The organism is Nitrospirillum viridazoti CBAmc, assembly GCF_000730165.1.
GTDB classification, from domain to species: Bacteria; Pseudomonadota; Alphaproteobacteria; order Azospirillales; family Azospirillaceae; genus Nitrospirillum; species Nitrospirillum viridazoti.
This window is the reverse complement of sequence record NZ_CP022110.1, coordinates 2,851,683-2,907,424: the sequence shown is the minus strand read 5'-3', so window position 1 is coordinate 2,907,424 and position 55,742 is coordinate 2,851,683. Positions and strand designations below refer to the sequence as shown.

Annotated in this window: 54 protein-coding genes (1 of these 54 only partly in view); 28 read left to right on the top strand and 26 right to left on the bottom strand. The window is 68.2% G+C overall.

The window, feature by feature from the left end; translation table 11 throughout:
- From trpA to Y958_RS32935, 4 genes are all read left to right on the top strand, one after another.
- Positions 1-237, top strand: partial view of a tryptophan synthase subunit alpha gene (gene trpA / locus Y958_RS13425; RefSeq protein WP_088872365.1) — the final stretch only. Its footprint begins 600 nt before the window's first position; the window shows 237 of its 837 coding nt (coding positions 601-837); the start codon falls outside the window, past its left edge; its stop codon occupies positions 235-237.
- Between the two features lie 108 nt (positions 238-345).
- Positions 346-1,263: an acetyl-CoA carboxylase, carboxyltransferase subunit beta gene (accD, locus tag Y958_RS13420; RefSeq protein WP_088872364.1), complete on the top strand. Its 918-nt coding sequence runs from the start codon at positions 346-348 to the stop codon at positions 1,261-1,263.
- Between the two features lie 30 nt (positions 1,264-1,293).
- The gene (locus tag Y958_RS13415) at positions 1,294-2,460 is read left to right on the top strand and encodes a bifunctional folylpolyglutamate synthase/dihydrofolate synthase (RefSeq protein ID WP_338039050.1); all 1,167 of its coding nucleotides are present in this window, start codon (positions 1,294-1,296) and stop codon (positions 2,458-2,460) included.
- The gene (locus Y958_RS32935; protein ID WP_338039049.1) at positions 2,457-2,579 is read left to right on the top strand and encodes a hypothetical protein; all 123 of its coding nucleotides are present in this window, start codon (positions 2,457-2,459) and stop codon (positions 2,577-2,579) included. Before Y958_RS13415 ends, Y958_RS32935 begins: the two co-directional genes overlap by 4 nt.
- A gap of 10 nt (positions 2,580-2,589) precedes the next feature.
- Here the strand turns inward: Y958_RS32935 and Y958_RS13410 are convergent, their stop codons facing one another.
- Positions 2,590-4,935, bottom strand: coding sequence for a TonB-dependent receptor (locus tag Y958_RS13410; protein ID WP_244909301.1), 2,346 nt, complete (start codon positions 4,933-4,935; stop codon positions 2,590-2,592).
- A gap of 221 nt (positions 4,936-5,156) precedes the next feature.
- Positions 5,157-5,483 carry a thioredoxin TrxA gene (gene trxA / locus Y958_RS13405; protein WP_088872363.1) on the bottom strand — a complete coding sequence of 109 codons (327 nt, stop codon included), beginning with the start codon at positions 5,481-5,483 and terminating at the stop codon, positions 5,157-5,159.
- Between the two features lie 753 nt (positions 5,484-6,236).
- On the opposite strand from trxA, the gene Y958_RS13400 reads away from it, so the two are divergent.
- Together Y958_RS13400 and Y958_RS13395 are read left to right on the top strand one after the other, a co-directional pair.
- On the top strand, positions 6,237-7,253 hold the full coding sequence (locus tag Y958_RS13400; RefSeq protein WP_145727595.1) for a hypothetical protein: 1,017 nt from the start codon (positions 6,237-6,239) through the stop codon (positions 7,251-7,253).
- Positions 7,250-8,656, top strand: coding sequence for a hypothetical protein (locus Y958_RS13395; protein WP_088872361.1), 1,407 nt, complete (start codon positions 7,250-7,252; stop codon positions 8,654-8,656). The genes Y958_RS13400 and Y958_RS13395 overlap by 4 nt, the downstream gene beginning before the upstream one ends.
- Positions 8,657-8,662: 6 nt before the next feature.
- On the opposite strand, the gene Y958_RS13390 is transcribed toward Y958_RS13395, so the two are convergent.
- The 6 genes from Y958_RS13390 to tsaE form a co-directional block, all read right to left on the bottom strand.
- Complete coding sequence (locus Y958_RS13390) at positions 8,663-9,364, bottom strand: glutathione S-transferase (RefSeq protein WP_088872360.1); 702 nt, start codon at positions 9,362-9,364, stop codon at positions 8,663-8,665.
- Positions 9,365-9,458: 94 nt separating this feature from the next.
- On the bottom strand, positions 9,459-12,986 hold the full coding sequence (addA, locus tag Y958_RS13385) for a double-strand break repair helicase AddA (RefSeq protein ID WP_088872359.1): 3,528 nt from the start codon (positions 12,984-12,986) through the stop codon (positions 9,459-9,461).
- On the bottom strand, positions 12,983-16,015 hold the full coding sequence (gene addB / locus Y958_RS13380) for a double-strand break repair protein AddB (protein ID WP_088872358.1): 3,033 nt from the start codon (positions 16,013-16,015) through the stop codon (positions 12,983-12,985). Before addB ends, addA begins: the two co-directional genes overlap by 4 nt.
- 4 nt (positions 16,016-16,019) lie before the next feature.
- Entirely contained in the window at positions 16,020-16,817 is a 798-nt protein-coding gene (locus tag Y958_RS13375; protein ID WP_088872357.1) for a nucleotidyltransferase family protein, read from the bottom strand.
- Positions 16,818-16,821: 4 nt separating this feature from the next.
- A complete protein-coding gene (locus Y958_RS13370) occupies positions 16,822-17,850 on the bottom strand; it encodes an aminoglycoside phosphotransferase family protein (protein ID WP_088872356.1) in 1,029 nt (342 codons plus the stop codon).
- Positions 17,847-18,356: a tRNA (adenosine(37)-N6)-threonylcarbamoyltransferase complex ATPase subunit type 1 TsaE gene (gene tsaE, locus Y958_RS13365; protein ID WP_088872355.1), complete on the bottom strand. Its 510-nt coding sequence runs from the start codon at positions 18,354-18,356 to the stop codon at positions 17,847-17,849. The genes Y958_RS13370 and tsaE overlap by 4 nt, the downstream gene beginning before the upstream one ends.
- A gap of 254 nt (positions 18,357-18,610) precedes the next feature.
- On the opposite strand from tsaE, the gene Y958_RS13360 reads away from it, so the two are divergent.
- On the top strand, positions 18,611-19,654 hold the full coding sequence (locus Y958_RS13360) for an NAD(P)/FAD-dependent oxidoreductase (RefSeq protein ID WP_088872354.1): 1,044 nt from the start codon (positions 18,611-18,613) through the stop codon (positions 19,652-19,654).
- A 141-nt stretch (positions 19,655-19,795) separates the two neighbouring features.
- Here the strand turns inward: Y958_RS13360 and Y958_RS13355 are convergent, their stop codons facing one another.
- The 6 genes from Y958_RS13355 to Y958_RS13330 are packed head-to-tail and all read right to left on the bottom strand — an operon-like array spanning position 19,796 to position 24,365.
- The gene (locus tag Y958_RS13355; RefSeq protein ID WP_050898739.1) at positions 19,796-20,146 is read right to left on the bottom strand and encodes a HepT-like ribonuclease domain-containing protein; all 351 of its coding nucleotides are present in this window, start codon (positions 20,144-20,146) and stop codon (positions 19,796-19,798) included.
- The gene (locus Y958_RS13350) at positions 20,146-20,433 is read right to left on the bottom strand and encodes a nucleotidyltransferase family protein (RefSeq protein ID WP_040850312.1); all 288 of its coding nucleotides are present in this window, start codon (positions 20,431-20,433) and stop codon (positions 20,146-20,148) included. Before Y958_RS13350 ends, Y958_RS13355 begins: the two co-directional genes overlap by 1 nt.
- Positions 20,434-20,443: 10 nt before the next feature.
- Positions 20,444-20,758 (bottom strand): BrnA antitoxin family protein, encoded by a 315-nt coding sequence (locus Y958_RS13345; protein ID WP_088872353.1) that lies wholly within the window; start codon positions 20,756-20,758, stop codon positions 20,444-20,446.
- Positions 20,739-21,044, bottom strand: coding sequence for a BrnT family toxin (locus Y958_RS13340; protein ID WP_088872352.1), 306 nt, complete (start codon positions 21,042-21,044; stop codon positions 20,739-20,741). Before Y958_RS13340 ends, Y958_RS13345 begins: the two co-directional genes overlap by 20 nt.
- Positions 21,045-21,085: 41 nt before the next feature.
- On the bottom strand, positions 21,086-23,647 hold the full coding sequence (locus Y958_RS13335; RefSeq protein WP_088872351.1) for an ABC transporter permease: 2,562 nt from the start codon (positions 23,645-23,647) through the stop codon (positions 21,086-21,088).
- A 7-nt stretch (positions 23,648-23,654) separates the two neighbouring features.
- On the bottom strand, positions 23,655-24,365 hold the full coding sequence (locus Y958_RS13330) for an ABC transporter ATP-binding protein (protein ID WP_088872350.1): 711 nt from the start codon (positions 24,363-24,365) through the stop codon (positions 23,655-23,657).
- Between the two features lie 76 nt (positions 24,366-24,441).
- Between Y958_RS13330 and Y958_RS13325 the strand changes: the two genes are divergently transcribed.
- The 6 genes from Y958_RS13325 to Y958_RS13300 all read left to right on the top strand — a co-directional run bounded on the left by Y958_RS13325 (position 24,442) and on the right by Y958_RS13300 (position 29,690).
- Positions 24,442-25,086: an arylesterase gene (locus Y958_RS13325; RefSeq protein WP_186291193.1), complete on the top strand. Its 645-nt coding sequence runs from the start codon at positions 24,442-24,444 to the stop codon at positions 25,084-25,086.
- 90 nt (positions 25,087-25,176) lie between these two features.
- The gene (locus Y958_RS13320) at positions 25,177-26,214 is read left to right on the top strand and encodes an aldo/keto reductase (RefSeq protein WP_088872348.1); all 1,038 of its coding nucleotides are present in this window, start codon (positions 25,177-25,179) and stop codon (positions 26,212-26,214) included.
- Between the two features lie 37 nt (positions 26,215-26,251).
- Positions 26,252-26,818 carry an RNA 2',3'-cyclic phosphodiesterase gene (thpR, locus tag Y958_RS13315; RefSeq protein ID WP_088872347.1) on the top strand — a complete coding sequence of 189 codons (567 nt, stop codon included), beginning with the start codon at positions 26,252-26,254 and terminating at the stop codon, positions 26,816-26,818.
- 96 nt (positions 26,819-26,914) lie between these two features.
- The gene (pyrF, locus tag Y958_RS13310; protein ID WP_088872346.1) at positions 26,915-27,634 is read left to right on the top strand and encodes an orotidine-5'-phosphate decarboxylase; all 720 of its coding nucleotides are present in this window, start codon (positions 26,915-26,917) and stop codon (positions 27,632-27,634) included.
- A gap of 127 nt (positions 27,635-27,761) precedes the next feature.
- On the top strand, positions 27,762-28,403 hold the full coding sequence (locus tag Y958_RS13305) for a phosphoribosylanthranilate isomerase (RefSeq protein ID WP_088872345.1): 642 nt from the start codon (positions 27,762-27,764) through the stop codon (positions 28,401-28,403).
- Positions 28,404-28,778: 375 nt separating this feature from the next.
- Positions 28,779-29,690 (top strand): SDH family Clp fold serine proteinase, encoded by a 912-nt coding sequence (locus Y958_RS13300; RefSeq protein WP_088872344.1) that lies wholly within the window; start codon positions 28,779-28,781, stop codon positions 29,688-29,690.
- Between the two features lie 109 nt (positions 29,691-29,799).
- Here Y958_RS13300 and katG read toward each other — a convergent pair whose 3' ends face one another.
- The 4 genes from katG to Y958_RS13280 all read right to left on the bottom strand — a co-directional run bounded on the left by katG (position 29,800) and on the right by Y958_RS13280 (position 34,759).
- A complete protein-coding gene (katG, locus tag Y958_RS13295) occupies positions 29,800-32,043 on the bottom strand; it encodes a catalase/peroxidase HPI (RefSeq protein WP_088872343.1) in 2,244 nt (747 codons plus the stop codon).
- A 229-nt stretch (positions 32,044-32,272) separates the two neighbouring features.
- Positions 32,273-33,160: a hydrogen peroxide-inducible genes activator gene (locus Y958_RS13290; RefSeq protein WP_088872342.1), complete on the bottom strand. Its 888-nt coding sequence runs from the start codon at positions 33,158-33,160 to the stop codon at positions 32,273-32,275.
- A 216-nt stretch (positions 33,161-33,376) separates the two neighbouring features.
- Positions 33,377-33,604, bottom strand: a complete 228-nt coding sequence (locus Y958_RS13285; RefSeq protein WP_088872341.1) for a hypothetical protein — start codon at positions 33,602-33,604, stop codon at positions 33,377-33,379.
- Between the two features lie 63 nt (positions 33,605-33,667).
- A complete protein-coding gene (locus Y958_RS13280; RefSeq protein ID WP_088872340.1) occupies positions 33,668-34,759 on the bottom strand; it encodes a patatin-like phospholipase family protein in 1,092 nt (363 codons plus the stop codon).
- 490 nt (positions 34,760-35,249) lie between these two features.
- Here Y958_RS13280 and Y958_RS13275 point away from each other — a divergent pair, with 490 nt between their 5' ends.
- From Y958_RS13275 to Y958_RS13235, 9 genes are all read left to right on the top strand, one after another.
- On the top strand, positions 35,250-35,714 hold the full coding sequence (locus tag Y958_RS13275) for an HPr kinase/phosphorylase (protein WP_088872339.1): 465 nt from the start codon (positions 35,250-35,252) through the stop codon (positions 35,712-35,714).
- Positions 35,711-36,625, top strand: coding sequence for an RNase adapter RapZ (gene rapZ, locus Y958_RS13270; protein ID WP_088872338.1), 915 nt, complete (start codon positions 35,711-35,713; stop codon positions 36,623-36,625). Before Y958_RS13275 ends, rapZ begins: the two co-directional genes overlap by 4 nt.
- Positions 36,622-37,023: a PTS sugar transporter subunit IIA gene (locus Y958_RS13265; RefSeq protein ID WP_088872337.1), complete on the top strand. Its 402-nt coding sequence runs from the start codon at positions 36,622-36,624 to the stop codon at positions 37,021-37,023. Before rapZ ends, Y958_RS13265 begins: the two co-directional genes overlap by 4 nt.
- A 3-nt stretch (positions 37,024-37,026) precedes the next feature.
- Positions 37,027-37,329 carry an HPr family phosphocarrier protein gene (locus tag Y958_RS13260; protein ID WP_050897987.1) on the top strand — a complete coding sequence of 101 codons (303 nt, stop codon included), beginning with the start codon at positions 37,027-37,029 and terminating at the stop codon, positions 37,327-37,329.
- A gap of 7 nt (positions 37,330-37,336) precedes the next feature.
- Positions 37,337-39,130: a phosphoenolpyruvate--protein phosphotransferase gene (gene ptsP / locus Y958_RS13255; RefSeq protein WP_244410759.1), complete on the top strand. Its 1,794-nt coding sequence runs from the start codon at positions 37,337-37,339 to the stop codon at positions 39,128-39,130.
- Positions 39,131-39,473: 343 nt separating this feature from the next.
- A complete protein-coding gene (locus Y958_RS31410) occupies positions 39,474-39,767 on the top strand; it encodes a FitA-like ribbon-helix-helix domain-containing protein (protein WP_145727596.1) in 294 nt (97 codons plus the stop codon).
- Positions 39,764-40,204: a type II toxin-antitoxin system VapC family toxin gene (locus Y958_RS13245; protein ID WP_088872336.1), complete on the top strand. Its 441-nt coding sequence runs from the start codon at positions 39,764-39,766 to the stop codon at positions 40,202-40,204. Before Y958_RS31410 ends, Y958_RS13245 begins: the two co-directional genes overlap by 4 nt.
- Before the next feature lie 187 nt (positions 40,205-40,391).
- Positions 40,392-41,687 (top strand): adenosylhomocysteinase, encoded by a 1,296-nt coding sequence (ahcY, locus tag Y958_RS13240; RefSeq protein WP_004272644.1) that lies wholly within the window; start codon positions 40,392-40,394, stop codon positions 41,685-41,687.
- A 205-nt stretch (positions 41,688-41,892) separates the two neighbouring features.
- On the top strand, positions 41,893-44,364 hold the full coding sequence (locus tag Y958_RS13235) for a sensor histidine kinase (protein WP_145727597.1): 2,472 nt from the start codon (positions 41,893-41,895) through the stop codon (positions 44,362-44,364).
- A gap of 162 nt (positions 44,365-44,526) precedes the next feature.
- Here Y958_RS13235 and grpE read toward each other — a convergent pair whose 3' ends face one another.
- Together grpE and hrcA are read right to left on the bottom strand one after the other, a co-directional pair.
- A complete protein-coding gene (gene grpE / locus Y958_RS13230) occupies positions 44,527-45,099 on the bottom strand; it encodes a nucleotide exchange factor GrpE (RefSeq protein ID WP_088872335.1) in 573 nt (190 codons plus the stop codon).
- A 162-nt stretch (positions 45,100-45,261) separates the two neighbouring features.
- Positions 45,262-46,296, bottom strand: coding sequence for a heat-inducible transcriptional repressor HrcA (hrcA, locus tag Y958_RS13225; protein WP_004272342.1), 1,035 nt, complete (start codon positions 46,294-46,296; stop codon positions 45,262-45,264).
- 174 nt (positions 46,297-46,470) lie between these two features.
- Between hrcA and rph the strand changes: the two genes are divergently transcribed.
- The 6 genes from rph (at position 46,471) to Y958_RS31985 (ending at position 50,738) form a co-directional block, all read left to right on the top strand.
- On the top strand, positions 46,471-47,190 hold the full coding sequence (gene rph, locus Y958_RS13220) for a ribonuclease PH (protein WP_088872334.1): 720 nt from the start codon (positions 46,471-46,473) through the stop codon (positions 47,188-47,190).
- Positions 47,191-47,346: 156 nt separating this feature from the next.
- Positions 47,347-47,946 carry an RdgB/HAM1 family non-canonical purine NTP pyrophosphatase gene (gene rdgB / locus Y958_RS13215; protein WP_088872333.1) on the top strand — a complete coding sequence of 200 codons (600 nt, stop codon included), beginning with the start codon at positions 47,347-47,349 and terminating at the stop codon, positions 47,944-47,946.
- Complete coding sequence (gene hemW / locus Y958_RS13210) at positions 47,934-49,103, top strand: radical SAM family heme chaperone HemW (RefSeq protein ID WP_088872332.1); 1,170 nt, start codon at positions 47,934-47,936, stop codon at positions 49,101-49,103. The genes rdgB and hemW overlap by 13 nt, the downstream gene beginning before the upstream one ends.
- 64 nt (positions 49,104-49,167) lie before the next feature.
- A complete protein-coding gene (locus tag Y958_RS13205; protein ID WP_088872331.1) occupies positions 49,168-49,470 on the top strand; it encodes a hypothetical protein in 303 nt (100 codons plus the stop codon).
- A 187-nt stretch (positions 49,471-49,657) separates the two neighbouring features.
- The gene (locus Y958_RS13200) at positions 49,658-50,425 is read left to right on the top strand and encodes a hypothetical protein (protein WP_088872330.1); all 768 of its coding nucleotides are present in this window, start codon (positions 49,658-49,660) and stop codon (positions 50,423-50,425) included.
- A gap of 145 nt (positions 50,426-50,570) precedes the next feature.
- Positions 50,571-50,738 (top strand): hypothetical protein, encoded by a 168-nt coding sequence (locus Y958_RS31985; RefSeq protein WP_186291192.1) that lies wholly within the window; start codon positions 50,571-50,573, stop codon positions 50,736-50,738.
- A 16-nt stretch (positions 50,739-50,754) separates the two neighbouring features.
- Here the strand turns inward: Y958_RS31985 and Y958_RS13195 are convergent, their stop codons facing one another.
- The 6 genes from Y958_RS13195 to Y958_RS13170 all read right to left on the bottom strand — a co-directional run bounded on the left by Y958_RS13195 (position 50,755) and on the right by Y958_RS13170 (position 55,402).
- Positions 50,755-51,306, bottom strand: a complete 552-nt coding sequence (locus Y958_RS13195) for a cysteine hydrolase family protein (RefSeq protein ID WP_244909300.1) — start codon at positions 51,304-51,306, stop codon at positions 50,755-50,757.
- 16 nt (positions 51,307-51,322) lie between these two features.
- On the bottom strand, positions 51,323-51,577 hold the full coding sequence (locus tag Y958_RS13190; RefSeq protein WP_088872328.1) for a DUF2442 domain-containing protein: 255 nt from the start codon (positions 51,575-51,577) through the stop codon (positions 51,323-51,325).
- On the bottom strand, positions 51,561-51,785 hold the full coding sequence (locus tag Y958_RS13185) for a DUF4160 domain-containing protein (protein WP_211098500.1): 225 nt from the start codon (positions 51,783-51,785) through the stop codon (positions 51,561-51,563). The genes Y958_RS13190 and Y958_RS13185 overlap by 17 nt, the downstream gene beginning before the upstream one ends.
- A gap of 83 nt (positions 51,786-51,868) precedes the next feature.
- Positions 51,869-53,395 carry a YifB family Mg chelatase-like AAA ATPase gene (locus Y958_RS13180; RefSeq protein ID WP_088872657.1) on the bottom strand — a complete coding sequence of 509 codons (1,527 nt, stop codon included), beginning with the start codon at positions 53,393-53,395 and terminating at the stop codon, positions 51,869-51,871.
- 80 nt (positions 53,396-53,475) lie between these two features.
- The gene (locus tag Y958_RS13175; protein WP_088872327.1) at positions 53,476-54,297 is read right to left on the bottom strand and encodes a hypothetical protein; all 822 of its coding nucleotides are present in this window, start codon (positions 54,295-54,297) and stop codon (positions 53,476-53,478) included.
- Positions 54,298-54,469: 172 nt separating this feature from the next.
- Positions 54,470-55,402, bottom strand: a complete 933-nt coding sequence (locus Y958_RS13170; RefSeq protein WP_088872326.1) for a replication protein RepA — start codon at positions 55,400-55,402, stop codon at positions 54,470-54,472.
- Positions 55,403-55,742: the final 340 nt, after the last annotated feature.

Here is a 55,742-nt window from a genome sequence, read left to right as displayed (position 1 = left end):
GTGGCCCATCTGCGCAGCGGTACCGATCTGCCGGTGGCGGTGGGTTTCGGCATCACCACGCCTCAGGGTGCGGCCGACGTCGCCCGGGTGGCGGACGCCGCCGTGGTGGGCAGCGCCATCGTCCGCCGGCTGGAGGCCAATCTGGACGCCGACGGCAAGGCCAAGCCCGGCCTGGTGCCCGACGTGCTGGGTTTCGTGGGGCAGTTGGCGGCCGGGGTGCGCGGCGCGCGGAAATAGGCTACAAGATCGGCTTTCGCCTGTCCGGGGGCGCGCCATCAGGCGCCGCCCCCGCTGGTGTTTGTCAGCGCCGGCCCCGGCCAGGCGAATGTCTTTAAGGTTAAGCACATGAACTGGCTCACTAATTTCGTCCGCCCCAAGCTTCAGGCCCTGGTGTCCAAGAAAGAGGTGCCGGACAACCTCTGGCACAAGTGCCCGTCCTGTGGCGCGATGATCTTCCACCGCGACCTGGAAGAGAACCTGCACGTCTGCCAGCACTGCGGTTTCCACATGCGCCTGGACCCCATGCAGCGCCTGAAGATGACGCTGGACGCCGGCTTCCAGACCATCGAGCTGCCCAAGCCGGTGGTGGACCCGCTGAAGTTCCGTGACCAGAAGCGCTACACCGACCGCCTGAAGGACGCGCAGTCCAAGACCGGCCGCCCCGACGCCATCGTCGTGGCCCACGGCCGCATCGACGGCCGTCCGGCGGTGGTCGCCGCCTTCGACTTCACCTTCATGGGCGGCTCCATGGGCATGGCGGTGGGCGAGGGCCTGCTGGCCGCGGCCAAGCTGGCCGTGCTGCAGCAGGCGCCGCTGATCGTGGTCCCGGCTTCCGGCGGCGCCCGCATGCAGGAAGGTATCCTGTCGCTGATGCAGATGCCGCGCACCATCATTGCCGCCGAGATGGTGAAGGAGGCGGGGCTGCCCTACCTCGTTATCTTGACCGACCCGACCACCGGCGGCGTCACGGCCAGCTTCGCCATGCTGGGCGACATCCACATCGCCGAGCCCGGCGCGCAGATCGGCTTCGCCGGTGCCCGCGTCATCGAAAGCACCATCCGCGAAACCCTGCCGGAAGGCTTCCAGCGGTCGGAATACCTGCTGGAGCACGGCATGGTGGACATGGTCGTGCATCGGCGCGAGATGAAGGGCATGCTGTCCCGCCTGATCGACCTGCTGCGCAGCCCCGGCCCCGGCGCCGACGTGGTGCGCATCCCCACCGAGCCGTCGCGCCCGCGCCCGGTGCCTGTGACCAGCCGCTAAGGCTGGAGTTTGAACGGAGGGGGGACGGTCGTGTCGGATCTGGACCAGGTGCTGGCCCGGCTGGGCCAGCTGCATCCCAAGGTCATCGACCTGTCGCTGGATCGCGTGAAGCGCCTGCTGGCCCGGCTGGGCCGGCCGCAGGATCATTTGCCCCCCGTCGTCCACGTCGCCGGCACCAACGGCAAGGGCAGCACCATCGCTTTCCTGCGCGCCATGCTGGAGGCGGCGGGCTACCGGGTGCATGTCTACACCAGCCCCCATCTGGTCCGCTTCAACGAGCGGGTGCGGCTGGCCGGCCGCCTGGTGGATGACGCCGCCCTGGTCACCCTGCTGGAACGGTGCAAGGCCGCCAACCAGGGCGACCCGATCACCATCTTCGAGATCATCACCTGCGCCGCCTTTCTGGCCTATTCCGAGGTGCCGGCCGACGTGCTGCTGCTGGAGACGGGGCTGGGCGGGCGGCTGGACGCCACCAACGTGGTGGACCGGCCGGCGGCCGCCGTCGTCACCCGCATCTCCTTCGACCACACCCAGTTCCTGGGTGACACGCTGGCGGCCATCGCGGGCGAAAAGGCCGGCATCTTCAAGCCCGGCTGTCCCGCCGTGGTGGGCCCCCAGGCATCGGACGTGCCCCTGTCCGTCTTCCGTGACCGTGCCGCCGCGTTGGACGCGCCGCTGGCCATTGCCGGGGCGGACTGGTCGGCGCTACCCACCGCCGTCGGCTTCCGCTTCGAAGGCTTTGGCCGCACGCTGGACCTGCCCATGCCCGGTTTGCTGGGCGCGCACCAGATCGGCAACGCCGGCACCGCCATCGCCGCCTTGCTGCACCTGCCCCTGACGGTTCAGGACGCCGACATCGTCACGGGCCTGGCCGCGGTGGAATGGCCCGGCCGCCTGCAGCGCCTGACGCGCGGCCCCCTGGTCCAGCTGATGCCCGGCACGGAGCTGTGGCTGGACGGCGGCCACAACGACTCGGCGGGCGAGGTGCTGGGTGTGCAGGCTGAGCGCTGGACCGGCACCGGTGAGGTGCTGGACTTGGTAGTGGGTATGATCACCAGCAAGGTGCCGGCGGACTTCCTGCGGCCCATCGCCCCCTATGTTCGCCGCCTGGTGGCGATATCCATTCCGGGCGAGGAGGCGACCCGCCCCCCGCCGACATCGCCGCCGCCGCCCGCGCGGTCGGCATCACCGACGTGACCGAGGCCGGCAGCGCCGCCGAGGCCGTCGCCGGGCTGGCGGCCCGGGGGGCGGCCCCGCGCACCCTGATCTGCGGGTCGCTCTACCTCGCGGGTTCCGTCCTGGCGGACAACGGCTGACGCCCCGCCGTCACCAATGCACCTCCAGCGTGCCGCCGATGGTGCGCGGCGCGCCCAGGATGGCGCGGTTCTGGGACGTCAGGACGTACTGGGCATAATGCTCGTCCGTGAGGTTGTTCACGAACAGGTAGGCCCCCCACAGTCCCGCATCGTAGCCCACGCGGGTGTTGGCGATGGCGCGGGCGCCCACGCGGTACTGGCCCTGCGTCGCGCCCACGGCGGTGAAGACGGCATCGCGCCAGTTGGCGTTGAGGTTGGCGACGAAGCCGCCGCCGAAATGCAGGTTCACGCCGCCCGCCAGCGTCCAATGCGGGGCATAGGGGAACTCAGACCCCGTCAGGTCCACGGTGGCGCTGCTGCCGTTGGGCAGGTGCAGTTCATCGAACTTGGTGCGCAGATAGCCGACGGAGGCGTACCAGTCCACCACCGGGCTGATCTTGTGCGTGGTTTCCAGCTCAACGCCGTAGAGGTGGGATTTGCCGGCGTTGACGGTGTTGTAGTCGTAGACGTTGTCGCTGAAGCGGGCGGTGACCTGCTGGTCGCTCCAGTCCGTGTAGAAGGCGTTGGCGTTCACGGCCAGCGACCCGTCCAGCCAGGTGGAGCGGACGGAGCCCTCATAGTTCCAGCTGTATTCCGGATCATAGGGCACCAAAGCCGCGTGGGCGGCGTTCTGGCTGGATCCGCCGGAGCGATAGCCGCGCTGCACCGTGAAGGCCGTCACCAGGTCCGGCGTCCAATCCATGGAAACGCCCGCCTTGGGCAGGAAGGCGTCGAAGGTGCGCTGGTTGGACGCGGTGGCCGAGGCCGCCTGGGCGACAATGCCGGCCACCCCCCGGTTGATGGCCTGCACGGCCAGGTTCAACGGCGTGCCCGCGGCGCCGAAGGCGGCGGGGTCGGGATAGGTGCCGGTGAACTGCGTGGCGGTGCCGGCGCCATACCGGTTCTGCTCATGGTCGTAACGGAAGCCGGCCAGCAGCGACAGCCGGTCGGTCAGGCGATAGCGCCCGTCGCCGAACAGGGCCGCCGTCTCCACCTGTTGCGGCTGGTGGGCCTGATAGGACACCGGGATCACGGGCAGGACCTTGCCATAGGCGGCGCTGATGGCGCTGGCGGTGGCGGCGGGGAAGCCGGCGCCCCGCAGCAGGTTGGTGATGGTCGTCAGCGGCGTGGTGACGGTGACGTGGCTGTCGGCGTCGACGGCCAGGTCGCGGTTGTAATACCAGCCGCCCAGTAGGCCGCTGAACCGGTCGCCCGCATAGTTCAGGCGCAGTTCCTCGGTGTAGGTGGTGGCCTTGGTCTTGTTGTCGACCACCTCGATGTCCGCCGGCGTGCCGTCGCTGTCCTGGCTGGCGTCCTGGCGCAGCCGGTTCCAGGAGGCGACGTTGGTGATGGTCAGCGTGTCGCTCAGCTTATAGGACAGGTTCAGGGTGGCGATGTCGGTATCCACCTTGCCGATGTTGGGCCGGTTGGAGAATGAGGTGCGGTGGTCGTAATAGTCCGGCACGTCGGTGCGGACATACTGGTAGAGATAGCCGCCATCGCGCCGCGTGCGGTCATAGCTCAGCACCGCCGTCAGGTCGGGCAGGGCCTTGGGCGTCCATTTCAGCTTGCCGCGCAGGTTCAGGGACCGTAGCGCGTCCTCGCGGTCGCCCAGCACCTTGTTCTCAATGATGCCGTCGTTGACGCGGCGCTCCGCCGCCACCCGCAGGCCCAGTTCATCCGCCACCAACGGTCCGCCGGCGGCGGCGGAGAAGGTGCGCTCCTGCTGGTCGGTCCATTGCACGCGGGCGTCGCCGGCCCAATGGTCGGCGGCAGGGTCGCGGGTGGTGATGACCACGGCGCCGGCCATGGCGTTCAGCCCCTGGATGGTGGATTGGGGCCCGCGCAGGATTTCGACCTGTGCCACGTCCCACATGTCCGTCGGCCCGCCGAACAGGGCTGCGCCGGGAATGGGCGCCCCGTCGACGTAGACAGTGGCGGCGTCGGCGTTGCCGGCGTTGGATACGCCGGTGTTGCCGATGCCGCGGATGGTGAAGCCGGCGGCGCCGTAGGTCTGCGCGACGTTGGCCGTGCGGTCGTAGATGTCCTGAATGGTCTGGATGTTTTCCTGGGCGATGCGCGCTGGCGTGGTGACGGCCACGCTGGTCGTCGTTTCCTTCAGCGTGCGGTTGGCCTTTTCACCCGTAATGATGATGTCGTCCAGCGCCTCGCCCTCCGCGGGAGCATCCCCAGCGGTGTCCCCGGTGTTGGCCAGCGGCGCAGGCGTGGCCTCAGCGGCCAGCGCGGTCCCTGAAGGTGGCCAGGACAACGCGGTCATGGCCAGCAGCAGGAAGGAATAGTTTGTTTTCGCACACATTTTCGTCCCCGTCTTTTGTCGGGACCGTAAATGCTATGAAACTAAGAATCAATATCATTATTAACAAGATTTTTAGGCGAGGCGCTGATGCGGTTCCCGGGAAGGCGGCCCCAGGATGCGGGGCCCGCACAAAGAAGCCCGTGCAAAGAAGAAGGCGGACGCCTCGGGGACGCCCGCCTCTCTCTACCCGGCACGTTCCGGCCCCGGCGGGCCGGTTCAGATCACAGGTTGGACTTGACCCAGTCGGTCAGGGCCTGCTTGGGCAGGGCGCCGACCTTGGTGGCGACCACTTCGCCGTCCTTGAACAGCATCAGGGTCGGCACGCCGCGCACGCCGTACTTGCCCGGGACGTTGGGGTTGTCGTCGATGTCCAGCTTGGCCACTGTCAGCTGGCCGTTCAGTTCTTCGGCGATGGATTCCAGGGACGGGGCGATCATCTTGCAGGGGCCGCACCAGGTGGCCCAGAAGTCGACCAGCACCGGGCCGCCGGCCTTCAGCACGTCGGTCTCGAAGCTGCTGTCCGTCACCTTCACCGTATTCTCGCTCATAACGCTATCCTTGGCTGCTAGGGCCCCAGGGCTTGGGGGTTCCTATGGTGGCCCTACCTAGTGCGGGTAGGTGCGCGGGGATTCCGCGCCCAGTTTCACCGATAAATGTAGGTGCCCTGGGCGGGTATGGTCAAGGCGGGCCCGGACGGGGGGCAGGGCGGAGGCGGGGGCCCCTTGAAAAGCGGCAAAACCTTCCCCTTCAGGCCCCGAAACGCAGGAAATGCCCAGTCGACGACGATGCGGGCTCATGGTCATGGTGTCGGGGCCGCTGACGCCTGGGCGCCGATGGTGACGGACCCTCCTTGAAGACAGGGGCGTTTGGCCATGGCCCGGTTCGACACATCACCCTTGTCCGCTCTCTTTTCCGAGTCGGTTGAAATATTTTAACGCGATATCAGTAAGCTTCTTTCCTTGGCGGCATCCGGTAAAATTCCGAATGCCGTCGGTTTATGGGTGCCTAACAGTGGCCCGGGATTTGCTTACAGAATTGTCCAAGGTCGGTCCGTGACCAGGCTGAGTGGAATTGGGTTCCATAACGTCCCGTCACAATTAATCATTTGTCTGGCATATTTCCTTTGGATAGGAGAGGCTGGGCTCGCCTCCCCAAAATGGGGGCGGGCGGGGCCCGGGGGACAGCGGGGGGCGGCGGTTTCTGGGATGAGCCAAGCGAAAAGTCTGGATATTTCGCCGGGTACGTTTGGTGAGCGGGGAATTTCAATTCCCTTCACCACCCCGATGCTGAGTCAGGCCCGCATGCGGCCCACCCGCCAGGGCGAACCGGAATTCCTGCTGCCCAGCTTCAACGGCGGCAAGGGCATGTACATCATGCCCTGGCGCTCCCTGCCCGCGGTCATGACCGTCACCCTGCATGACAGGCTGCTGTACGACGCCCTGCTGGAATTGAAGCAGTATTCGCCCGACACCGTGCGCCAGGCGGTATTGGCCGTGCAGGCGACGGGCGTGGCCGGCGGCGACGCCTCGCTGGCGGCGGAAAAGACCCTGGCGCTGGATGCGGGCTATCAGGCGCTGACCCAATTCACCCTGGTCATCGAGTTGCTGAAGCTGGCGCGCATGGACCCGGCCGAGCTGCTGGCCACCGGCATGACCGGCTCCGAAAGCCGGCGCCTGATGCGCGCCGCCCTGGGGCAGCTGGGCCAGCGGGCCAGCCTGCCCGTGGAGGAGATGGTGTCGCGGGTGGAGACCCTGGCCACGCTGATCGCCCCCGTGGGCCTGCCGCAGTGCCAGCAGCTGGGCCGCCTGCGCATGGCGGTGGGCGAGCTGGAGCGCACCCGCGCCAGCCTGCAGCGCTGGGGCGCCACTGACTTCTCCGAGGTGTCGCAGCTGGCCGATTTCGTGGCCGAGACGGCCAAGGCGGCGCTGGACATGTCGCGTGACCGGCTGGCGCGGCTGGACAACCGCTGTCGCGACCTGGGCGCCATCGCCGGTGATTTCCGCACCCTGCGCACCGCAGTGGCGGAGGATGTGACGCGGCTTGGCTGGCTCATGGACGGCTGGCCCTTCCTCATCCGCCTGTGGGACAGCGTGTCCGACAGCCCGCTGGAGACACAGCAATCCACCATGGGTGAGTTGTTCCGCCTGGCCCCCCTGATCCCGGTGGGCGAGGGCGGCAAGGAACCCTCGGCCTACGACCTTGAGGTGCTGGGGAAGATACAGACGCGCTGGCTGCGCATGGGGGAGGACTGGCGCACCGGCGCCCTCGACATGGCGGCGGTGATGCGGATCGAAGCCTTGAAGGCGACGCTGTCATGACCGATCCGGCCTTCACCGATTCCATTGGTGCCCAGTGGCAGACCCTGGCGCGTGACGCCACCCGGCTCAGCGACGCCAAGTTCCTGCAAATCTACGCCTTGTTGGAACAGTTGGGGGAAAAGCCCGGCATCGCCGGGGCGTTCGACGCGATGCGCCCGCGCCTGACCCAATTGCGACCGCCCCGCCGGCCCACCGTCTCGCGCCTGTTCTTCCGCCCGGCGGAGGATCTGTTCGACGATCCCGGCGTCTATACCCGCCGGCTGCAACGGGTGTCGCGCGGCACCTTGCCCACCGCGTGGAAGCTGGTGCGGGCGCGGCTGGACGGCGGCATGGTGGATGGCGTCGCCCAGGGCATCCTGAAGGCCGACCCGCGCGATCCGCGTGTGATGGCCCGCGTGGCGGCGCCCCTCTGGGAAGCGGGCGCCCAGGCGCTGGCGGCCATCGCCGACGAGGCGGAAAACAATCTGCGCTTCATGGTCGACAATTTCGGCCGTGACGACGACGTGCTGCGGCAGATCCAGACGCTGCGCGACGTGCTGCTGCTGGGCGGCATCATCGAGGATTTGAAGCAGCGCCTGCCGGAACGCCCCATCGGCGACCTGGCGGAAAGCCATGTCGAGGCCATCAAGAGCGTCATGGCCCAACTGGGCGGGGCGGAAAGCCCGCAGGCCGCAGCGCCCGTGCTGCTGGTGCTGACCGCCCGCATGCTGCGCCCCGGCGTGATCTTGAAGATGCTGACCGACATGCGCGTGACCGGCAACAGCCAGGCGCAGCGTGACGCCCTGACGCGCGACCTCTCGGGCGTGGTGGTGGGCAACCTGCTGCGCCAGACCGGCACCATGGCGAAGCCGCCGGAGCCGGCGCCCGGCGCCACACCAGGCGCGGCCCCGCTTCCCAAGGATCCGGTGCAGCAATTGGGTTCCCTGGCTGCGGTGGCGGAGCGGCTGACCGATGGCCTCACCTCGGTCAACGACAGTGTCGCCATCCTGCGCGATAAGAAGATCGTCGATCGCGTGGCCGCCGCCCGTAGTGAGATCGGCGAATTCGTGCTGACCACCGTGCTGGGCGACGTGGAGAAGACCCTGGCCGGCCTGATGTATTCCGCCGGCGGCGTCTCCACCCCGCCTGACGAGATGAAAAAGGCGGAGGCCACGGTTCTGGCCCTCAAGCGCTCCGCCAAGCTGGCGGGGCACCTGGGCATCCAGCGCGAGGTCACCGCCAAGATCACGGAAATCCGGCGGGAGATCGACCGCCAGACCGAGCGCATGATGGCGGCCCCCGGCGCCCGGGGTGATCCCGAGGTCCGCCGCCAGATGTTCAACAACCTGCGCCTGGTGGAAATCCTGGCCGGCTCGGACGAGGCGGAGCGGATGTACCGCGACTGGAACCGCCGGTTGAGTTGAGGGCGCTCAGCCGTTCACCGACTTCTTCAGCGACTTCTCGATCTGGCCGCCGCAATAGCTGTCGCCATAGCGCCGGACGGACTCCTTGTCCCAGGCGGCCAGGGCCGGCGTCTGCCAGACCCGGCGGCTCAGGGCCGCGATCCCCGGGGCCGTCTCATCCAGGATCGTGCCAATGCCGGGGAAGACACGGCGCAGGGTGGACCACAGGGTGGCGGTGACGATGTCGGCCACGCCGATGGTGCCGCCGCCCAGCATCAGGCCATGGTCGCGTTGCAGGCCGTGGCGCTGGCCGGTCGCCTCGAAAATGGACATCCAGCGCCGCAGCCGGGGGACGAAGTCCATCCACGTTGCGGGTGTCCACATTTCCCGCCCGCCGTTCAGGGTGATCTCGTCGATCACGTCGTTGGCGTCGGCCACGATCTTCAGGGTCATGGCCCGGTCCTGCGGCGAAGACGGCAACAGGCCCAGGATGTCGCCCAGGTATAGGGCGACGGCCGGCATCTGCGACACGGTGAAATCGGCCGCGCGGTCCACCAGCACGGGCGGACCCATGAAGGGCACCGGCTGGTCGCCCGGGGCTTCCTCCATCACCTCCACCAGGGTGCTTACCTCGGGTTCGTCCCAGGCCTTGCCGGCATGGGCCAGGATGGTGCGGATGAACTCCCCCCGAAAGGGGACAGGCCAGTAGTACAAGGTATAGTCGGACATCGTCTGGGGTCCTCCGGTAGGCTGGTGGGCCCATCACCCAATTATCCCCCTCTTGTATCCCCCCTCTTGGGTAACTCCTGGCGCGCGATAAGGTTCAGCCTAAAATGACGGCGTCCATGCGGGCGGGATCGACCTCGGTGATGAAGGGGCCGTCGGTCCACAGCAGCAGGCAGCGGATGGCCAGATCCGGATAGATGCGCCTCAGGGCGTCCCGGTAGGCCGCCATCTGCGAGACGTACAGGCCGGGAATCTCCTCCGCTGTGCGGGGCGGCGGGCGGTTGGTCTTGAAATCGACGATCTTGACCTCGGTCGCCGTCACCACCAGCCGGTCGATCTGCGCCGCCAGGGGGCGCGTGCCCACCGTGCCCACCAGGGGCACTTCCGACCGGCTGTCGGGACCGAACAGGTCGGCAAACTGATCGTGATTCAGCACGCGCAGGGTTTCCGACCAGATTTCCTCTCGTGCGGCTTCGTCCAGGCCATGGGCCGGGCGGTCCAGCCAGCGGCGGGCGGCCCCGGCCCGGGCCGCCACCGGCATTTCCGGCAACAGCTGCAGCAGCTTGTGGATCAAGGTGCCGCGCTTGAAGCGGCGGGCTTCTTTCGCCTCGCCGTCGCCCAGGGGCGACCGCACCGCCGGTTCCTCCCCATCCGGGCGGGAGGGGGCCAGCGGGCGCGACGGGGCGGGCTCGGCCGCCGGTGGGGCCAGCAGCCAGGCGGGGGCGGGGGGGACCGCCTCGGCACCGTCGCGCCCCGCGCGTTGGGTGGGCGGGGGCCGGGTCTGCGGCTCCGACAGCACCCGGCCGTCGCCCACCCATCCCTGGCGCGACACGGCGGTCAGGTCGAAGGCCCGGCTGGGCGCCACGGCGGCCAGCGCCCGTTCCGTCAGGCGGAACCAGGTGTCGTCGCTGGTGGCCGTCTTGCCCTCATAGCCGCAGACATGCAGTCGGTCCTCCGCCCGGGTCAGGGCCACGTACAGCAGGCGGCGGTATTCCTGGTCGCGCCGGCGGTCGGCGGCGGCGCGGGCGGCCCGGGCCTTCACGTCCTCCTGCTCCCGCCGGGGGGCATATAGGGGGACGCCGGGGGCGGAGCCGCCATCGTCATCGCCGCCCTCTTCGTCTCCGTGGGGCCACAGGATGCGGGGGCTGGTCACCGGCTTGCGCGTCGTATCGGGCAGGATGACCACCGGCGCCTGCAGGCCTTTGGAACCGTGGACGGTCATGATGCGCACCTGCCCGCCCTCCGGCCCGCGATCCTTGGCGCCCGTGTCCAGCTCGCGCTTCACTTCCGTCTTTCCGGCGGCCAGCCAGTGCAGGAAGGTTTGCAGGGACGGCGGATGGGCGCGGTCGAAACCCAGGCACAGGCTCAGGAACTCATCCACCGGGTCGATGGCCTCCGCCCCCAGGCGGCCCAGCAGGGCCCGCCGGCCGCTGACCGGGTCGGCCGGGCAGGGCCGGGTCAGCAGGCCCGCGAACAGCTCATAGGGGGCGGTGTAGTCGACCTCGCCCAGCAGGCGGCGCAGCCAGGCGTAGGCGGGCTGGAAGCGCATGTCCGTTTCCGCCCGCTTCACCAGGGCCGGCCACAGGCGGCCGCCGCGCCCGTGCGCCAGGGTGAACAGCGCTTCCTCATCCAGGCCGATGAAGGGGCTTTTCAGCACGGTGGCCAGGGTCAGGTCGTCTTCCGGCATCAGCAGGAACTGGCCCACCGCCATCAGGTCCATGACGGCCAGCTGCTCGGTCAGCACCATGCGGTCCACGCCCGCCACCGGCACGCGCCGTTCCTTCAGCGCGCGCACCAGCTGCTGGACGAAGGCGTTGCGGCGGCGGACCAGCACCAGGATGTCGCCGGCGGTCAGGGGGCGGCCGCGCGCCTCCAGCACCTCCCCCCTGGCGATCCAATGGGCGATCTGGTCGGCGATGACGGTGGCCAGGCGGGCCTGGGGCCTGTCTTCCGGCTCATGGTGCAGGGGCGGGGACCAGGCCGGCGTGTCCGCCCCATCGCCGGGCCGCACCAGGGGCCACAGCTCCACCGTGCCCGCCATGCCCTGGCGGAAGGGGCGGTGGCGGATGGCCTGCGCCGACACGCCGTCCCGGGCCTCCTGCTGCGCGAACACCGTATCCACCGCCTGCAGCACGGCGCCGACGGACCGGAAGCTGGTTTCCAGGTCGACGATGGCCCAGGGACGTTCCGCCTGCTGCACCCGCGCCTGGAAGGTGCGGCGCATGCGGGCGAACTCCGCCGGGTCGGCACCCTGGAAGCTGAAGATGGACTGCTTCTCGTCACCCACTACGAACAGGGTGCGCCGGGCCTGCGACTGGCCTTCGCCGGCGAAGAACTCCTCCGCCAGGGCGCTCACCACCCGCCATTGCTCCGGGTTGGTGTCCTGCGCCTCGTCGATCAGGATGTGATCCAGGCCGCCGTCCAGCTTGTACAGCACCCAGGCGCAGGCCTGGGCGTCGCCGGTCAACAGGGCGCTGGCCGCCAGGATCAAGTCATCGAAGTCCAGTTGCGCCCGGCTGTCCTTCCAGCGCTGATAGCCTTCCAGCATGCTGCCGGCCAGGGTCAGCAGGCTGGCGGTGGAATGGGCGACCGTCACGGCGCGCAGGCGCTCCTGCAATGCCACCAGGCGCTGGCCTTCCTGGGCCAGAATGTCGGCGGTGCGCGGATTGGCGGCCAAGGCGCCCTTGGTGGCCAGGCGGGAGCGTACCGTACCGTCCGCCGTCAGGAACAGCTGGCGATAGGCCGCGATATCGGTCAGGCGGCGGTCGATCTGGTCCAGCCACCGCTGGATGCCCAGGCCGCGTTCCACATCCGTGGCCGTGCCCTCGGCCAAGGCGGCGCAGGCCCCCCGCAGGCCAGTGACGTCCAGCACCTCGTCCCGGCAGCCGGCCGCCAGCACGCCGGCCTCCGTCTCCTCCGGCCCCACGCCCAGGTGGCGGAACAGGGCGGCGACGGTGCCGTCCAGGCCGCCGTGCGCATCCAGGATGCGGCGGATGCGGCCCCTTTGGGCCACCAGGTCGGCCAGCAGCTCGGCGAAACTTTCCTCGTTCAGGGCGCCGGCCAGGCGCTTCAGGGCCCGGCCCAGGGGGGTGTCCGGTCGGTCCTGGGCGGACGCCAGCATGTGGGCCTGTGCCTCGGCCAGCGCTTCCGCCGCCGTGCGGTCGTCCATCACCTGGAAATTGGGTGGCAGCCGCGCCTCCAGCGGGAAACGGCGCAGCAGGGACTGGCAGAAGGCATGGATGGTCTGGATCTTCATGCCACCGGCCGTGTCCAGCACGCGGGCGAACAGGCGGCGGGCGGTCAGTACCTCATCCCGCGTGGGCGGGCGGCCGTTCAGGTCGGCCAGGGCCTGCGTCAGGTCGCCGTCCGCCATGACCACCCAACTTGCAAGGCGTTCTGCAATGCGGTTGGCCATTTCCGCCGCGGCCGCCTTGGTAAAGGTCAGGCACAGGATGCGGCCGGGCTCGGTGCCGGCCAGCATCAACCGCACCACCCGGTCGGTCAGCACCTTGGTCTTGCCGGTACCCGCCGACGCCCCCACCCAGACCGAGGTTTCGGGGTCCGAGGCCTGGCGCTGCTTGACCGTGGGGTCGATCGGGCGATCCTGGGGGCGCGCCTCGCTCATGCTTCCCCCCCGTCGCCCACCGACCACTCGGCCACGCGCGCCAGGTGCAGATAGTCGGAATAGCGCGGCGCCATGCCGGGCCGGGGCTGGGAGCGGTAGGGGGTGGATTCCTGGTCGAACAGGTCGATCAGCTGGCGCAAGCCCTCCACCGCCTCCGCCGCCAGGCGGGCGGGGTCCAGTTTCAGGGCCACCACTTGGCCGGCGGGCTCACCCCCCGTCAGGCGCCAGAAGGCCAGCTGCTCCACCACCGGTGCCCGCAGGCCGAAACCGCCGGACAGGGCGATGGCGGCCTCCAGCGGCAGCTGCGGGGCGAAGCCCAGCTCCACGTCCTTGGCCCGGGGCGGGGTGCCGGTCTTGTAGTCGATGATGGCGACGGACCCGTCGGGGTGGCGGTCGATGCGGTCGGCCTTGGCGATGATCTCGAACGGCTTGTACGCCGTCTCCAGGGTCAGGGTGCCCTTGGCCTCGGTCGCCAGGGGCTGGACGCCGCCGGCCCGCCGCTCCTGCTCCAGCGCCAGGAACCAGTCGGCGATGCGCTCGAACCTGGGCCACCAGAAGGTCTCCAGGCTGGGTTGGCCGCTATAGGGGGCAAAGGCCACGCGGCCGAAGCGCAGCAGCTGCTCGCGCGCGTCCTCGGGCAGCAGGGTGCCGGGGTTGGCCTTGATGAAGTCGTCCAGCGCCTCATGGATCATAGTGCCGCGGTCGGCCGCCCCCGGGTCGGCGTCCAGGGGATCCAGCGCCTCCAGGCGCAGGACGTGGCGGGCGTAGAGGGCGTAGGGGTCGCGCATCCAGGTCTCCACCTGGGTGACCGACAGGCGGCGCGGCCGGGCGGCCACGGGCGGGCGCGGTTCCGGCGGGGGGCAGGGCCGCACCGCCGCCGGCGTGTCCATTGCCTCCGTCCAGGCGGTCCAACGGCCCATGGTGATGCTTAAAGCGCGGGGACGGCCCAGCGCCTTCAGCACCGTGTCCAGCCGCAGCAGCCAGCGCGACGGCACGGTGGGCGTGCCCTCCACCCGTTCCGACCGGGTCAGCACCACGGTGGCGGCGCCGCAGGCCTGGGCGAAGTCATGCGCCGTCTGGCCCAAATGCCGCTCCGGCGTGGGCAGGCCGAAGCGCTGGCGCATGGGGCGCGACAGCCAGGGGTCGGCCTTGGGTTGCGGCGGCCAGGTGCCCTCGTTCAGGCCACCCAGGATCATGACGTCGAATTGCTGTAGCCGCGCCTCCAGCAGGCCCAGGATGTAGAGGCGCGGGTGCAGGCCATAGCGGGGGCGCACCGCGCGGCCCACCATCAGGGCGCTGATGACGGCGGCATAGTCCGGCCCGCCCAGCTCGGGGAAATCGTGGCCGGCGTCCTGCAATTCGTCCACGAAGGCGGCGGCGGCTTCGCCATCATCCAGGCGCCACAGGCGATCGGCCCCCGATTGCGTGTCGCTGGCGGCCAGGGCCTCCGCCGTATGGGCATGCAGGTCCAGCCAGCCGGCCAGGGTCTTGCCCGTGCCGCTCATGGCCGCCAGCAGGGGCCGCAGGATTTCCTCCAGCCCGTCGATGAAGGCCGACAGGCGGGCGCGGTGGGCGTCCGGGTCGCCGTGGCTGTCGAAGCGCCGGGGCTCCGCCTGGGCCAGGGCCAGGCGCAGACCTTCGAAACCGTCTGCCGGTCGCGGGCCACGCAGCACCGCCCGTTCCAGGTCGCGCACTTGGGCGCGGAAGAAGGATGGGTTCTGCCCGCCCGCCGCCAGGGGGTGCTTCAGCAGGGACAGCAGCGCCAGGGGGGCCGGCTCCGCCGCCCAGTCGGCCAGCAGGCGCAGATAGCTGCCCACCGCGCTTTGCGTCAGCGGCAGGCCGGCGCTGTCGTTGACGGCGATGTCCCAACGCTTCAGCGCCAGGGCCACGCGCCGGGCCAGGTCGCGGTCGGGCGTCACCAGGGCCGCCGTTCGGCCCGGCGTCTCCAGCACCTCGCGCATCATCAGGGCGATGGCGCCCGCCTCCTCCTGCGGGGTGGCGGCATCTAGGCGCGACAGGCCGGCCAGGGCCTGGTCGGCCGCCGCCGCCAGGGCGCTGGCGGACAGGTCCTGCCAGGCCTCCGTCGTGCCGGCGGGACGCAGGGCCTCCGCCACCAGGCGGGCCCGGGCGGGGGCGCTGCGGCGGTGCGCCATGATCTCCGGCAACGGGTCGGGCAGGGGCCAGGGCCGCACCGCGCCCCGGCGGATCTCCAGCCGTTCCAGCAGGCGCTTCAGGCCGTATTGCGGGTGGGCCTCGTCCAAATCCTGCCAGGTGGCCTCATCGCAATCGAGGTCCAGGCCGGGCAGGACGACGGCGCCCTGGGGCAAGGCCGCGACCACCGCCAGCAGGTCAGCGGTGGCAGGGATGCTGCCGGTGGATCCGGCGGCGATGACGGGGCCGGGCGGCGGCTTGGTCCGCCAGGTTTCGGCCAGGGCCTTCAGCCGCAGTTCGCGCTCCCTGGCCGGGTCCACGCCGCCCTCGTCTTCCAGCAGGGCCGGCCAATGCTGGGTGATGATTTCCAGGAAGCGCAGGGTCACCTGCCAGTGCTGGGCGTAGTCGTCCGGCACCAGGCGGGCCAAATCCTCGAATTTGCAGCCCTCGGTTTGCACTTCATCCAGCAGGCGCGCCAACTCGCCCGCCAGGCTCACGGCCTGGGCGGGGGTGGCGGCCAGGTCGGGCGCGCGCATGACCAGGCGGGCCAGCAGCAGCTGCCGGCGCAGGGCGGGCACGGCCTGGGGCAGCTCGGTGCCGCCCTGGGTGAACACCACCTCGTCCGTGTCCACGTCGCCCAGGGGCGACAGGCGGGGCAGCAGGATGGGCTTGCCGCCCGACAGGCGCAGGAAGGCCTCCCGCAGGGAGCGCACGGCGCGCACCGTGGGCAGTAGGACGGTCAGCCGCGACAGGGCCAGCGGGTCATCGCCCACCCGCGCCAGGATGCCGGCCGCCAGCGCGTCCACGAACGGCAGCCCGGGCGCGATGGTGAACAGGGATGTGCCGGTCTCCTCCCCTGATGCGGCAGGCCACGTCATCGGGTCAGGGCTCGGCCTTGCGCGGCTGGCTCAGCTTGGCGTCGTGCAGGATGGGGTGGCCCAGCAGGGTGTTCACCTCCTCCACCGCGTCGGGCGTGCCGACATGGAACCAGACGCCGTCGTGGCGCATGCCGTAGAGGCGCCCCGCCTCCTCCGCCTGTTGCCAGAGCCTGAGGTTGGAGAAACGGTTCTCGGTGATGGCGTGGTACAGCTCAGGCTTCACGATGTGGACGCCGGCGAAGACGAAGGGCGCCAGTTCGCCCTCGGCGCGATAGCGCAGGCGGCCGTCGGCTTCCATGTGGTAATCGCCGGGGCCGTCATAGCCGACGGCGGCCACCGTCGGCATCATCAGCAGCAGCACGTCCATGACCGCCGGGTCCCAGGTGGCGGCCAGCCGCTTCAGCGCCGGGATGGGCCCGTCCAGCCACAGGATGTCGGCGTTGACGACGAAGATGGGGTCGGCGCCCAGGTGGGGCAGGGCGTGGCGCACGCCGCCGCCCGTCTCCAGCAGGTCCGCCTCGGGCGACAGGGTGATGGCGGGGCTGGACCGGCCGGCCAGATGGCTTTCGATCATGGCGCCCAGGTGATGGGTGTTCACCACCGCGCGTTCCACGCCGCTTTCGGCCAGCCGGTTCAGGGCGTGGTCCAGCAGCGGGGCGCCGCCCACCTCCACCAGCGGCTTGGGCCGCGTCAGGGTCAGCGGGCGCATGCGCAGGCCCAGGCCGGCGGCCAGCACCATGGCGGTGTGGGGGACGGAGGCGGTGGGGGCGGGGTTGGCAACGGCGGCGGCAGAGGCGGACATCGCGTCAGAAACTCCGGACGATGGTATCGGCGTCAAGGTTAGCGGGCAGGTGGCGTTCCACCCAGTGGGCAATCGGCAACAAGGCGGGGTGGCGGATGGCGCCGGTGAACTGGCCCCACACCCGGGGCAGGAAGGACAGCTGCGGCGCGCCGGTGGTGGCCTGGATCAGTTGCGCCACCCGGCCCAGGATGCGGGCGTGGCGCACGGCGCCTAGGATGGCGGCGGACGCCCTGAAGGCCCCCTGGTGGATGCCCGGGAAGGCTGCCAGGTAGCGCAGGGTCATGGCCTGGCGCAACTCCTCCGGCACGTCGCGCCGCGCATCCTCCAGCAACGACACCAGATCGTAGGCGCGGGGGCCGATGCCGCCATCCTGGAAATCCAGCAGGCCGCAGGCCGCCACGCCGGCGCGGCCCTTCAGGCGCATGAGGTTGCCAGGGTGGTAGTCGCGCAGCAGCAGGGTGGGCGGCAGGGACAGGGCGGCGGGCAGCACCCCCTCCCACGCCTCGGCCAGCTCGTCCCAGGCGCCGGCCGGCAAGACACGGCCGCGCACCACGGGCGCGAAGGCATCGGCGAACAGCATGACCTGGTCACGGAACAGGCCGACGTCATAGCGCGACAGGTCGGGGGCGGAGGCCGGCACGAAACGCTGGTGCAGGGTGACCAGCACGTCGGTCGCCACCTCGTACAGCGGCTGCCACGGCTCTTCCCCGCTGTCCAACAGGCGGGCGTAGTCGTCGCCGCCGAAATCCTCGATCAGCAACAGGCCCTGCGGCTCATCCCCCGCCAGGATGAGGGGGGCCGACAGGGCGCAGTCGCGCAGCAGGCCGGCGATCTGGACGAAGGGCGGCACCTGGCTGGCCGCCACCTCGTCCCGGCAATCCATCAGGATGGCGGTGGCGCCGTTAAGGGTTAGGCGCTCATAGCGGCGGGCCGACCAGTCGGCGCCCATGGGCTGGCGCCGGGCGGCACCCCAGCCGGCCTGGTCCAGGAAGCGGCGGATGACGGTCTCACGGGGCGGCGTGTCGAGTCTCATGGCTCGGAAGCTTTCCCAGTCTCAGCGGCCCCAATCTCGGAGGCCCAATCAGGGGTATCCAGGCGGCGGGCCCAGGCGCCGTGAGCCGTCAGGGTGGCGCGCCGGCTTTCGGGCCCGGTGATGGCAAGGTCCAGGTCAAGCCGGTTGGCGGGCAGCAGCGGGCCCAAGCGCACCGGCCACTCCACCAGCGCCACGCCCTCATGAATAACCTCCTCCCACCCCAGTTCCAGCACCTCATCCGGTTCCGTCAGGCGGTAGAGGTCGAAATGCCACAGGGGGAAGCCGGGCAGGTCATAGGTCTGCACCAGGGTGAAGGTGGGGCTGGGCACCTCTTCCTCGGCATCGCCCAGGCTACGGATCAGGTGGCGGGCGAAGGCGGACTTGCCCGCCCCCAGGTCACCCGACAGGGCCACCACGTCGCCCGGCCGCAACAGGCGGCCCAGCCGCGCCGCCAGGTCGGCCGTCGCCCGCTCATCAGCCAGATCCAATGTCAGCGCGTGGGGCATGGGGCTCCTGAGGGTGGGATGGCGGGGGCCGACGGCGGATACTGCGGCGGCGTAGGTTACCGGAGCAAGCATCCAGGCGGGACGCACCCCGCAAACTGGGCCCCGCAAACTGGGCAGTTGATTAGCGCATCAATTCGCGTGATGAAAGCAACCCGAACCGCCGACCGGCCGTGCGTACCCCTTTGGACACGCCCTTCGCCGCCGGTCCCCGCGTGCCGTGCGCCCAAGTACCGTGCCAGGAGTAGACCAGACCCATGTCCAGCCAGCTTGAGACCATCGCCCCCGGCGGCGTCCACCGCACCGACGTCTGCATCATCGGCGCCGGCCCCGTGGGCCTGTTCGCCATCTTCGAATGCGGCATGCTGAAGCTGGACTGCCACGTGGTCGACGCGTTGGACATGGTGGGCGGCCAGTGTACCGCCCTCTATCCCGAAAAGCCCATCTACGACATCCCGGGCTATCCGCAGGTGGAGGCCGCCACCCTGATCGACCGCTTGGCCGAACAGGCCGCCCCCTTCAAGCCCAACTACCATCTGGGCCAGCAGGTCACAACCCTGACCCCGGGCCAGGATGGCCGCTGGCTGGTGGGCACCGACAAGGGCACCACCATCGACTGCCGCGCCGTGCTGGTCGCCGCCGGCTGCGGCGCCTTCGGCCCCAACAAGCCGCCGTTGGACGGCCTGGGCGAGTATGAGGGCAAGTCGGTGCACTATCTGGTGCGCCGCCGCCAGGATTTCGCGGGCAAGCGCGTGGTCATCGCCGGCGGCGGCGACAGCGCCGTGGATTGGGCCATCTCGCTGTCCGAGGTGGCGGGGCGGGTCATGGTGGTGCACCGCCGGGCCAAGTTCCGCGCGGCACCCGAAAGCGCCGCCCGCCTGGACCAGCTGGCCAAGGACGGCGTCATTGACATGGTCGTGCCCTACCAGCTGGCAGGCCTTGAGGGGGAAAACGGCCGGCTGAGCGGCGTGAAGGTCGCGACGCTGGAGGGGGAGGAGAAGACCCTGCCCGCCGACGCCCTGCTGGCCTTCTTCGGCCTGGCCATGGACCTGGGCCCCATCGCCAGCTGGGGCCTGAACGTGGAACACCACCATGTGGCGGTGAACCCGGCCACCATGGCCACCAACGTGCCGGGCGTCTACGCCATTGGCGACATTGCCACCTACCCCGGCAAGGTGAAGCTGATCCTGTGCGGCTTCGCCGAGGCCGCCATGGCCGTGCACGCCATCCACCCGCTGGTCCACCCGGGCGAGGCGCTGCACTTCGAGTATTCCACCAGCCGGGGTGTTCCCGGCAGTTAAGTGTTCCCTCAAACGCCGGGCGCGGGCGTCCGCCCGCTTGGCTCATCCTCAGTTTCCAGTCCGCTACGCTCCCCGAAAACTTCCGACGGCCGCAGTCGCGGCCTGGTCGCTTCGCTTCAATTGGTGCGAAGGGAAAGGTTGTCAGCGGCTCTCCTCGCGCACGATCAGGCGGTCGATGGCGTCCGACAGGGGGGGCAGGTGTTCCAGCACGCTGTTCCACAGCACGCGGGTGGCCACCCGGCGGTCGGGGGGATGCAACAATTGGCCCATGGCCGCGATCTGGCGCCAGGGGATGTCCGGCTCCGCCGCCTTCACGTCGGGTGGCAATTGCCGGACGGCGGCCGACACCATCTCCAGTGATCGTTCCACCGCGCGTTGCAGGCCCCAGCTTTCGGCGAACTCCGGATAGGCGGTGCCGGCGGTGATGCCGCTGATCCCATCCAGGATTTCACGCAGGTCGCCCAGGCGCAGAATGACGCTCCGCCGCATCATCAGAACACGCGCAAGGCGTCGGCCTCGATCCCCGGGCGCAACTGGGGGTGTAGGCCGTCGCGGGTGGTGACTTCGGATTGCCGGCCCAGGATGGCGCGCACCTTGTCCTGGATGTCCGCCAGTTCGATCAGGCTGAAGCGCGGGTTGTCGCTGTCCAGGAACAGGTCCACACCGCCTTCGCGCTCCGGCGCCGCCGGCCCACCCACCAGGAACAGATGCGCCACGCCGGCCCGGTGCAGTTCGGCCTCATGGGCCCGCAGCTTGCTGACCGCCTGTTCCTGATTCATCGCCGCCTCTTCAGCCGTTCTTGAGGGAAGCTAACATCTCCCGCCGCAGAATGGCATTGATACGGGACTGGTAGCCCTTGCCCTGGGACCGCAGCCAGGCCAGTACGTCGGAATCGATCCGTAAGGTGGTGGAAGTCTTGGTCGGCTTGTAGAAGCGGCCACGCACGGCGTTCTTCCAGAACTCATCTGTCGTCTGGGGGATGTCGCTGTAGTCGATTTCGCTCTCGGGCCGTTCGGCCAAGGCCTTCAACTGGGCTTTTTCCTCCTCGCTCAAACGTGGGGGATTGGCCAAGTCGATGGTCACGCTAACGAGTTTCTTGTTCATAGCGTCGCCTTTCCTGTCGATCGGCCCGGCGGGCCGAAATAATGCGGATGATTTCCAACTCCTCGCCGTTTTCATCCAATTCCCAGATGGTGTGGGCCACCATGAGCAGCATGAATCCCTCCGCGATGCCGAGGGTTTGCCAACGCTCCTCGCCATCTTCGAAACGGTCTTGAGTGGTAAGCGCGAATGGGTCCGCAAAAGCGACGATGGCGGCCCCAAAGGTGACGCCGTGCTTGCGGACGTTACTGGCCGCCTTATCCGGATCCCATACGAAGCGCTTCTTCATATGAAAGTGTTACTACAAATCCGTAGATACGGAAAGGCACCTCACTCCTCCCGCAGCAGCGGGGCGGCCGGTTGGCTGAGCGCCCGCCAGGTGGCGACCAATCCTAAGGCCAATGTGATGGCCGTGCTCAGCAGGGCGGTCAGCACCAGGGTCTGGGGCAGGAACACCCACTTCATGTTCATGACCTTGGTCAGCACCGCCCAGGCGGTCAGGGTGCCCAGCGCGCCGGAGATGACGGCCGTCACCAAGCCCAGCGCGCCGTATTCGATAAGGAAGGTGCGCAGGATGGTGGCGCGCACGGCCCCCAGCACCTTCAGCACCACGGCGTCATAGACGCGGCGGCGGTGGCCGGCGGCGATGGCGCCGGCCAGCACCAGGGTGCCGGCCACCAGGGTCACGGCCGCCACCACCCGCACCGCCATGCCGATGTTGACGATGATGGTGGACACGGTGGCCAGCGCCTCCTTCACCCGGATGGCGGTGATGTTGGGGAAGGCCCGGATGACGGCGCGCTGGATGGCGGCCTCGGCCTCCGCCGGAGCGCGCACGGTGGCCAGGTGCGTCTGGGGCGCGTGCTCCAGCACGCCGGGGCTCATCACCAGGGTGAAGTTGATGCCCAGGGTGGTGAAGTCCAGGTCGCGCACCACCGCCACCTCCGCCTCGATCTCGCGGCCCAGGACGGACAGGGTCATGTGGGCGCCGGGGCCGATGCCGAAGGCCTGCGCCACGTCCTTGGAGATGGCCAGCTTGGGCGGCCCGCTGTAGTCCGCCGGCCACCAGGCGCCGGCCACCACCTTGTCGCCGGCGGGGGCGGTGGCCTGATAGGTCACGCCGCGGTCGCCGTTCACCACCCACTTCTTGTCGGGATCGTGCACCTGCTCCTGCGCCGGCTTGCCCTCCACCCGCACGATGGTGCCGCGCAAGCTGGGCGTGGTTTCCAGATCGTGCGCGCCGGGAACGGCCATGACCGTCCGGCGGAACTGGTCCAGCTGGTCGGGCTGGATGTCGACGAAGAAGAAGCTGGGGGCGTTGGCCGGCAGGCTCTCCCCCACCTCGCGGCGGAAGTTGCCCTCGATCAGGGCCACGGCCACCAGCACGGTAAGGCCCAGGCCCAGCGACAGCACCACCATGCCCGACAAATTGCCCGGCCGGTGCAGGTTGGTCAGCGCCAGGCGCAGGGACGGTCGCCGGGGGCGCGGCAGCAGGCGGGCGAGCCGGGTGATGCCGGTGCCTGCACCCAGGAACAGCAGCAGGGTGGCCGCCGCCCCGATGACGAAGAAGGCCGCCAGCTTCTGATCGACGGAGGTCAGCACGGCCAGGCTGCCCAGGGCCGCCGCCAGCCAGGCCAGGGCCGCCAGCACCAGGGCCGGCGGCCGGCCCCGGCGCCCGGCCGATCCCTCGCGGAACAGCCGCGCCGCCGGCACCCCCTGCGCCTGACCCAGCGGCCAGAGGGAGAAGACCAGCGCGGTGGTGAGGCCGAACAGGGCGGCCAGGGCCAGACGGCCGGGATAGACGCCGATCTCCGCCGTGATGGGCAGCAGGCCCGCCAGCGCGCGCCCCGCCGCCAGCGGCAGCACGGCGCCCAGCACCAGGCCGGCGGCGATGCCCAGCCCGGCCAGCGCCAGGATCTGCATCAGATAGACCTGGAAGATCAGGCGGGCGGGCGCGCCCAGGCATTTCAGGGTGGCGATGGAATGGACGCTGGCGTCCATGTGGCTGCGCACGGCGTTGCCCACGCCCACACCGCCCACCAACAGGGCCGTCAGGCCCACCAGGGTCAGGAACTGGGCCAGCCGGTCGATGAAGCGGGTCAGCTGCGGGGCGGCGTTGTGGAAGTCGCGTACCCGCCAGCCGGCGTCGGGGAAGGTCTGGTCCACGGTCTTGGCCCAGGCGGCGGCGTCCCTGCCCTCCGGCAGGCGCAACTGGTAGGACCAGTTGACCAGGCTGCCCGGCCGGATCAGCCCGGTGGCCGGCAGGGCGTCCATCGCGATCATCAGACGGGGCCCCAGCGCGATGCTGCCCGATCCCGCCTTGTCCGGCTCATGGTCGATGATGCCGCGCACCTCCACCGTCGCGTTGCCAACGACGAGATTGTCACCGATTTTCAGCGACAGGCGGGTGGCCAGGGTGTCGTCGACGAAGGCGCCGTAGACGCCGCCGTGCGCCGCCAGGCGCCCCTGCACGTCGCTGCCGCCATCCGTCAATGTCAGCCGGCCATAGAGGGGGTAGCGGCCGTCCACCGCCTTCAGCTCCACCAGGCCGCTGGCGCCCAGGCCGGTTTCTCCGCCGGTGGTATCGGCCGCCTTGCGCGCCATGGCCCGCATGTCGGCCGTGACGGCCACGGTGCCCTGGCCCTCCAGCCACCGGCGCTGCTCCGCCGTCGCCTCGCGGTAGAGGACGCGGACTGATGCGTCGCCGCCCAGGATGGCACGGCCGTCCTGGGTCAGGGACCGCTGGATGCCGCCTGCCACCGACTGCACGGCGGCGATGGCGCCCACGCCCAGGACCAGACACAAGAGGAAAATGCGGAAGCCGCGGATGCCGCCGCGCAGTTCGCGCCGCGCCAGCCGGGCCGCCAGCTTGAGTTCGGTGAGGCTGACCATGGCGACCTCAATCCGCGAGCGCTGCGCGCGCCGCGGCGGTATCCTCCACCACCCGGCCGTCGGCCAGGCGGATGGTGCGGTCGCAGCGGGCGGCCAGGCCGGGGTCGTGCGTCACCAGGATCAGGGTGGTGCCGTGGCGGCGCGCCTGGTCGAACATCAGGCGGATGATCTGCTCCCCCGTCTCCTGGTCCAGGTTGCCGGTGGGTTCATCCGCCAGGATCAGGCGGGGCCGGGGGGCGAAGGCGCGGGCCAACGCCACGCGCTGCTGTTCGCCGCCCGACAGCTGGCCGGGATAATGGTCCAATCGGTGGGACAGGCCCACGGCCGCCAAGCCGTCGCGGGCGCGGTCGAAGGCGTCGGCCTCGCCCGCCAGTTCCATGGGCAAGGCCACGTTTTCCAGCGCCGTCATCGCCGCCATGAGGTGGAAGGATTGGAAAACGATCCCCACATGATCGCGGCGGAAGCGGGCCAGCGCGTCCTCCGACAGACTGTTCAGTGTCTGGTCCGCCACCGTGACCGTGCCGCCGGTGGGCCGTTCCAGCCCGCCGATGACCATCATCAGTGACGATTTTCCCGACCCGCTGGGCCCGACGATGCTGATCCGTTCCCCCGCCTGGATCGAAAGGTCGATGCCTTTCAGGATGTTGACGCGCCCGGCGGCGCTTTCCAATGTCAGGGTCAGGCCGTTCAATTCCAGGGCGGGCTGGACAGGGGGCATGGGCGCGTGGCTTTCGGGCTGAAGGTCTCCAGCCGATATGGCCCGGGCCCCTTTTATTTCAACAGGAATACCGGCAATGCGACTTTCCTTTCTAATGGCCTCGCTGTTGGCCCTGGGCCTGGTGACGGGCACCGCCCAGGCCCGGCCGCTGAAGGTGGCGGTGCTGGGTGACAGTCTGTCGGCCGGTTACAACCTGCCGCCCGGCCAGGGGCTGACGCGCCAGCTGGAGGCGGCGCTGCGCCAGGACGGCTTCGATGTCACGGTGGGCGACACCGCCGTCTCCGGCCAGACCTCGGCCGGTGGCTTGGCCGGCCTGGACTGGATGCTGGGCGACAAGCCGGACCTGGTGGTGGTGGAACTGGGCGCCAACGACATGCTGCGCGGCATCGATCCCAAATCCACCCGCGCCAACCTGGACAAGATCCTGTCCACCCTGAAGGACCGGCACGTCCCCGCCATCCTGGCCGGCATGAAGGCCCAGCCCAACCTCGGCGCCGACTACGTCGCCGCCTTCGACAAGATCTATCCGGACCTGGCCAAGCAGTACGCGCTGCCCTTCTATCCCTTCATCCTGGACGGCGTGGCGCTGGACCCGAAGCTGACCATCGCCGACCGCATGCATCCCAACGGCGACGGCGTGGCCATCATGGTCCGGGGGCTGAAGCCCCTGGTCGCCAAGGCGCTGACGACGCTGAACGGTGGCGCGGCGTCGGGCAAATAGGGGGGTTCACAGCGTCGCCGGGGCTATTCCCCGCAGCTGACCTCGCGTAGACAGGCGTTAACCTTTTCCCGTCTTTCAAGGACACCCCCCATGGAACACCGCCGTCTCGGCCGTACCGACATCACCGTCAGCGCCATCTGCCTGGGCACGATGACCTGGGGCCGCCAGAATACCGAGGCGGAAGGCCATGCGCAGATGGACTACGCCTTCGACCGGGGCGTCACCTTCTTCGATACGGCAGAGATGTATGCCGTGCCGCCCACGGCCGATACCTATGGCAAGACCGAGGAGATCATCGGCACCTGGCTCCAGGCCACCGGCCGGCGTACCCAGGTCTTCCTGGCCAGCAAGGTCAGCGGCCCTGGCCCCATGCCCTGGGTGCGCGGCGGCCAGCACCGGCTGGACCGCGCCAACATCCATGCCGCCGTGGACGCCAGCCTGCGGCGCCTGCGCACCGATTACATCGACCTCTACCAGGTGCATTGGCCGCAGCGGCCCTTGGCCCTGTTCGGCCGGGGCGCGCCGGAAGGGCTGTACAGCGACGGCGGCGTGCCCATCGAGGAGACGCTGGCGGCGATGGGTGAGCTGGTGACGGCCGGCAAGGTCCGGCACATCGGCGTGTCGAACGAGACGGCGTGGGGCGTCATGGCCTATCTGCGCGCGGCGGAACGGCAGGGACTGCCGCGCATCGCCAGCATCCAGAACGTCTACAACCTGCTGTCCCGCGTCTTCGATACCGACCTGGCGGAGGTGGCGGTGCGCGAGCAGGTAGGACTGCTGGGCTATTCGCCCCTGGCCGGCGGCACCTTGAGCGGCAAGTACCTGAACGGCGCCATGCCGGCGGGCTCGCGCCGCGCCATCGACACCCGCGGGTCCCGCTACGGCGGGCCGCTGGTCGACCCCATCGTGGCGCGCTACCTGGACATTGCCCGCCGCCACGGCCTGAATCCGACGCAGATGGCGATATCCTTCGCCCTGCGCCAGCCCTTCATGACCGCCGTCATCATCGGCGCCACCAGCATGGCCAACCTTGAAAGCAACATCGCCGCGGCCGACGTTACATTGAGCGACGCGGTGATCGACGAGATCGAAGCCGTGCACCAGTCCAACCCCTCCCCCTGCCCCTGAGGGCCGGCCGGACGGGGGACCTTGAAGGTACAGCGTCATGATCCGCCTGTTCGTGGGCCTGGAAATGCCGGAAGCGGTGCGGGATGCCCTGTCCCGCCTTACCGGTGGCCTGCCGGGGGCCCGCTGGGTGCCGCCGGAAAACTATCACCTGACCCTGCGCTTCATCGGCGAGGTGGATGAGGGCGTGGCCCAGGACATCGATGAGGCCTTGGACCTGGTGGTGGCGCCCGCCTTCACCCTGGCGCTCGATGGGCTGGGCCAGTTCGGCAAGGGGGAGAAGTCGCGCGTGCTGTGGGCCGGCTTGCGCCCCGAACCGGCGCTGGACCATCTGCAGGCCAAGGTGGAGAGCGCGATGGTGCGGGCTGGGCTGGCCGCCGAGACGCGCAAGTTCAGCCCGCACGTCACCCTGGCCACCCTAGGGCGCGAGACGCCGGCGGCCCGCGTCGGCCGGCTGATGGAGCAACACGGCCTGTTCCAGGCGGGGCCGTTCCCGGTCGACCGCTTCATCCTTTATGAAAGCGTGCTGGGCCGGCAGGGCAGCACCTACCATGCGCTGCGGGGCTATCCGCTGGGCGGCTGGCGGCCGGTGGAAGAGGCCCCCTGACGCGCAGGCCCCCTCGCGCATAATTGCGCATGCGCCCGGGGTACGGATGCCGTATCTCCTCTAAAATCCCCTCGATAGCCGGAGTCGAGCCCCGCCATGATCCAGCCTGCCCGCCGCACCTTCGTCGCCCTGGATACGCCTGAGCCCAAGGCGGCCCGCGCCCTGGCCCAACGGCTGGCTGGCCATGTCGGCGGCGTAAAGCTGGGGCTGGAGTTCTTCTGCGCCGCCGGGCCGGACGGCATCCGCGCCGTGACCGAGGGCCTGGACATGCCGCTGTTCCTGGACCTGAAGCTGCACGACATCCCCAACACAGTGGCGGGCGCCATCCGCTCCGTCATGCCCCTGGCGCCGGCCTTCATCACCCTGCACACCCTGGGCGGGGCGGCGATGATGCGGGCGGCGGTGGACGCGGCTGCCGACGCGGCGGCCCAGATGGGCGTGCCCCGGCCCAAGCTGCTGGGCGTCACGGTGCTGACCAGCATGAGCCTGCTGGACCTGGCCTCGGTGGGTGTGGACCGGCCGGTGGCCGACCAGGTGGCCCTGCTGGCGGATCTGGCCCATGTCGCCGGCATGGACGGCGTCGTCTGCTCTCCCAACGAATGCGCAGTGCTGCGCCGGCAGCTGGGGCCCGACTTCACCCTGATGGTGCCGGGCATCCGCCCCGTGTGGGCCTCGGCCAACGACCAGAAGCGCATCATGACCCCGGCCGCCGCCGTGACGGCAGGCGCCACCTACCTGGTCATCGGCCGCCCCATCACCGACGCCCAGGACCCCGTCCAGGCCGCGCAGCGCATCGTCACCGAGCTGGCGGCCTGAGAATTTAGCGCATTGCTCTTGGGCCCCGACTGGGGCCGCCGGAAGTTTCCGGGGAGCGAAGCGGACTGGAACCTGAGGACTAGACAAGCGGCCGCAGGGCCGCGCCGGCGTTTGAGGAGCACGCACCATGCCCGTCAAGGCGAAGATCTGCGGGATCAATCATCCCGAGGCCTTGAGGGCGGCCGTGGACGGTGGCGCCCGCTACATCGGCCTGGTGTTCTTCGCCAAGTCGCCGCGCAACGTCTCGCTGCCCCTGGCGGCGGAACTGGCGCGCATGGTGCCCACGGGCGTGCGCACCGTCGGCCTGTTCGTCGATCCCACGGATGAGTTCCTGGACCAAGCCCTGGCCCAGGTGCCGTTGGACCTGATCCAGCTGCATGGGGAGGAGACGCCGGAACGGGTGGCCGCCATCCGTGCCGCCACCCGCCTGCCGGTGATGAAGGCGCTGAAGGTGGAGACCGCTGCCGACCTGGACGCAGCCTCGGCCTATGAGCCGGTGGCCGACATCCTGCTGTTCGACGCCAAGCCGCCGAAAGGCGCGGTGCTGCCCGGTGGCAACGGCGTCGCCTTCGATTGGACCCTGCTGACCGGCCGGCAGTGGGCCAAGCCCTGGATGCTGTCGGGCGGCCTGGCCCCCGACACGGTGGCCGAGGCCATCCGCGTCAGCGGGGCCGAGGCGGTGGACGTATCCTCGGGCGTGGAGGATAGGCCGGGCCACAAGGACCCGGCCCTCATCCGCGCCTTTTTGAAGGCTGTTCGGGTTATTTAGTAAGTCTATATTAATGCATTGATATGAAAGGGGGCTCTGGATCAGATATGTCTAAGGTAGTTAACCAAAGTGAGTCTTAATGGCAACATTGGCTAGCTAAAAGCAGCGTTGGTGGGAATTAGTTTGCTAGTGGCTTTCGTTCATGATTCAACACCCTGGCCTGATTCTAGGCGAGCGAAAATTTTAGGAGGCGACCTATGACTCGGTTCGTTTCAAAGTCGGACGCCGATTTTCAGGAAATGTTTTCCGCATTCGGGATTGAGGCAGTTAGCCCTGTTTACAATGGGGGCAATTTTGCGCAACCTATGGGTGCCAAGGTCGTAGATTTGGTTGGTTCGGCGCATTCGCTAGCATGGAATAATAGGGGAAGCGTGGATGGCGAGCTGGAACGAAATTCTCGATGAGATTGAACGGTACCGTCGGACACATTTCGTTCCCCCAGAAGTTGCTATCGATTACGTTAGGCGCCGCTATTTGCGGCGCCTTTTTAATTACACCAAAAGAAATATAATAACTTACTATTCTGCTTTTCAAACAAAGCCAGGTATATTTGGGCTTGGTATAGAAGATGGTGATAAGAATGGCCTGATGATGGCTGTTCATAAGATGGATAGAACTCTCGGGCTTGACTTATTTTTGCATACACCCGGCGGAGAAGCTTACGCTACAGAAAGTATTGTTAATTATCTTAGGCAAATGTTTGGAACAGATATACGTGCAATTGTTCCGCTACAGGCGATGTCTGCTGGAACGATGATAGCTTGCGCCTGCAAGATTATTGTTCTTGGTAAGCAATCGGCTTTAGGTCCTATAGACCCGCAGCTCCAAAATGTGCCCGCTCATGGAGTTATTAACGAATTCCAGACGGCATATCAGGAGATAAGCGCTGATGTTAATAAGTTACATGTATGGCGGCCCATAATAGAAAAATATCACCCTACATTTCTCAGTCAGTGTCAGAACGCAATTAAATGGTCAGAGGAGTTTGCCAGAAAGGCACTGATTACTGGAATGTTTAATGGCGAAGAAGATGGACCTTCTATCGCAAACTCAATTATATCTTCATTGACGAATTATACAGAAAATGGAAATCACAATCGACATATACACGTCGACGCGTGTGTGGAGATGGGTCTGAAAATATATAGACTCGAGGATGACCAAATATTCCAAGACCTAGTTTTATCTGTTCATCATTCCTACATGGTTACGGTCCAAAACACTCCTGCGGTTAAGATGATAGAAAATCATAGGGGGCATCTGTATTCCTTGGGCGTTAGAAATTAGCGCACGACCAGCCATGCTTGTCCGCTTACTCAGAGAAGAATGTCGCTGCCCGGTATCCATTCCAATTGGGCTACCCGTTTAGAACGGGTACCGGGCATGTGACTCGGCTTTAGAACCGATCCAGTTCCATGGTCTTGCTCCAGGCCGCCACGAAGTCCTTCACGAACTTCTCCTTCGCATCGTCGCTGGCGTAGACCTCCGCCACCGCGCGCAGCTCCGCGTTCGATCCGAAGATCAGGTCGACGGGGCTGGCGGTCCACTTCAGGGCGCCGCTGGCCCGGTCATAGCCCTCAAAGACGCCCTGGGTCTTGGTGGACGGCGTCCATTTGGTGCCCATGTCCAGCAGATTCACGAAGAACTCGTTGTTCAGCGTGCCCGGATGGGTGGTCAGCACACCGGTCTTGGACTGCCCCTCATTGGCGTTCAGGGCGCGCAGGCCGCCCACCAGCACCGTCATCTCCGGCACCGTCAGGGTCAGGGTGTTGGCCTTGTCCACCAGCGCCTCAGCGGGCGACAGGCGGTTGTGGGGACCGTAGTAGTTGCGGAAGCCGTCGGCCGCCGGTTCCAGGTAGGCGAAGGAGGCGACGTCGGTCTGCGCCTGGGTGGCGTCGGTGCGGCCGGGCTTGAACGGTACCTCGACGGTGTAGCCCGCCTGCTTGGCCGCCTGCTCGATGCCCACGCCGCCGCCCAGCACGATCAGGTCGGCCAGCGATACCTTCTTGCCGCCCTTTGCGGCGCGGTTGAAGTCGGCCTGGATGCCTTCCAGCTTGGCCAGCACCTTCTTCAGCTCCGCCGGATCGTTGACGGCCCAGTCCTTTTCCGGCGCCAGGCGGATGCGGGCGCCGTTCGCGCCGCCGCGCATGTCGGTGCCGCGGAAGCTGGCGGCCGAGGCCCAGGCGGTGCGCACCAGTTCCGGCACGGTCAGGCCAGACGCCAGGATTTTGCCCTTCAGCTGCGCCACGTCCTGGCTGTCGATCATGGCGTAGTCGGCGGCCGGGATGGGGTCCTGCCAGCTGAACACCTCCTTCGGCACCTCGTTGCCCAGGTAGCGGGCGCGCGGGCCCATGTCGCGGTGGGTCAGCTTGAACCAGGCACGGGCGAAGGCGGCGGCGAACTCCTCCGGGTTCTTCTGGAACCGCAGGGCGATGGCGCGGAAGCCCGGGTCCATTTTCAGCGACAGGTCGGTCGTGAACATCATGGGCGGGTGGCGCTTGTTCGGGTCGTGCGCGTCGGGCACCAATTCGCCGGCGCCCTTGTCCTTGGGCTCCCACTGGATGGCGCCCGCCGGGCTCTTGGTCTGCACCCAGTCGAAGCCGAACAAATTGTCCAGGTACTGGGTGGTGAAGGCGATGGGGTTGGCGGACCAGGCGCCCTCCAGCCCGCTGCTGACGGTGTCGGCGCCGTTGCCGGTGCCGCACTTGTTCTCCCAGCCCAGGCCCTGCTTCTCGATGCCGGCGCCCGCCGGGTCGCTGCCCAGGCACTTGGCCTCATGCGCGCCGTGGGCCTTGCCGAAGGTGTGGCCGCCGGCGATCAGGGCCACCGTCTCCTCGTCATCCATGGCCATGCGGCCGAAGGCCTGGCGGATGTCCTTGGCGGCGGCGATGGGGTCGGGGTTGCCGTTGGGGCCCTCCGGATTCACGTAGATCAGCCCCATCTGGGTTGCGGCCAGGGGGCCCTTCAGCTGGTGCTGGCCATCGAAGCGCTGGTCGTCCAGCCACTTCTTCTCGGGCCCCCAGAACACCAAGTCGGGTTCCCATTCATCGACGCGGCCGCCGGCGAAGCCCAGGGTCTTGAAGCCCATGTTCTCCAGCGCGACGTTGCCGGCCAGCACCATCAGGTCGCCCCAGGACAGCTTGCGCCCGTACTTCTGCTTGATGGGCCACAGCAGGCGGCGCGCCTTGTCCAGGTTGACGTTGTCCGGCCAGCTGTTCAGCGGCTCGAACCGCTGCTCCCCGCCGCCGGAGCCGCCGCGCCCGTCACCCACGCGATAGGTGCCGGCGCTGTGCCAGGCCATGCGGATGAAGAAGGGACCATAGTTGCCGTAGTCCGCCGGCCACCAGGCCTGGGGCGTGGTCAGGACCTTGTCGATGTCCTTCTTCACCGCCTGCAGATCCAGGCTTTTGAACTCCGCCGCGTAATCGAACTTATCGCCATAGGGATTGGATGCGGCCTCATTCTGGCGCAGCGGGCTGAGGTCCAGCCGGTTGGGCCACCAGTCCTGGTTGGACATCGGCTTGTCCCCTTGGGGCCTGTCCATTTGAGGCTTGTCCTGGGCGTGGGCGGCGCAGGCCAGGGCCAGCGGTGAGACGGCCGCCGACAGCAGTAGGGCGAAGGAAAGGGCGCGCGTGTGCATCGAAGTCTCCCTTGTGGGAAAGTCTGAACTCGGATGCATCTGCAGCTAACATGCTAAAAAACACGGAACAAACTAATTGATTCTATAATTCTTATAGGGAAAATCTATAAATGAAATAAAAATGAAAAATGCCGCTAATGGATAAGCGGCATAATTATTGCCACATGGCGGGCCTGATGTATTAATAGTTTGTGCGGTGCGGCAATGTAGCGGCGTTTGACCTGCCCACCTAGTGCCGTGCCTCGCGAATCGCTTGCGCTAGGCGCTGGTAGGTGGTGCTAAGGGCGGCACCGTTGCGCCAAGCCAGCACGATGCGGCGCTTGGCTTCCGGATCCGGCAGGGTGCGGGTGGTCACGTGCAGGCCATGCAGCAGGCCGGCCTGTACCGCCATTTCCGGCAGCAAGGTGACGCCCAGCCGGTTGTCCACCAGATGCACCAGGGTCTGCAGCGTGGCGGCGGACATGGCCTGGCGTTGCAGGTCGGCGCGGCCGCAGAGCGCCAGGGCATGGTCGCGCAGGCAGTGCCCGTCCGGCAGCAGCAGTAGGCGCTCCGTCCAGTCGGCCTCCTGCAGCGTGGCGTGGCCACCCACCGGGTCCTCCATATGGAAGGCCAGCATCAGCGGGTCATCGAACAGGAAATCATAGTCCAGCGCCGTGCAGGGATAGGGCAGGGCCAGGATGGCGCAGTCCAACTCCCCATGGCTGAGTGCCGCACACAGGTTGGCGCTGAACTCCTCCCGCACATGCAGTTCCAGCAGGGGATAGCCGCTGGCGAACCTGGGCAGCAGGCGGGGCAGCAGATAGGGGCCCACCGTCGGGATGATGCCTAGCCGCAGCATACCGGCCAGCGGCCCCTCGCCATGTCCTATATTGCCCAGGTCCTGCGCCACGCGCAGCATCTCGCGCGCCTTTTCCACCACCTGCTCGCCCACGGCGGTGAAGGCCACCATGCGGCGCGTGCGTTCCACGAGGTGCAGGCGCAGCAGGGACTCCAGTTCCTGGATGCCGGAGGACAGGGCGGCCTGGGTGACGTTGCACGCCGCGGCCGCCCGGCTGAAATTCCGGTGCTCATGCAGGTGCACGAGATAGCGGAGTTGCTTGAGGCTGGGCAGGGTCATTGGTGGCGTCTTCAAGGGGACGGTGACCGCGCCATCCTAGTCCCAAAGCATCATGATTGGAATTATTCTAATTAAAAAATCAGAGAAGAGAGGTTTGCCTGGACGCGCGATCAGCACCAAGCCCCGCCAGCCAAGGGTCAGGATCGCCTGGGCCTTGCGGATAAAGATGATCGGAGTGGTCGCCTGGGGCGACGCTTGGACGAGGGCCGGGGAAAGCTAAATCAGCACGTCCAGGAACATGCCCCGGCGATAGCGCGCGGGCAGGGTCAGGATGCCATTGACCATCAGGCTGGCCAGCTCACGCGCCGAGGGCCAGCGGTTGCCGGGCTTGGCCTTCTGCACGGCGCGCGTGGGCGCCGGCGGCGGCACCAGGATGGAGTGCCGGTCCGAACCGTCGGGAATCAGCCCGCCGAGGCGGGAGGTGGTGGGGCGGGTCTCGACCATGGCACGATCATATAGCCGGCGGGGGCCTAGGGCCAAGGGGCCTTATGGGCAGCCCCTCAAACCTCACAAATAATCTTGCACGATGTCGACGCTGGTCTCCACGCCCACCTTGTCGAAATTGGCGGCCAGCCAGCTGTCGGCCGTCTCCCGTCCCTTGGTGAACAGGTACTGCAGGAATTCCGGCTCGGCGTTCAGCTTGCTGCTGGCGTGCATGTCGGCCAGGGCCTCATCATTCTCGATGACGTGCATGCGCAGGGCCTTGTACTGGTCCGATGTCAGGTCGCCGGAGTCGATGAGGCGGGAGACGAAGCGGATGGACCGCATCTCGCGCATCAGCGAGGCGTTGAAGGTGATCTCGTTCACCCGGTCGGCGATCTCGAATGGCGTCTTGGGCACGCCCTTGCGCACCAGCGGGTTGATCTGCACGACGATGATGTCGTGGCTTTCGTTCTCATACGCGATGGGCCACAGCGACGGGTTGCCCATGAAGCCGCCGTCCCAATAATACTCCCCCTTGATCTCCACCGCCTGGAACATCTGGGGCAGGCAGGCCGAGGCCAGCACGGCGTCCACGGTGATGTCGCGGTTGCGGAAGATCTTGACCTTGCCCGTCTCCACATTGGTGGCGGACAGGTAGAGGTCGATGCCGGCGGCGAAGCGCACCTGGTCGAAATCGATCAGGTCTTCCAGGATGCGGCGCAGCGGGTTGATGCCCAGCGGATTGCTCTGATAGGGCGAGACCAGCATGTTCATGATGTTGAACCAGGCGTAGCCCGGGCTGTCGTCCACCCGCCAGCTGCCGCGCAGGCGTGACAACAGGCTGCGCTGCAGCGGCGACCCGCGCCCGGCCTCACCCACCTTGGTCCAGAAGGTGCGCAGCGCTTGGCGGGCGCCTTCACGCCCGTCCTTGCCGTAGCCGTCGGCCATGACCACGGCGTTCATGGCGCCGGCGCTGGTGCCGGAGATGGCCTCCACTTCCAGCCGGCCATCCTCCAGCAGACGATCCAGCACGCCCCAGGTGAAGGCGCCGTGCGACCCACCGCCCTGCAGGCCCAGGTTGACCCGTTTGTGTGGTTGGCCGTTGCGCCCCTTCGCCTTGGGGGCGGCGGTCTCGTTGGAACCGGGCGGATTTTGGGGAGGCGTGCTGTCGGGCATCGGGGGACCTTGTCGCTGGGTTGATCCATGATGCGGCGCAACCGAACGGCGGCCGGAACGCGAAGACACCCCTGGGTGGCGGGCCTTGCGGCGTCCCGGGGCGTCAATGATATGGGGCCGCACCCCGCTGGTCCAAGAGCGGCGATTCGCGCCGCGCCCGGCCGTTTGCGCGGAAGGCCGGCCCGACCTCGGCACTCTATCGTGGTCCGCCGCCACGCGTCGTTACAAATCTCCCCACCGAATGTTGCGCCGCCAAACCAATATGCCGGCCCGACTTTGCGCCCGCCGGCCGCTTCTGCTAAAACCGACGGCGCGAACGGTATCCCATATCCGCCTTCGGGGGTTGGCGAAGGGGCCGCGACGGCTGGGATCGCAGCGGGGTCGGGAAGGGAAGGCGGGGGCGATGGTAAGGGCAGGCGGGTCCGGGGGAGCCGCGCATAAGCGTCATGCCATTGACAGGGGGGACCATCGGTCGCACCTTCCCTCGACCATGATCCGCGTCCATGCCACTTGCGTCAGTGTTGGCGGTGCCGGTGTCCTCCTGCGGGGGCCGTCGGGGTCGGGCAAATCCGATTTGGCCCTGCGCCTGGTGGATGCGGGCGCCCTGCTGGTGGCTGACGATCAGGTGGATCTTGCCGCCGACCCCACGCGCACCCTGCTGACCGCCACCGCGCCCGAGCGCCTGGCCGGCCTGATCGAGGTGCGTGGCCTGGGCATCCTGCCCGCCCCCGTCACCCCGTCGGCCTTCGTGCGCCTGGTGGTCGATCTGGTCGACCGCGATGCCGTTCCCCGCCTGCCGGATCCCGCCGCCGTGACCCTGGCCGGCGTGCCCGTGCCCCGCGTGGCGCTGTGGCCCTTCGCCGCCTCCGCCCCTGCCGCCCTGCGACTGGCTCTGGCCACCTTGGTCGCGGGGGCGCCCTTGGTCCCAGCCGCCTTCGACGAGGTGGCCGCATGAGTGAGCTTCCCATGACCCGGCCGCCCGTGGTGGTGGTCACCGGCCTGTCCGGCGCCGGTCTTTCCACCGCGCTGAAGGCGCTGGAGGATCTGGGTTACGAGGCGGTGGACAACCTGCGCCTGTCGCTGCTGACCCATCTGGTGGAACAGGCCAGCGACCGGCCGCTGGCCATCGGCATCGACAGCCGCACCCGCGATTTCTCCGCCGACGCCGTGGGTGCAGAACTGGACCGGTTGCGCAAGGCCACGGGCCGGACCGTCAGCCTGCTGTTCATGGAGGCGTCGGACGAGGCGCTGCAGCGGCGCTACACCGAAACCCGCCGGCCCCATCCCCTGGCCACCGACCGGCCCGTACCTGACGGCATCGCCCGGGAACGCGGCCTGCTGTGGTCCTTGCGTGACAACGCCGACGTGGTGGTCGACACGACCCAGCTTTCCATCCACGATGTCCGTCGTTTGCTGGGCGGGCATTTCCGGTTGGACACGGCGCCGTCGTTGCATGTCTTCGTGACCAGCTTCTCGTTCCGCCACGGCGTCCCGCGCGAGGCCGACCTGGTGTTCGACGTCCGTTTCCTCGACAATCCCCACTGGGTTCCCGATCTCCGGCCCCTGACCGGCAACGATCCGCCCGTGGGCGCCTTCATCGAGAAGGATGGCGACTTCGCCGCCTTCTTCGACAACCTCACCCGCTTGCTGGCCCCCCTGCTGCCCCGCTACCTGAACGAGGGCAAGCGCTATCTCACCATCGCCGTGGGGTGCACCGGGGGCCGCCATCGTTCCGTCTTTGTCGCCAACCGGCTGGCGGCATGGTTGCAAACCCAGGGCTCCCGGGTGGGCGTCGCCCACCGGGAATTGGACCGGTCCGGCGTGTCCCCGGAGCCCGCGCATGTCGTCAATAGGGAGACCCGATGATCGGTATGGTCCTCGTGACCCACGGCCGCCTGGCCGAGGAGTTCATACTGGCCCTCCAGCATGTGGTGGGGGAACAGGCACAAGTGCGCGCGGTCTGCATCGGGCCGGAAGATGACATGGAGCAGCGGCGGGAAGACATCCTGGCCAAGGTCGCGGAGTGCGACACCGGCGACGGTGTGGTGGTCCTGACCGACATGTTCGGCGGCACGCCGTCCAACCTGGCCATCAGCACCATGGACCGCGCCAAGGTCGAGGTCATCGCCGGCGTGAACCTGCCCCTGCTGATCAAGCTGGCCTCGGTGCGCAAGACCGAGTCGCTGGAAAGCGCGGTCCAGGCCGCGCGCGAGGCGGGGCGCAAGTACATCAACGTCGCCTCTTCCCTGCTGGCGGATAACTGAGCCATGACGGGCGGGGGGGAAGGAAACGCGGGCGCATTCGGCCCGCCGCGCACGGCGCTCATCCAGAACCGGCGCGGCCTGCACGCGCGGGCGGCGGCCAAGTTCGTGAAGCTGGCGGCGGAGTTCGATGCCGAGGTGGAGGTGGAGCGGGGCGACACCCAGGTCAACGGCCAGTCCATCATGGGCCTGATGATGCTGGCGGCCGCCATCGGCACCTCCATCACGTTGCGGGCGCGGGGGCCGCAGGGGGAACAGGCGCTGGACGCCCTGGTCGCCCTGGTCGACCGCAAGTTCGATGAGGACTGAACGGCAAATGGCCGATCGCGCATCTGGCCGGGGCCGCACGATGAAGGCGGCGGCCGATCGTCTGCTGCGGGGCGTGGGGGTTTCCTCCGGTATCGCCATCGGGCCGGCGCATGTGGTGGACGCCAGCGCCCTGCTGGCGCCGGAATACGCCATTCCCGAGGCTGAACTGGAGGCGGAGGTCCAGCGCTTCGCCACCGCCGCCGACAAGGCGCGCCGTCAGGTGCGCAAGCTGAAGACCAAGGCCTCGGGCCTGCCGGACAGCGCCGCGGAGGAGATCGGCTTCCTGCTGGACGCCCATTTCGCCATGCTGTCGGGCTCCCGCCTCATGCGCGGCGTGGAAAAACGCATCCGTCAGGACAAGGTGAACGCCGAGGCCGCGGTCCAGGCGGAAATCACCAGTATCGCGCAGAGCTTCGCCGATATGGAGGACGCCTACCTGGCGGCCCGTATCGCCGATGTGCGCGAGGTGGGCCAGCGGCTGCTGCGCAACCTGATGCAGCACAAGTACCAGGCCTTCTCCTTCCTGCCGGAGGGCTGCATCGTCCTGGCGGAGGATTTGAGCCCCGCCGACACCGCCCTGATGGACCCACGCCGCATCGCCGGCTTCGCCACCATGCTGGGCGGGCCGGAGGGCCACACCGCCATCATGGCGCGGTCCCTCAGCCTGCCGGCCGTGCTGGGCACCCTGGGCCTGCTGCAGGGCGTGCAGAACGGTGACACGGTGGTGGTGGACGGCATCGCCGGCCAGGTTTGTGTCAATCCCAGCCCGGACGTGCTGGACGGTTATCGGCGCCGCCGGGCCGAGCTGCTGGCCGAACGGGCGCAGCTGAAAAGCCTGCGCAAGCTGCCGGCCATCACCCGCGACGGCACCTCCGTCACCCTGAACGCCAACCTGGAACTGCCGCGTGAGCTGGACGGCGCCATCGAGGTGGGGGCGTCGGGCGTCGGGCTGCTGCGCACCGAGTTCCTGTTCATGAACCGCGAGGATCTGCCGGACGAGGATGAGCAGACGGAGATCCTGACCCGCATCGTCACCAGCATGGACGGCAAGCCGGTGACGGCCCGCACCCTGGACATCGGCGGGGAGAAGATCGCCACCGCCCTGCGGGGGTATTTCAGCGAGCCCACCAACCCCGCCCTGGGCCTGCGCGCCATCCGCCTGTCGCTGAAGGAACCCAAGCTGCTGGAAACCCAGCTGGCCGCCATGTTGCGCGCCGGCGCGCACGGCAACCTGCGCATCCTGCTGCCCATGATCAGCTCGGTGGCGGAGGTGCGGCGCGTGCGCGAGATCATGGCCACGGTGGTGCGCCGCCTGCGTCGCCGGGGGGTGAAGATCGCCCACCCCCTGCCCAAGCTGGGCATCATGATCGAGATACCGGGCGCCGCCTTGTCGGCCGACGGCCTGGCGCCCTTCTGCGACTTCTTCGCCATCGGCACCAACGACCTGATCCAATACACACTGGCCATCGACCGGGGCGACGAGCAGGTGGCCGACCTCTACGACCCGCTGCACCCGGCCGTGCTGCGCCTGGTGCAGTTCACCACCGAGGCGGCGCTGCGCGCCCGCATTCCCGTGTCCATTTGCGGGGAGATGGCGGGCGACCCGCGCTACACCGCCCTGCTGCTGGGCCTGGGCATCCGCGAGCTGTCCATGGCGCCCAATAACCTGCCCCTGGTGAAGCGCCGCCTGCGCGGGCTGGACCTGATCGAGGCCACCCGCCGCGCCCGCACCATCATGGACCAGACCGACCGGGGCCGCATCGCCGCCCTGCTGGACGATTTCAACGACGCTGCCGCTTGACGGCAGCATGCCGTCAAGCGGCTTAGGCCACGACCGTGGCCGCCGCAGCATTCCGGGGAACGCAGTGGACTGGAATGCGAGGAAGCCAAGCGGCCGGATGGCCGCGCCCGGCGCCTGAGGGCAATGCGAACAGCTTGACGGCAGCATGCCGTCAAGCGGCTTAGGCCACGACCGTGGCCGCCGCAGCATTCCGGGGAACGCAGTGGACTGGAATGCGAGGAAGCCAAGCGGCCGGATGGCCGCGCCCGGCGCCTGAGGGCAATGCGAATAGCTTGACGGGATTCGGGTCGCTGATTCACCTTCAAGTGTGCCAGCATTGCTGGCATTGCCTGAGAGGACCCCGATGCCCACTGCCCTGACCGTCCGTGGCCTGGATGAGGACCTGGTGCGCCGCCTGAAGCTGCGTGCCGCCCGTCACGGCCGTTCCATGGAAGCCGAGTGCCGCGACATTCTGCGCCAGGCGCTGGCCAACGAGCCGCAGGACTTCCGCGCCCTCGCCTCCTCGCTGCGCCAGTCCCTGGCCGACCGCGCCCACCGCCCTGCCGGCGATGTCATGGCCGCCACGCGGGCCGAGACCTGGGCCGCCCTGCCGGAGGCCATGCCGTCGGGCACGCCGGGCGAGGGAGAGGGCGCATGAGCCTGCAATTCGTCACCGACGCCTCGGTCGCCCTGCAATGGGTGGTGCCGGAGGCGACCAGCCCCGTGGCCGACCGCCTGTTGGGCCACCGCCTGCTGGCGCCCGACGTGCTGATGGGCGACTTGGCCCAGGTGCTGGGCGCCAAGGTGGCCCTGGGCGACCTGACGGCGGTGGAGGCGGCCACTGCCGCCATGGCCCTGCAAGGAGCGGAGGTGGAACTGATGCCGTCACGCCCCTTGCTGGCCGATGCCGTGCGCCTGGCGGCGCAGCTGTCCCACCCGGCCCAGGATTGCCTGTACCTGGCCCTGGCCCAGGGCCTGCAACTGGTCTACGTCACCGCCAACCCGGCCCTGGTCCGATCCGTGCGCGGCCCCCTGGGTGGCCGTTTGGCGGGGCGTGTCGTGCTGGTGCACGAGGTGGAGCGGTTCTTGAGGTAATTCCCTCAGGCGGCGGGCGCGGTCGCGGCCTAGTGAGGCTACCGCCTCACCAACAAATGCACACATAAAGATGTCTTTATGCTTGCTGGTGAAGCGATGCGCTGGTACACCCTGGCGCAGTCATCCTGCCGGGGCCGTCCAGGCTTGCCTTCGTGCGCCGGCGGGGCACCAAAGGAGCATCGCCCCCATGACCGCCTTCACCGATTACAAAGTCCAGGACATCGGCCTCGCCGGCTGGGGTCGCAAGGAAATCACCATCGCCGAGACCGAGATGCCGGGCCTGATGGCCCTGCGCACGGAATATGCGGGCAAGAAGCCGCTGGAAGGCGCCCGCATCGTCGGCTGCCTGCACATGACCATCCAGACCGCCGTGCTGATCGAGACGCTGGTGGACCTGGGCGCCACCGTGCGCTGGTCCTCGTGCAACATCTTCTCGACCCAGGACCACGCCGCCGCCGCCATCGCCGCCGCCAACATCCCGGTCTTCGCCTGGAAGGGCGAGACGGAGGAGGAGTTCTGGTGGTGCATCGAGCAGACGCTGCGCGGCCCGGATGGCTGGACCCCGAACATGATCCTGGACGACGGCGGCGACGTCACCCAGATCCTGCACGACAAGTATCCCGAGATGCTGGCCCACATCCGCGGCCTGTCGGAAGAGACCACCACGGGCGTGCATCGCCTGTACGAGATGATGAAGAAGGGCACGCTGAAGGTCCCGGCCATCAACGTGAACGACAGCGTCACCAAGTCCAAGTTCGACAATCTGTACGGCTGCCGCGAGAGCTTGGTGGACGGCATCAAGCGCGCCACCGACGTCATGATGGCCGGCAAGGTGGCCGTGGTCTGCGGCTACGGCGATGTGGGCAAGGGGTCCGCCGCCTCGCTGCGCAGCCAGGGCGCCCGCGTCATGGTGACCGAGATCGACCCCATCAATGCCCTGCAGGCCGCCATGGAAGGCTACCAGGTCGTGACGATGGAACAGGCCGCCCCTCTGGGCGACATCTTCGTCACCGCCACCGGCAACGTCGACGTCATCACGCTGGACCATATGCGTGAGATGAAGGACCGGGCCATCGTCTGCAACATCGGCCACTTCGACAGCGAAATCCAGATCGACGCCCTGCGCAACTACGTGTGGGAAGAGGTGAAGCCGCAGGTGGACGAGGTGGTGTTCCCCGACGGCAAGCGTCTGATCGTCCTGGCCAAGGGCCGCCTGGTGAACCTGGGCTGCGCCACCGGCCACCCCAGCTTCGTCATGTCCGCCAGCTTCACCAACCAGGTGCTGGCCCAGATCGAGCTGTGGAACAACGCCGACAAGTACGAGAACAAGGTCTATGTGCTGCCCAAGCACCTGGACGAGAAGGTGGCCCGGCTGCACCTGGCCAAGATCGGTGCCAACCTGACGACCCTGACGGACAAGCAGGCGGAGTACATCGCCGTCAGCCCGCAGGGCCCGTTCAAGCCGGACCACTATCGTTACTAAGGGTCCGCCCTGTGCCTGCTGGCGCAGCGCTTCCAGGAAAGGCCGGGCCCCAGCGCCCGGCCTTTTTCTTGGGTGCGGCAGGCATGGGCCCGGCATGGGAACGCCCTGGGCGGGAGCTTTATTCGGTAGCGCAACGGTTTGCCGCGAAAACGTAGCCTTCCGTTGGCTTGGCACCCACCCCGTCATTAACTAAGATTCGCGCGTCATGCCGAAGAATGCCACCACCCTGCCTCTAGCGCTGACTGTCGCCGCCCTGGCCGCGCCCGGGATCCCGTGCCTGCGCCTGGGATTTCCCGACCTGCCACTGCCCCTGGTGCTGGCGGGGTCGGCCGTCGGCCTGGTGGCGGTGGGCGTCTGCCTGACGCGTCTGACCCGCCAGCGCACCCAGGTCGAGGCCCAGGCGGTGCGGGCCGATGCCCTGCTGGCTGGTTGCCCCGATGAATGGGTGGCCTGGCAGGCCGGCCGCGTCATCGGGGCCAGCGCCAGCGCCGGCGCCTGGCTGGGCATCCCCGACCCGCAGCCCGGCAGCCGCCCGGACGAAATCGCGCAGGCCTTCACCGCCCCGGATGACGAGGCCCTGCGCCAGGCGTTGCGGGCATTGGACACCGGGGGCACCCCCTTCACCCGCCAACTGGCCTGCCATCAGGGCCGCCGCAGCCTGCTGGCCATCGGCCGCCGGGTGGTGCCGCCCGTGACCCCCGGCGATGGGGGCGACCCGCCGGCAGCGGTCAGCGTGCTGTGGCTGCGCGACGTCACCGCGGCCACGGCGGACGCCAAGGCTCAGGACCGGCGCCGCCAGGTGGCGGAGGAGGGCTTGGCTCAGTTCCGCGCTGCCCTGGACCTGCTGCCCTTCCCCCTGTGGATGCGGCGGGCCGATGGGGCGCTGGTCTGGTGCAACCAGGCCTACGGCACGGCGGTCGGCATGCCGCCGGAGGAGGTGGTGGCGCAGGGCGTGGAACTGGTCACCGGTCCCGGCGCCGGGCAGTTGCTGGCCGCCCGCGCCCTGTCGGGCCGGGAGCCGGCCTCGGAAAGCCGCCATGTCATCGTCGCCGGCCAGCGCCAGTTGCTGCGCCTGACGGAAACGCCGCTGGGGATACCGCTGGAGGGGGGCGCCGCCCTGCTGGGCCATGCGCTGGACACCACCCGCGAGCAGGAACTGTCGTCGGAGTTGGAGCGCCACATCGCCGCCCATGCCGACGTGCTGGAGCACTTGGGTTCCGCCATCGCCATCTACGGCGCGGACAGCAAGCTGAAGTTCCACAACCGCTCTTACGCCCGGCTGTGGGGCCTGGACGAGAGCTGGCTGGAGACCGAGCCCAGCTATGGCGAGGTGCTGGAGGATTTGCGCAGCCGCCGGCGCCTGCAGGAGGAAGTGGACTTCCCCCGGTGGAAGCGCGCCCAGCTGGCCCTGTTCACCAACCTGACGGAACCGCGTGAGGACTTGGTCCATCTTCCGGACGGCACCACCCTGCGCACCATCGCCGTCCCCCACCCCTTCGGCGGCCTGATGTTCGTGCTGGAGGATGTGACCAACGCGCTGGCCCTGGAATCCTCTTACAACACCCTGATGGCCGTGCAGCAGGAGACGCTGGACAATTTGGCGGAAGGGGTGGCCGTGTTCGGCGGCGACGGCCGGCTGAAGCTGTGGAACCCCTCCTTCGCCCGCATCTGGCGGCTGAAGGGACCGGACCTGAACGGCGAGCCGCACATCACCCAGGTGATCGACAAGCTGCAGCCCCTGCTGGACCACGACGGCGACTGGCCGGCCCGCCGGCGCACGATGATCGCCGACCTCCTGGAACGGTCCAGCTACGCCGGCCGGCTGGAGCGCACCGACCGTTCCATCGTCGACGTGTCCAACGTGCCGCTGCCCGATGGCGCCGTGCTGATCAGCGTGCTGGACATCACCGACAGCGTGCGGGTGGAAGAGGCCCTGCGCGCCAGCAATGAGGCGCTGGCGACCGCCGACCGCCTCAAGTCCGAATTCATCGCCAACGTGTCCTACCAGCTGCGCACGCCGCTGAACGCCATCATGGGCTTCGCCGAAATCCTCAATAACCAGTATTTCGGCGCGCTCAACGAACGCCAGGCGGACTACACCAAGGGCGTGCTGGAGGCCAGCCGCCGCCTGCTGGCCCTGATCAACGACATCCTGGATCTCGCCACCATCGAGGCCGGCTTCATGACCCTGGACCGCTCCCCCGTGGATGTCGGGCAGCTGCTGGAGGCGGTGTCGGGCCTGACTCTGGATTGGGCGCGCAAGCAGGACGTGACCCTGCTGGTGCAGGTGCCACCCGACATCGGCAACCTAGACGCCGATGAGCGCCGTCTGAAGCAGGCGCTGTACAACCTGGTCAGCAACGCTGTGAAGTTCACGCCGCCGGGCGGCCAGGTCACCCTGTCGGCCAAGCGCCAGATGGGGGAGGGGGGGCCGGAGATGGTGCTGTCGGTCAGCGACACCGGCATCGGCATTCCCGCCGCCGACCGCCAGCGCGTGTTCAACAAGTTCGAGCGCGGCGAGGTGCAGAACCATCCCGCCGGCGCCGGCCTGGGCCTGTCCCTGGTGAAAAGCTTCGTCGAACTGCACGGCGGCCATGTGGAGATCAGCGACAGCGACCAGGGCACGCTGATCCAGTGTCACCTGCCATTACGGCAGAATGCCGTAATGGCAGTTTAGAGTGATGTTCCTCAAGCGCCGGCAGGCCCATCCGGGCCTTTGGCTATCCTCGGTTTTCAGTCCGCTGCCGCTCCCCAAAAACCTGCGGCGGACGCGGTCGCGTCCTAGAGCCTGGCCCTTCTGGGCCAGGCTTGCGGTGCTTTAAGACGCGATTTTCTGGAATTACGCGCTGGTGTCCACCTTGCCGGGGTTGGCACCGGCCTTGGCGACGCAGACCATGGCTTCGCGCAGCAGGCGGCCCTGGATGGTGTAGCCGGGCTGCAGGATGGTGACGACGGTGCCGGCGGGCTTGTCCGTGCCGTCGACCTCGGCCACCACTTGGTGGAAGTTGGGGTCGAAGGGCTGGCCCATGGGCTCCAGCTTCACGATGCCGGCGCGGTCGAAGGCGGCGATCAGCTGGCGCTCCGTCGCCTCGACGCCGGTCAGCAGGGTGTTGACCTGCTCACTGCCGGCGCGGGTCTCGGCCGGGACGGCCTCGATGGCGCGGCGCAGGTTGTCGGCCACGGCCAGCAGTTCCTTGGCGAAGCCGGACACGGCGTACTTGGCGGTGTCCTCACGCTCCTTCTGGGCGCGGCGGCGGGTGTTCTCCGCCTCGGCCATGCTGCGCAGCAGCTGGTCCTTCAGGGACGCGACCTCGGCTTCCAGCGTGGCGACGGCGTCCGAGGATGCCGGCGCTTGCTGCTGCGGGGCGGCGTCGGTTTCGGGGGCGGTGGTCGTCTCGTTGCTATCGGTCATCTTAGCGGCAGTCTCTAAAAGGGTGCGGAACAACGGCGGCTCGACACCGCCGGAACGGGCAGAAGATAGGCATACCGCGCCCGCCGCGCCAGAGGCGATGCGGGGATCCGGCCAGGAATAAAGCGCGGGTGGGCCGAATTGTTCGGCCGGTGGTCGACCGGTCTACCCAATCATCCGGCTGATGACCTTGGCGGTGTAGTCCACCATGGGGATGATGCGGGCATAGTTGATGCGCGTGGGCCCGATGACGCCGATGGCGCCCACGATCTGGTCCTTGCCGTTGGTGTAGGGCGAGACGATCAGGGAACAGCCGGCATGGCTGAACAGGTTGTTCTCCGCCCCGATGAAGATCTGCACCCCCTCCGCTTGGCCGGTGGCCTCCAGCAGGCGCATCATGGCGTCGCGGGTCTCCAGCGCCTCGAACAGGCTGCGGATGCGCTCCAGGTCCGACAGGGCGCTGACGTCGTCCAGCAGCTTGGCCTGGCCGCGCACGATCAGCACGCCGCTGCTGCGGCTGCCGGCCCAGGTGGCCATGCCGGTGTCCACCACCCGGCGGGTCAGTTCGTCCAGCTGGGTGCGCTGCTCCTCCGCCTCGGCCTGCAGCCGGGTGCGGGCCTCGGCCAGGGTGCGGCCCACCACCCGGGCATTCAAATAGTTGCTGGCCATCTGCAGGACGGAAGAGGGGATGCCCATGGGCACCTCCACCACCCGGTTCTCCACCAGGCCGTCTTCCGTCACCAGCACCACCAGGGCGCGGCCGGGCTGCAGGTTCACGAACTCGATATGTTTCAGCGGCCGGTCGGTCTTGGGCGCCATGACCAGCCCGGCGCAGGACGACAGGCCCGACAGCATGGTCGTCGCCTCCTCCAGCGCCTCGGGCAGGGACCGGCCGGAGGCGGCGCACTGGGCGTCGATGCTCTCCCGCTCGTCATCCGACAGGTCGCCCACCTCCAGCAGGCCGTTGACGAACAGGCGCAGGCCCACGTCCGTCGGCACCCGCCCGGCGGAGGTGTGCGGCGCCTTCAGCAGGCCCAGTTCCTCCAGGTCTGCCATGACGTTGCGGATGGTGGCCGGCGACAGCGCGATACCCAGGCGGCGCGACAGGGTGCGGCTGCCTACAGGCTCCCCCGTTTCGACATAGGCTTCCACGATCTGGCGGAAGATGTCGCGGGAACGCTGGTTCAGCTCGGTGATCATGCCTGGGGGCGGGGCCTGATGGATGGGGAAGAATGCCCTTAAATCTAATGATGGACGGCGGTGTTATCAATCATCGCCGGGGCCGCCCGCCACATCCGGGGTGGACAGGGCGATGGTTCCGTCGCTAGGTAGGGCCTCGAAAACACCCTATGACAGCTACGGGACCGCCCCGCCATGACCCGCCCCTCCGGCCGCGCCGCCGACCAGCTCCGCGCCGTCTCGCTTGAGACCGGCTTCGCCAAGTACGCCGAAGGCTCCTGCCTCGTGCGTTTCGGCGACACCCACGTGCTGTGCACGGCCAGTGTCGAGGAAAAGGTGCCGCCCTTCCTGCGCGGCCAGGGCCTGGGCTGGGTGACGGCGGAATACGGCATGCTGCCCCGCGCCACCCACAGCCGCACCGACCGTGAGGCCGCCAAGGGCAAGCAGTCCGGCCGCACCCAGGAAATCCAGCGCCTGATCGGCCGCGCGCTGCGCGCCGTCACCGACCGCAAGGCCATGGGCGAAATCCAGGTGAAGATCGATTGCGACGTGCTGCAGGCCGATGGCGGCACCCGCACCGCCGCCATCACCGGCAGCTACGTCGCCCTGCACCAGGCCTTCACCCACCTGATGCGCATCGGCGTACTGAAGCAGATCCCCCTGATCGACAGCGTGGCCGCCATCTCCTGCGGCATCTACAACGGCCAGGCCGTGCTGGACCTGGACTATGCCGAGGACAGCAACGCCCAGGCCGATGCCAACTTCGTCTTGACCGGCGCCGGCGGCATCGTGGAAATCCAGGGCACGGCCGAGGAACGCCCCTTTGACGAGGCGCAGTTCAACGAGCTGCTGCGCCTGGCCCGCCACGGCATCGGCCAGCTGACCGCCCTGCAGAAGACGGCCCTGGGCCTCTGACCGCAGCAAACCCAGATGAGTTCCCTAGGGGCTTGGCATCACAGCCAAGCCCCTAGGCCCCGACCGGGGCCGCCGGAGTTTTCCGGGGAGCGTAGTGGACTGGAAAACGAGGATAAGCCAAGGGGCGGATGCCCCGCCGGCGTCTGAGGCGAGCACATGACAAACCGCAAATTCACCGGCGACACCCTGATCATCGCCACCCACAATAAGGGCAAGGTGAAGGAGATCGCGGCCCTGCTGGGTGACCACGTCGCCCACTTCCCCACGGCGGGGGAGCTGGGCCTACCGGAGCCGGAGGAAACCGGCCTGACCTTCCGCGAGAACGCGGAGCTGAAGGCCCTGGCGGCGGCCAAGGCGGCGGGCAAGCCGGCGCTGGCGGACGACAGCGGCATGGCGGTAGCGGCCCTGGACGGCGCCCCCGGCATCTACTCCGCCCGCTGGGCTGGGCCGGAGAAGGACTTCGCCGCCGCCATGGCCCGGGTGGAGCGGGAGCTGCCGCCCGGCGCACCGCGCGACGCCAGCTTTATCTGCGCGCTGACCATCGCCTGGCCGGACGGCCATGTGGAAACGGTGCAGGGCGAGGTGCATGGCCAGCTGGTCAACCCGCCGCGCGGTGACCGGGGCTTCGGCTACGATCCCATCTTCGTCCAGGACGGCTACACCGTGACCTATGGCGAGATGGAACCGCACGAGAAGCATGCCATCAGCCACCGGGCCCAGGCCTTCCGCCAGTTGGTGGAGCGATGCTTCCGCTGACCGACACGGTACCGGGCGGCTTCGGCCTCTACGTGCACTGGCCGTTCTGCGCCAGCAAATGCCCTTATTGCGACTTCAACAGCCATGTCCGCGAGGGCGTGGACCAGGCCCGCTGGCGTGCCGCGATGCTGCGGGAGATGGACCATTTCGCCGCCCGCGTGCCAGTGGGGCGCCGCCTCAGCAGCGTCTTCTTCGGCGGCGGCACCCCCTCGCTCATGCCGCCGGAAACGGTGGCGGCCATCCTGGAACGGGCCAACCACCATTGGGGCATCACTGATGGCGTCGAGGTGACGCTGGAGGCCAACCCCACCTCGTCAGAGGCGGCGCGCTTCGCCGGGTTCCGCGCCGCTGGCGTCAACCGCCTGTCCATGGGCATCCAGGCCCTGAACGATGCCGACCTCAAGGTGCTGGGCCGCAAGCATTCGGCTGGCGAGGCGATGGCCGTAATCGCCATGGCCAAGGGTATCTTCGATCGTTTCAGTTTCGATCTGATCTATGCGCGCCCAGGCCAGACCGTGGCGGCGTGGCAGGATGAGCTGTCCCAGGCGCTGGACATGGCGGTGGGCCACCTATCGCTCTATCAGTTGACCATCGAGGAAGGCACCCAATTCCACACCCTGCACCAGCGCGGCGACCTGGTGGTGCCGGATGAGGATCTGGCGGGCGATTTGTATGAGGCGACGCAGGTTCTGCTGAACCAGGCGGGCATGCCGGCCTATGAGGTGTCCAATCACGCCCGCCCCGGCCAGGAAAGCCGCCACAACCTGGTCTATTGGCGCTATGGCGACTATGTCGGCATCGGCCCCGGCGCCCACGGCCGCCTGACGCTGAAGGGTGAGAAGACCGCCACCCGCACCCACCGCGCCCCGGAAATCTGGTTGCAGCGGGTGGAGGAGGCCGGCACCGGCGCCCATGCCGATGAGAGGGTGACGCCCGAGCAGCGCGGGCGCGAGGCCCTGATGATGGGCCTGCGCCTGGCCGAGGGCGTCAGCCTGGCCCGCCTCACGGCCGAGGCGGGTGGTGTGAGCCCGGTGGATATGGCAGCGGTGGACCGCCTGTCCCGCCACGGCCTGCTGACCCTGGACGGCGATCGCCTGACCGCCACGGCGGATGGCCGCCAGCGGCTGAACGGCGTGCTGGCGGCGCTGCTGGGGTAGGGTGCCGTCGCCCCGATTTTACCGTTTTCCTAGGCCACGTTCCTCCGAGCACGAGCAGGGGGGAATGGAAATTTCGAAGCAGGTCGCATTCGCCCTTCTGTCGGGCGTACTTTTTGCCGGCGGTTGTGCTCACCGGGACGAGTTCCCCCTCCGCAACCCGCAGACAGGTCAGGCTGTCACATGCCGCAGCGGCCCCTATCGGTTTGAGGAGGGAGCGCCTCAGCTGCGCATTGCCGACCAATGCCTGCGGGCGTGCGCTCGCTACGGTTTCCGGTCGCACACGGGCAATCCCTATGCCGACGCCATCGCGCCCGCGACGCCGGACGACGATGTCCGCCCCTTCATTCCGAAGGAATGTCTGCCTTAAGCCCCCCAGCACCGCCTCCGTCGTCGCCACGGTGGCGCACTCACCCTCCATGTTGGCCAGCGACAGGGCATGCACGTCTTCCGCCCGCCCCCTGCGTCATCCCGCGCCATCGGCTGAGCTTGAGGAAGTAGTTGGCCGGTGCCATGCTTGGCTGTGCCCGGACCCTTTGAAATCAGGCCGTCCCCCCATGCCCGCGCCGTTCCGCCTGCCTACCGCCGCTCTGCGTCGGATCCTTTGCTGTGCCCTGATCATGGGGACGGCGTTCACCCTGAAACCGGCCGTGGCTGCCGGTATTCCTTTCGTCGGTTGCCCCGCCGATGGCCAGATGGGTCCGCAGGCCGCGCCCAGGAAAGGCACTGTTCCGTCCTTGCCCCCCGCGCTGGCCGCCAAGGCGGCGGGGCGCTTGGCCTATTATGCGGCGTCGGCCGAGGCCGGCAGCATCGGCAGCTTTGCCCCTAAGGGCTGGCACTGCTTGGCCCTCTATGGCTCCAACGGTTCCCAACTGCTGGTGACGGCCAACCCCCTCGCCAGCCCCGACCTGATCAAGGCGGCCGAGCATATCCAGGGCCCGGCCTTGCAACTGGTCTGGCTGGACGGTGACACGTCGGGCCGGTTCGAGGTCGCGCAGGTCGCCGCCCGCGTGTTCCCCGTCGCCAAGGATTACGTCCAGGGCGTGATCGACGAAGGGTTGGCGGACAAGTCGGAATACACCTGGGGGCCCTATCCGACGGACACCGTCGTGCGCCACAGCCCCACTTCGGTGGATTTCGTGACGCCCGCCGGACAAAAGGGCATGGGCACGGACAGCCATCTCACCCCAGGGCCCCTGCCCATCATCGGCAGCGCTTTGCTGTTTCCGGATGACGACATGGCCTTGCGCGAGCTGGTCATGCGCCTGCCGCCGGAGATGGCGGACCTGGGGCCTGTCATCCAAGCGGCGTTCCGGCCGGAGTAGCGAAGCGCTTTCTTGGAATTATGACCATTGCCTTGATGTGTTGCTGCTGACCCTATGAAGGGGCGTTGGATCGGCCGGAGTCATCTGATGAGTACCCAGGTTTCAATGGCCCAGGCCCAGGCGGAATTCGCGGCGCTGATATCCCGTGCCGAGGCTGGGGAGGGAGATCATCATCACCCGCAACGGCAAGCCGGTGGTTCGGCTGTCGGCGTTGCCGATGGCGCCCGTGGGCTATGGTGATTTGGCCGGCCTGCGGATCGGGGACGACGTCTCCTTGTCCGATGACGTCCTGGACGACTTCCTGGCTCGCTGATGGCCAAGACGCTGGCTTAGCCAGGAAGAAGGGTAGCCAGCACCGTCTCCGTCGTCGCCACCGTCGCATACTCGCCGTCCATGTTGGCCAGCGACAGGGCGTGCACGTCCTCGGCACTCCACAACCGGCCCCGGCCGTCGCGCTTGGCGAAGGTGTAGGTCGCGTCGCTGACCACCGTGGTGGCGTAGCCCAGGTTGCCCGCCATGCGCACCGTGGCCTCCACCGAGTTGTTGGTGATGACGCCGGCCACCACCAGGGCGATGATGCCCCGCCCGCGCAGCAGGTCGTCCAGGCCGGTGCCGATGAAGGCGCTGTTGGTGCGCTTGGCCACCACGCTCTCGCCCGCCGCAGGCATAGCCTCCTCCTTGAAGGCGTGGCCGGGCGTGCCGGGACGGTAGGTGGAATTGGGCTCCACCGAATCATGCCGCACATGGATGACCGGGTGCCCGGCTGCGCGCCAGGCAGCCAGCAGCCGGGCCACATTGGCCTCGGCGTCGGGGGTGTTGCGCGGCCCTTCCGCCGCCCAGCGCGGGTCGTCGATGGCGCGTTGCAGGTCGATGAGGAGCAAGGCGGGTGGGTGGGTTTCAGGCCGCATTGGGGGCAGGTTGGGTCATATCGCCCCGGCCCTCCAGCAGGCCGGCGACGGAGATGTCTTCGTCCAGGTCATCCCAGTGCAGGCCTCGACCAGTGGCGCTGATGCGGTAACGCTGCCGCTTTTCCGGCGTCGCCCGCAGCAAGCGGGGGAACCAAGCCAGGGGCACGCCAATGGTGCGGCCGTCGGTCAGATCCACCCAAAGGGTGTGTTCATCAAAGCGCAGCGTCTTAGCGGAAATGCTCATTCCACGCCCTTTCGATCTCCTGCCGCCGGGCTTCTACGATTCGGACCAGATCGGCCTGGGCTGATCGGCTGAAGCCCACGCAATCGGCTATGCGCACCTCGGGATAAAGCCACAGTTTGGCCTCGTCACCACCCCGCTCGACATGGATATGGACCGGTTCGCGCGGGCTGCCTTCGTTGGAAAAGAAATAGAACTGAAGCCATTCCAACGAAACACAGTCGGCATGAGGCTAACTCTCCAACAGTTCGTTGGCTGCGAAGCATATCATAGGTACGTCAGCCTTCGCTGTGTTCACCGCACCACCACCCGGCGGTAGCTCAGCGCCTCCGCGATGTGGACGCGGCGCACGGCGTCGCTGCCCTCCATGTCGGCCAGGGTGCGGGCCACGCGCAGGACGCGGTGATATCCGCGGGCGGACAGGCGCAGGCGGTCGGCGGCCTCGGTCAGCAGGGCGCGGCCGGGGGCCTCGGGGGCGGCCACCTTCTCCAGCAGCTCGCCATCGGCCTCGGCATTGGTGCGAATGGTGGGGTGGCCCGGCTTCACCAGCGCGGCGTAGCGCGCCGCCTGGATGCCGCGCGCCCGGGCGACGCGGGCGGCGACGATGGCGCTGGTCTCACGCGGCGGCGGAAGGGACAGGTCGGACGCCTTCACCGCCGGCACGTCGACATGCAGGTCGATGCGGTCGAACAGCGGGCCGGAAATCTTGGATTGGTAATCGGCGGCGCATTTGGGGGCGCGGCCACAGGCCTGGGCCGGGTCGTCCAGATGGCCGCAGCGGCAGGGGTTCATGGCCGCCACCAGCTGCACCCGCGCCGGATAGGTGACATGGCCGTTGGCCCGCGCCACCGTGGCCCGCCCCGTCTCCAGCGGCTGGCGCAGGGCCTCCAGCGTGGGCCGCGCGAATTCCGGCAACTCATCCAGGAACAGCACGCCCTGGTGGGCCAAGCTGATCTCCCCCGGCTTGGCCCGGACTCCGCCGCCCACCAGGGCCGGCAGGCTGGCGCTGTGGTGCGGGTCGCGGAAGGGGCGGCGGCGCATCAGGCGCCCGCCCTCCAGCTTGCCGGCCACGGAATGGATCATGGACAGGTCCAGCGCTTCCGCCGGTTCCAGGGGCGGCAGCAATCCGGGCAGGCGGGCGGCCAGCATGGACTTGCCCGACCCCGGCGGCCCCACCATCAGCAGGTTGTGCGCGCCACTGGCCGCGACCTCCAGCGCGCGCTTGGCTGTCTCCTGCCCCTTGATGTCGGCCAGATCTGGCAGGGCGCCGGGCTCATCTTCCTCCATCTTGGGCTGGGGCCGCGACAGCACCTGGGTGCCCTTGAAGTGGTTGATCAGCTCCAGCAGGGTGCGCGGGGCCAGCACCTCCAGCTCCCCGGCCCAGGCGGCCTCCCCGCCGCAGGCCGCCGGGCAGATCAGGCCCCGGTCGGTGGCGACCGCGTGGATGGCGGCGGGCAGGGTGCCGGCCACGGCCGTCAGCGCGCCGTCCAGCGCCAATTCGCCCAGGGCGCAGAAGCCCTTGATGTCCTCATCCGGCAGGATGCCCATGACGGTCAGCAGGGCGATGGCGATGGGCAGGTCGTAGTGGCTGCCCTCCTTTTGCACGTCGGCCGGCGCCAGGTTCACGGTGATGCGCTTGGGCGGCAGGGCCAGGCCCAGGGCGTGAAGGGCGGCCCGCACCCGCTCCCGGCTTTCGGCCACCGCCTTGTCCGGCAGGCCCACCACGGTGAAGGCCACCTGCCCGCCCGACATCTGCACCTGGACGTCGATATCCAGGACGTCCACCCCCTGGAAGGCCACCGTCGAAACCCGCGCTACCACCGGCCCCATCCTATCCGCTTCTGCACGCCCGGGTAGTGTAGGGCCGGGGCGATACTGGCGCCAGGGTCATCGGCTAGGCGTCAGGAATAGTCGGCGGGGGGAGGGGCCGAGGGCGGCTTGCGCAGCCACTTGATGAGCGCCCAGATCGCGCCACCCAGGGGAACGAGCAGCGAGGCCCAAATCCAGGAAATATCGCCGCCTTTGGTCTTGATGAATTCCAGCCATTCAGTCGCCGTGCGGGGCCAGCCGACCTCCACCATTACCTGACGGGCGAAGGTGTTCAAGGTGCGCGGCGCTTGTTGCCCGTCGATGCTGATCAGGGCATCGAATGACAATATCAGCATCTGCGGCCCCGCCACCTTGGGCGTGACCGTCCAGGTCCAAGTTGTCACCTGATTGTCCGACATCCACTGCTCCTGAGGGCCGGCAGGGGTCACGTCGAAGGCGCCGCCACTCAATGTTGCCGACATTCGGCTGGAGACCTGTAGCGTCCCGACGGCCACTGAACCCGGGCCCTCGATCAACACTTGGAGTTCGTTGGTGGGAAGGCGGGTGGAAATCTTGGCGGTAATGACCAAGGCTTGGCCAAGGCGGGCCCGATCCGGCGTATTGAACGCGACATTGGCGGGGGCCAGCGTCTTCAATACATCATCGACCTTGCGCAAGTCGGCGGGCGGGGCGGGTTCCGCCGGCGTTGCCGGAGGGACCGGGGATTCCGGTGGCGGCGGAAGGTCCGGATGGGGCGCCTTCGATTGAAGGCTGGAAAAGTCGGCGACGGCTTCGGTTTGCTGCAGGAGTGACATGGGCCGGAAAAAGAACAGGGCAGCGAGCAGGACCGCCACCGCGCCCAAGCCGAGAAGCGCGACGTGAATACGGCGAGGCGCGCGGCCTGGATTTGCCATTCCTTCACCCCTTGAAGCGTGTCAAAGCCCTGGTCGGGGACCATGTCCAAGCGCAGGAGAGACACCCGCCCAAGTCTTCGGCGGGTAAGCAAGTTAACTGTGAGGGTTGCGACCTATGGCTTTGTCGAGTCGCAAAATACACGCAAAAGAAGTATAGCTTCCATCTTGGCTGTTACGCAATAAGTGCCGCCTCCCTTCGCGCGATGGGCGGGCGCGAGGGGTGCAGGACAATCCCGTCGTCGGCGATCTCGACCTTGGCCTCGGGATAGACGGCGGTGGCCAGGGCGAGCGCGTCCAGGAACACCGGCTTGAAGTGGCTGAGCTTGGCGTAGTGCTCGCCGAACTGGCGGCGCAGGGCGGCCCAGCGCACCGGCGTCGCCTGGTTCAGCACGTGCAGGCGGTAGGCCAGCCAGATGTAGACGTCGATGGCGGTGCTGCTGGCGCTGATGTGGCGGAGGGCCGCTTCCGAGACGGGCACGGCATGCTGCTTCAGGCTGTCGTAGAAGCTTTCGTTCAGCTCGATCACGTCCTGGAACAGGGCCACCTGGCGCTGGTCGGGATTGGATTTGAACAGGATGGAATTATTGACGAAGCCGGCGTTCTGCCGGGTGACCGAGGCGTCCGTTTCCCACAGGAACTGCAGACTGCAGGCGGTGATGCGCTGCGCCTGTTCCATCACCAGGCGATAGGTCTTGCCACCGGGGCTCTCCCCCATGGCCTTCAGCCAGGAATGCCAGCTCTTGCCCAGTTCCACCTGGCGGGAGTTGGTCTTCAACGCCTCCGTCTGCAAATACAGCAGGATCATGCGCGCCTTGGCGCCATAGGGCACGCCCACTAGGCTGCCGTCGGCGTGCCGGCCGCTCTGCACGATCAGGGTGCAGCGCCCTGTTTCCTTGCGGTGGTATTCCGGCTCCGGCGCCTTGTCGATGGAACGGTGGGGCAGGCTGGTCAGCGCGAAGCCGGCATGGGTGATGCCCATGCTGTCCTCTTCCTGGGCCAGCATGGCGGCGGCCACATCCACCAGGGCGCGGCCGCTCTTGCTGGTCGCCATCTCGCGCGCCCGGTCCACGCCATGTTCCAGGATGAGACGGTGAATGTCGGCCATGGCGCCCTTCGCTCCCTGCCAGTCGGTCGGTCGATGTCGGTTGATGGCCGGAGTGTTTCAAAGCCAAATCACTAAATCTAGGTCGGACTTTACCGGCCCCCGCTATTTGTGGGGTATTTGGAGTCTGTTATTTGAGGTGCCGGTTAAGTCCGGGAAATAAACCCGAGTCGGGCCGGTAGAGTCCGGCATCCGGCCGGCAAGGTCCGGGGGAAAACTGTTCTTCCCATGCGCCCCATGGGCGCCGGCGCATCCTGTGGCCGGTAAAGTCCGGGGGAGACGCGCCCGAGTCTGTGGATAACTCTACCCTGGCCGGTAAAGTCCGAGCCGAATCGTGACGAAT

Excerpts from the sequence above, each read along its gene's own strand:
- accD (WP_088872364.1), top strand. The coding sequence starts at position 346 with ATGAACTGGCTCACTAATTTCGTCCGCCCCAAGCTTCAGGCCCTGGTG.
- Y958_RS13410 (WP_244909301.1), bottom strand. The coding sequence starts at position 4,935 with ATGTGTGCGAAAACAAACTATTCCTTCCTGCTGCTGGCCATGACCGCG.
- trxA (WP_088872363.1), bottom strand. The coding sequence starts at position 5,483 with ATGAGCGAGAATACGGTGAAGGTGACGGACAGCAGCTTCGAGACCGAC.
- Y958_RS13400 (WP_145727595.1), top strand. The coding sequence starts at position 6,237 with ATGCGGCCCACCCGCCAGGGCGAACCGGAATTCCTGCTGCCCAGCTTC.
- Y958_RS13395 (WP_088872361.1), top strand. The coding sequence starts at position 7,250 with ATGACCGATCCGGCCTTCACCGATTCCATTGGTGCCCAGTGGCAGACC.
- Y958_RS13390 (WP_088872360.1), bottom strand. The coding sequence starts at position 9,364 with ATGTCCGACTATACCTTGTACTACTGGCCTGTCCCCTTTCGGGGGGAG.
- addA (WP_088872359.1), bottom strand. The coding sequence starts at position 12,986 with ATGAGCGAGGCGCGCCCCCAGGATCGCCCGATCGACCCCACGGTCAAG.
- addB (WP_088872358.1), bottom strand. The coding sequence starts at position 16,015 with ATGACGTGGCCTGCCGCATCAGGGGAGGAGACCGGCACATCCCTGTTC.
- Y958_RS13375 (WP_088872357.1), bottom strand. The coding sequence starts at position 16,817 with ATGTCCGCCTCTGCCGCCGCCGTTGCCAACCCCGCCCCCACCGCCTCC.
- Y958_RS13370 (WP_088872356.1), bottom strand. The coding sequence starts at position 17,850 with ATGAGACTCGACACGCCGCCCCGTGAGACCGTCATCCGCCGCTTCCTG.
- tsaE (WP_088872355.1), bottom strand. The coding sequence starts at position 18,356 with ATGCCCCACGCGCTGACATTGGATCTGGCTGATGAGCGGGCGACGGCC.
- Y958_RS13360 (WP_088872354.1), top strand. The coding sequence starts at position 18,611 with ATGTCCAGCCAGCTTGAGACCATCGCCCCCGGCGGCGTCCACCGCACC.
- Y958_RS13355 (WP_050898739.1), bottom strand. The coding sequence starts at position 20,146 with ATGATGCGGCGGAGCGTCATTCTGCGCCTGGGCGACCTGCGTGAAATC.
- Y958_RS13350 (WP_040850312.1), bottom strand. The coding sequence starts at position 20,433 with ATGAATCAGGAACAGGCGGTCAGCAAGCTGCGGGCCCATGAGGCCGAA.
- Y958_RS13345 (WP_088872353.1), bottom strand. The coding sequence starts at position 20,758 with ATGAACAAGAAACTCGTTAGCGTGACCATCGACTTGGCCAATCCCCCA.
- Y958_RS13340 (WP_088872352.1), bottom strand. The coding sequence starts at position 21,044 with ATGAAGAAGCGCTTCGTATGGGATCCGGATAAGGCGGCCAGTAACGTC.
- Y958_RS13335 (WP_088872351.1), bottom strand. The coding sequence starts at position 23,647 with ATGGTCAGCCTCACCGAACTCAAGCTGGCGGCCCGGCTGGCGCGGCGC.
- Y958_RS13330 (WP_088872350.1), bottom strand. The coding sequence starts at position 24,365 with ATGCCCCCTGTCCAGCCCGCCCTGGAATTGAACGGCCTGACCCTGACA.
- Y958_RS13325 (WP_186291193.1), top strand. The coding sequence starts at position 24,442 with ATGCGACTTTCCTTTCTAATGGCCTCGCTGTTGGCCCTGGGCCTGGTG.
- Y958_RS13320 (WP_088872348.1), top strand. The coding sequence starts at position 25,177 with ATGGAACACCGCCGTCTCGGCCGTACCGACATCACCGTCAGCGCCATC.
- thpR (WP_088872347.1), top strand. The coding sequence starts at position 26,252 with ATGATCCGCCTGTTCGTGGGCCTGGAAATGCCGGAAGCGGTGCGGGAT.
- pyrF (WP_088872346.1), top strand. The coding sequence starts at position 26,915 with ATGATCCAGCCTGCCCGCCGCACCTTCGTCGCCCTGGATACGCCTGAG.
- Y958_RS13305 (WP_088872345.1), top strand. The coding sequence starts at position 27,762 with ATGCCCGTCAAGGCGAAGATCTGCGGGATCAATCATCCCGAGGCCTTG.
- Y958_RS13300 (WP_088872344.1), top strand. The coding sequence starts at position 28,779 with ATGGCGAGCTGGAACGAAATTCTCGATGAGATTGAACGGTACCGTCGG.
- katG (WP_088872343.1), bottom strand. The coding sequence starts at position 32,043 with ATGCACACGCGCGCCCTTTCCTTCGCCCTACTGCTGTCGGCGGCCGTC.
- Y958_RS13290 (WP_088872342.1), bottom strand. The coding sequence starts at position 33,160 with ATGACCCTGCCCAGCCTCAAGCAACTCCGCTATCTCGTGCACCTGCAT.
- Y958_RS13285 (WP_088872341.1), bottom strand. The coding sequence starts at position 33,604 with ATGGTCGAGACCCGCCCCACCACCTCCCGCCTCGGCGGGCTGATTCCC.
- Y958_RS13280 (WP_088872340.1), bottom strand. The coding sequence starts at position 34,759 with ATGCCCGACAGCACGCCTCCCCAAAATCCGCCCGGTTCCAACGAGACC.
- Y958_RS13275 (WP_088872339.1), top strand. The coding sequence starts at position 35,250 with ATGATCCGCGTCCATGCCACTTGCGTCAGTGTTGGCGGTGCCGGTGTC.
- rapZ (WP_088872338.1), top strand. The coding sequence starts at position 35,711 with ATGAGTGAGCTTCCCATGACCCGGCCGCCCGTGGTGGTGGTCACCGGC.
- Y958_RS13265 (WP_088872337.1), top strand. The coding sequence starts at position 36,622 with ATGATCGGTATGGTCCTCGTGACCCACGGCCGCCTGGCCGAGGAGTTC.
- Y958_RS13260 (WP_050897987.1), top strand. The coding sequence starts at position 37,027 with ATGACGGGCGGGGGGGAAGGAAACGCGGGCGCATTCGGCCCGCCGCGC.
- ptsP (WP_244410759.1), top strand. The coding sequence starts at position 37,337 with ATGGCCGATCGCGCATCTGGCCGGGGCCGCACGATGAAGGCGGCGGCC.
- Y958_RS31410 (WP_145727596.1), top strand. The coding sequence starts at position 39,474 with ATGCCCACTGCCCTGACCGTCCGTGGCCTGGATGAGGACCTGGTGCGC.
- Y958_RS13245 (WP_088872336.1), top strand. The coding sequence starts at position 39,764 with ATGAGCCTGCAATTCGTCACCGACGCCTCGGTCGCCCTGCAATGGGTG.
- ahcY (WP_004272644.1), top strand. The coding sequence starts at position 40,392 with ATGACCGCCTTCACCGATTACAAAGTCCAGGACATCGGCCTCGCCGGC.
- Y958_RS13235 (WP_145727597.1), top strand. The coding sequence starts at position 41,893 with ATGCCGAAGAATGCCACCACCCTGCCTCTAGCGCTGACTGTCGCCGCC.
- grpE (WP_088872335.1), bottom strand. The coding sequence starts at position 45,099 with ATGACCGATAGCAACGAGACGACCACCGCCCCCGAAACCGACGCCGCC.
- hrcA (WP_004272342.1), bottom strand. The coding sequence starts at position 46,296 with ATGATCACCGAGCTGAACCAGCGTTCCCGCGACATCTTCCGCCAGATC.
- rph (WP_088872334.1), top strand. The coding sequence starts at position 46,471 with ATGACCCGCCCCTCCGGCCGCGCCGCCGACCAGCTCCGCGCCGTCTCG.
- rdgB (WP_088872333.1), top strand. The coding sequence starts at position 47,347 with ATGACAAACCGCAAATTCACCGGCGACACCCTGATCATCGCCACCCAC.
- hemW (WP_088872332.1), top strand. The coding sequence starts at position 47,934 with ATGCTTCCGCTGACCGACACGGTACCGGGCGGCTTCGGCCTCTACGTG.
- Y958_RS13205 (WP_088872331.1), top strand. The coding sequence starts at position 49,168 with ATGGAAATTTCGAAGCAGGTCGCATTCGCCCTTCTGTCGGGCGTACTT.
- Y958_RS13200 (WP_088872330.1), top strand. The coding sequence starts at position 49,658 with ATGCCCGCGCCGTTCCGCCTGCCTACCGCCGCTCTGCGTCGGATCCTT.
- Y958_RS13190 (WP_088872328.1), bottom strand. The coding sequence starts at position 51,577 with ATGAGCATTTCCGCTAAGACGCTGCGCTTTGATGAACACACCCTTTGG.
- Y958_RS13175 (WP_088872327.1), bottom strand. The coding sequence starts at position 54,297 with ATGGCAAATCCAGGCCGCGCGCCTCGCCGTATTCACGTCGCGCTTCTC.
- Y958_RS13170 (WP_088872326.1), bottom strand. The coding sequence starts at position 55,402 with ATGGCCGACATTCACCGTCTCATCCTGGAACATGGCGTGGACCGGGCG.